At 72.8% G+C, this 53911-nt stretch carries 56 protein-coding genes, 1 tRNA gene and 1 pseudogene (2 of these 58 running past the window's edge); 25 read left to right on the forward strand and 33 right to left on the reverse strand.

The features are described 5' to 3' along the window. Window positions 1-665, reverse strand: partial view of a GlxA family transcriptional regulator gene (locus ACZ51I_RS09460; RefSeq protein WP_468873127.1) — the 5' portion only. Its footprint begins 307 nt before the window's first position; 665 of the gene's 972 nt are visible here — the first part of the coding sequence; its start codon is at window positions 663-665; its stop codon lies off the left edge, out of view. A gap of 129 nt (window positions 666-794) precedes the next feature. On the opposite strand from ACZ51I_RS09460, the gene ACZ51I_RS09465 reads away from it, so the two are divergent. From ACZ51I_RS09465 to ACZ51I_RS09480, 4 genes are all read left to right on the forward strand, one after another. Beyond that, window positions 795-1661 carry an SCO6745 family protein gene (locus ACZ51I_RS09465; RefSeq protein WP_468873130.1) on the forward strand — a complete coding sequence of 289 codons (867 nt, stop codon included), beginning with the start codon at window positions 795-797 and terminating at the stop codon, window positions 1659-1661. Between the two features lie 109 nt (window positions 1662-1770). Then, a complete protein-coding gene (locus ACZ51I_RS09470; protein ID WP_468873132.1) occupies window positions 1771-4179 on the forward strand; it encodes a Tex family protein in 2409 nt (802 codons plus the stop codon). Window positions 4180-4392: 213 nt separating this feature from the next. After that, a complete protein-coding gene (locus tag ACZ51I_RS09475) occupies window positions 4393-4848 on the forward strand; it encodes a DUF2690 domain-containing protein (RefSeq protein WP_468873134.1) in 456 nt (151 codons plus the stop codon). 135 nt (window positions 4849-4983) lie between these two features. Beyond that, a complete protein-coding gene (locus tag ACZ51I_RS09480; protein ID WP_352023256.1) occupies window positions 4984-5433 on the forward strand; it encodes a DUF2690 domain-containing protein in 450 nt (149 codons plus the stop codon). A 71-nt stretch (window positions 5434-5504) separates the two neighbouring features. Here ACZ51I_RS09480 and ACZ51I_RS09485 read toward each other — a convergent pair whose 3' ends face one another. From ACZ51I_RS09485 to ACZ51I_RS09515, 7 genes are all read right to left on the reverse strand, one after another. Further along, window positions 5505-5906: a hypothetical protein gene (locus ACZ51I_RS09485; RefSeq protein WP_468873138.1), complete on the reverse strand. Its 402-nt coding sequence runs from the start codon at window positions 5904-5906 to the stop codon at window positions 5505-5507. After that, window positions 5903-6634 carry a 2-phosphosulfolactate phosphatase gene (locus ACZ51I_RS09490; protein ID WP_468873140.1) on the reverse strand — a complete coding sequence of 244 codons (732 nt, stop codon included), beginning with the start codon at window positions 6632-6634 and terminating at the stop codon, window positions 5903-5905. Before ACZ51I_RS09490 ends, ACZ51I_RS09485 begins: the two co-directional genes overlap by 4 nt. A gap of 40 nt (window positions 6635-6674) precedes the next feature. Next, entirely contained in the window at window positions 6675-8312 is a 1638-nt protein-coding gene (locus ACZ51I_RS09495) for an ABC-F family ATP-binding cassette domain-containing protein (RefSeq protein ID WP_468873143.1), read from the reverse strand. 13 nt (window positions 8313-8325) lie between these two features. Continuing rightward, entirely contained in the window at window positions 8326-8772 is a 447-nt protein-coding gene (locus ACZ51I_RS09500) for a hypothetical protein (protein ID WP_468873146.1), read from the reverse strand. Window positions 8773-8939: 167 nt separating this feature from the next. Then, window positions 8940-9242, reverse strand: a complete 303-nt coding sequence (locus ACZ51I_RS09505; protein WP_468873148.1) for a hypothetical protein — start codon at window positions 9240-9242, stop codon at window positions 8940-8942. Between the two features lie 118 nt (window positions 9243-9360). After that, complete coding sequence (locus tag ACZ51I_RS09510) at window positions 9361-10662, reverse strand: M14 family metallopeptidase (RefSeq protein ID WP_468873150.1); 1302 nt, start codon at window positions 10660-10662, stop codon at window positions 9361-9363. Beyond that, complete coding sequence (locus ACZ51I_RS09515) at window positions 10659-12701, reverse strand: Xaa-Pro dipeptidyl-peptidase (protein ID WP_468873152.1); 2043 nt, start codon at window positions 12699-12701, stop codon at window positions 10659-10661. The genes ACZ51I_RS09510 and ACZ51I_RS09515 overlap by 4 nt, the downstream gene beginning before the upstream one ends. A 224-nt stretch (window positions 12702-12925) precedes the next feature. On the opposite strand from ACZ51I_RS09515, the gene ACZ51I_RS09520 reads away from it, so the two are divergent. Further along, window positions 12926-14476: a M1 family metallopeptidase gene (locus ACZ51I_RS09520; protein ID WP_468873155.1), complete on the forward strand. Its 1551-nt coding sequence runs from the start codon at window positions 12926-12928 to the stop codon at window positions 14474-14476. A 34-nt stretch (window positions 14477-14510) separates the two neighbouring features. Here the strand turns inward: ACZ51I_RS09520 and ACZ51I_RS09525 are convergent, their stop codons facing one another. Both ACZ51I_RS09525 and ACZ51I_RS09530 read right to left on the reverse strand, forming a co-directional pair. Next, window positions 14511-15398 carry an oxygenase MpaB family protein gene (locus ACZ51I_RS09525; RefSeq protein WP_468873157.1) on the reverse strand — a complete coding sequence of 296 codons (888 nt, stop codon included), beginning with the start codon at window positions 15396-15398 and terminating at the stop codon, window positions 14511-14513. A gap of 96 nt (window positions 15399-15494) precedes the next feature. Continuing rightward, window positions 15495-15980 carry a F0F1 ATP synthase subunit B family protein gene (locus ACZ51I_RS09530; RefSeq protein ID WP_468873160.1) on the reverse strand — a complete coding sequence of 162 codons (486 nt, stop codon included), beginning with the start codon at window positions 15978-15980 and terminating at the stop codon, window positions 15495-15497. A gap of 125 nt (window positions 15981-16105) precedes the next feature. Here ACZ51I_RS09530 and sph point away from each other — a divergent pair, with 125 nt between their 5' ends. After that, on the forward strand, window positions 16106-17131 hold the full coding sequence (gene sph / locus ACZ51I_RS09535; RefSeq protein WP_468873162.1) for a sphingomyelin phosphodiesterase: 1026 nt from the start codon (window positions 16106-16108) through the stop codon (window positions 17129-17131). 6 nt (window positions 17132-17137) lie between these two features. Here the strand turns inward: sph and ACZ51I_RS09540 are convergent, their stop codons facing one another. Continuing rightward, on the reverse strand, window positions 17138-17611 hold the full coding sequence (locus ACZ51I_RS09540; RefSeq protein ID WP_468873164.1) for a hypothetical protein: 474 nt from the start codon (window positions 17609-17611) through the stop codon (window positions 17138-17140). A gap of 184 nt (window positions 17612-17795) precedes the next feature. On the opposite strand from ACZ51I_RS09540, the gene ACZ51I_RS09545 reads away from it, so the two are divergent. The 3 genes from ACZ51I_RS09545 to ACZ51I_RS09555 all read left to right on the forward strand — a co-directional run bounded on the left by ACZ51I_RS09545 (window position 17796) and on the right by ACZ51I_RS09555 (window position 19386). Continuing rightward, window positions 17796-18005 carry a helix-turn-helix domain-containing protein gene (locus ACZ51I_RS09545; RefSeq protein ID WP_030315760.1) on the forward strand — a complete coding sequence of 70 codons (210 nt, stop codon included), beginning with the start codon at window positions 17796-17798 and terminating at the stop codon, window positions 18003-18005. Further along, entirely contained in the window at window positions 18005-18559 is a 555-nt protein-coding gene (locus ACZ51I_RS09550) for a Clp protease N-terminal domain-containing protein (protein WP_468873169.1), read from the forward strand. Before ACZ51I_RS09545 ends, ACZ51I_RS09550 begins: the two co-directional genes overlap by 1 nt. Before the next feature lie 92 nt (window positions 18560-18651). Beyond that, entirely contained in the window at window positions 18652-19386 is a 735-nt protein-coding gene (locus tag ACZ51I_RS09555) for a MerR family transcriptional regulator (RefSeq protein ID WP_468873172.1), read from the forward strand. Here ACZ51I_RS09555 and ACZ51I_RS09560 read toward each other — a convergent pair. Genes ACZ51I_RS09560 through ACZ51I_RS09575 form a run of 4 tightly spaced genes read right to left on the reverse strand, consistent with a single transcriptional unit; the run spans window position 19373 to window position 25132 of the window. Beyond that, on the reverse strand, window positions 19373-21547 hold the full coding sequence (locus ACZ51I_RS09560) for a 3-hydroxyacyl-CoA dehydrogenase NAD-binding domain-containing protein (protein WP_468873175.1): 2175 nt from the start codon (window positions 21545-21547) through the stop codon (window positions 19373-19375). The two genes, ACZ51I_RS09555 and ACZ51I_RS09560, sit on opposite strands and share 14 nt — an antisense overlap. Before the next feature lie 39 nt (window positions 21548-21586). Then, on the reverse strand, window positions 21587-22801 hold the full coding sequence (locus tag ACZ51I_RS09565) for an acetyl-CoA C-acetyltransferase (protein WP_468873178.1): 1215 nt from the start codon (window positions 22799-22801) through the stop codon (window positions 21587-21589). A 46-nt stretch (window positions 22802-22847) separates the two neighbouring features. Continuing rightward, the gene (locus ACZ51I_RS09570; protein WP_468873180.1) at window positions 22848-23990 is read right to left on the reverse strand and encodes an acyl-CoA dehydrogenase family protein; all 1143 of its coding nucleotides are present in this window, start codon (window positions 23988-23990) and stop codon (window positions 22848-22850) included. Continuing rightward, the gene (locus tag ACZ51I_RS09575; protein WP_468873182.1) at window positions 23987-25132 is read right to left on the reverse strand and encodes a CaiB/BaiF CoA transferase family protein; all 1146 of its coding nucleotides are present in this window, start codon (window positions 25130-25132) and stop codon (window positions 23987-23989) included. Before ACZ51I_RS09575 ends, ACZ51I_RS09570 begins: the two co-directional genes overlap by 4 nt. A gap of 200 nt (window positions 25133-25332) precedes the next feature. On the opposite strand from ACZ51I_RS09575, the gene ACZ51I_RS09580 reads away from it, so the two are divergent. Beyond that, window positions 25333-26538, forward strand: coding sequence for a saccharopine dehydrogenase family protein (locus ACZ51I_RS09580; RefSeq protein ID WP_468873185.1), 1206 nt, complete (start codon window positions 25333-25335; stop codon window positions 26536-26538). 13 nt (window positions 26539-26551) lie between these two features. On the opposite strand, the gene ACZ51I_RS09585 is transcribed toward ACZ51I_RS09580, so the two are convergent. From ACZ51I_RS09585 to ACZ51I_RS09595, 3 genes are all read right to left on the reverse strand, one after another. Then, entirely contained in the window at window positions 26552-26920 is a 369-nt protein-coding gene (locus tag ACZ51I_RS09585) for a VOC family protein (protein WP_468873188.1), read from the reverse strand. After that, complete coding sequence (mmpA, locus tag ACZ51I_RS09590; RefSeq protein WP_468873190.1) at window positions 26917-27036, reverse strand: morphogenic membrane protein MmpA; 120 nt, start codon at window positions 27034-27036, stop codon at window positions 26917-26919. The genes ACZ51I_RS09585 and mmpA overlap by 4 nt, the downstream gene beginning before the upstream one ends. Before the next feature lie 139 nt (window positions 27037-27175). After that, complete coding sequence (locus ACZ51I_RS09595; RefSeq protein ID WP_468873192.1) at window positions 27176-27880, reverse strand: endonuclease V; 705 nt, start codon at window positions 27878-27880, stop codon at window positions 27176-27178. 91 nt (window positions 27881-27971) lie between these two features. Here ACZ51I_RS09595 and ACZ51I_RS09600 point away from each other — a divergent pair, with 91 nt between their 5' ends. After that, window positions 27972-28271 (forward strand): YciI family protein, encoded by a 300-nt coding sequence (locus ACZ51I_RS09600; protein ID WP_468873195.1) that lies wholly within the window; start codon window positions 27972-27974, stop codon window positions 28269-28271. On the opposite strand, the gene ACZ51I_RS09605 is transcribed toward ACZ51I_RS09600, so the two are convergent. Further along, complete coding sequence (locus tag ACZ51I_RS09605; RefSeq protein ID WP_468873197.1) at window positions 28268-29344, reverse strand: WD40/YVTN/BNR-like repeat-containing protein; 1077 nt, start codon at window positions 29342-29344, stop codon at window positions 28268-28270. The genes ACZ51I_RS09600 and ACZ51I_RS09605 overlap by 4 nt on opposite strands. Before the next feature lie 226 nt (window positions 29345-29570). Between ACZ51I_RS09605 and ssgD the strand changes: the two genes are divergently transcribed. From ssgD to ACZ51I_RS09620, 3 genes are all read left to right on the forward strand, one after another. Next, complete coding sequence (ssgD, locus tag ACZ51I_RS09610) at window positions 29571-29987, forward strand: spore wall synthesis regulator SsgD (protein WP_468873199.1); 417 nt, start codon at window positions 29571-29573, stop codon at window positions 29985-29987. Window positions 29988-30237: 250 nt separating this feature from the next. Then, complete coding sequence (locus ACZ51I_RS09615) at window positions 30238-31941, forward strand: ABC-F family ATP-binding cassette domain-containing protein (protein ID WP_468873201.1); 1704 nt, start codon at window positions 30238-30240, stop codon at window positions 31939-31941. Window positions 31942-32279: 338 nt separating this feature from the next. Continuing rightward, the gene (locus tag ACZ51I_RS09620; protein WP_382871857.1) at window positions 32280-33254 is read left to right on the forward strand and encodes an acyl-ACP desaturase; all 975 of its coding nucleotides are present in this window, start codon (window positions 32280-32282) and stop codon (window positions 33252-33254) included. A 25-nt stretch (window positions 33255-33279) separates the two neighbouring features. Here the strand turns inward: ACZ51I_RS09620 and ACZ51I_RS09625 are convergent, their stop codons facing one another. Further along, on the reverse strand, window positions 33280-33531 hold the full coding sequence (locus ACZ51I_RS09625) for a WhiB family transcriptional regulator (RefSeq protein ID WP_467120096.1): 252 nt from the start codon (window positions 33529-33531) through the stop codon (window positions 33280-33282). Between the two features lie 228 nt (window positions 33532-33759). Between ACZ51I_RS09625 and ACZ51I_RS09630 the strand changes: the two are divergent. Next, window positions 33760-34559, forward strand: a pseudogene (locus ACZ51I_RS09630) (IclR family transcriptional regulator). 54 nt (window positions 34560-34613) lie between these two features. Further along, the gene (locus tag ACZ51I_RS09635) at window positions 34614-35285 is read left to right on the forward strand and encodes a TetR/AcrR family transcriptional regulator (RefSeq protein ID WP_468873205.1); all 672 of its coding nucleotides are present in this window, start codon (window positions 34614-34616) and stop codon (window positions 35283-35285) included. Between the two features lie 137 nt (window positions 35286-35422). Here the strand turns inward: ACZ51I_RS09635 and ACZ51I_RS09640 are convergent, their stop codons facing one another. Both ACZ51I_RS09640 and ligD read right to left on the reverse strand, forming a co-directional pair. Further along, entirely contained in the window at window positions 35423-36316 is an 894-nt protein-coding gene (locus ACZ51I_RS09640; protein WP_468873207.1) for an alpha/beta fold hydrolase, read from the reverse strand. Between the two features lie 117 nt (window positions 36317-36433). Continuing rightward, window positions 36434-37465 carry a non-homologous end-joining DNA ligase gene (gene ligD, locus ACZ51I_RS09645; protein ID WP_468873209.1) on the reverse strand — a complete coding sequence of 344 codons (1032 nt, stop codon included), beginning with the start codon at window positions 37463-37465 and terminating at the stop codon, window positions 36434-36436. 52 nt (window positions 37466-37517) lie between these two features. Here ligD and ACZ51I_RS09650 point away from each other — a divergent pair, with 52 nt between their 5' ends. The 3 genes from ACZ51I_RS09650 (at window position 37518) to ACZ51I_RS09660 (ending at window position 41398) form a co-directional block, all read left to right on the forward strand. After that, entirely contained in the window at window positions 37518-38576 is a 1059-nt protein-coding gene (locus ACZ51I_RS09650; protein ID WP_468873211.1) for an ATP-dependent DNA ligase, read from the forward strand. A 413-nt stretch (window positions 38577-38989) separates the two neighbouring features. Next, on the forward strand, window positions 38990-39184 hold the full coding sequence (locus ACZ51I_RS09655) for a hypothetical protein (protein ID WP_468873828.1): 195 nt from the start codon (window positions 38990-38992) through the stop codon (window positions 39182-39184). Window positions 39185-39304: 120 nt separating this feature from the next. Further along, on the forward strand, window positions 39305-41398 hold the full coding sequence (locus ACZ51I_RS09660; RefSeq protein WP_468873214.1) for an MDR family MFS transporter: 2094 nt from the start codon (window positions 39305-39307) through the stop codon (window positions 41396-41398). Window positions 41399-41407: 9 nt separating this feature from the next. Here the strand turns inward: ACZ51I_RS09660 and ACZ51I_RS09665 are convergent, their stop codons facing one another. Beyond that, the gene (locus ACZ51I_RS09665; RefSeq protein WP_468873216.1) at window positions 41408-41851 is read right to left on the reverse strand and encodes a YchJ family protein; all 444 of its coding nucleotides are present in this window, start codon (window positions 41849-41851) and stop codon (window positions 41408-41410) included. A gap of 175 nt (window positions 41852-42026) precedes the next feature. Here ACZ51I_RS09665 and ACZ51I_RS09670 point away from each other — a divergent pair, with 175 nt between their 5' ends. Next, the gene (locus ACZ51I_RS09670; RefSeq protein ID WP_468873218.1) at window positions 42027-43370 is read left to right on the forward strand and encodes a 6-phospho-beta-glucosidase; all 1344 of its coding nucleotides are present in this window, start codon (window positions 42027-42029) and stop codon (window positions 43368-43370) included. Window positions 43371-43558: 188 nt separating this feature from the next. Here ACZ51I_RS09670 and ACZ51I_RS09675 read toward each other — a convergent pair whose 3' ends face one another. From ACZ51I_RS09675 to ACZ51I_RS09685, 3 genes are all read right to left on the reverse strand, one after another. Then, a complete protein-coding gene (locus ACZ51I_RS09675; protein WP_468873221.1) occupies window positions 43559-44365 on the reverse strand; it encodes an SAM-dependent methyltransferase in 807 nt (268 codons plus the stop codon). 76 nt (window positions 44366-44441) lie between these two features. Then, window positions 44442-44678 (reverse strand): DUF397 domain-containing protein, encoded by a 237-nt coding sequence (locus tag ACZ51I_RS09680; RefSeq protein WP_125742105.1) that lies wholly within the window; start codon window positions 44676-44678, stop codon window positions 44442-44444. Beyond that, the gene (locus tag ACZ51I_RS09685) at window positions 44679-45554 is read right to left on the reverse strand and encodes a helix-turn-helix domain-containing protein (protein WP_468873223.1); all 876 of its coding nucleotides are present in this window, start codon (window positions 45552-45554) and stop codon (window positions 44679-44681) included. Between the two features lie 247 nt (window positions 45555-45801). On the opposite strand from ACZ51I_RS09685, the gene ACZ51I_RS09690 reads away from it, so the two are divergent. The 3 genes from ACZ51I_RS09690 (at window position 45802) to ACZ51I_RS09700 (ending at window position 47551) form a co-directional block, all read left to right on the forward strand. Further along, window positions 45802-46257, forward strand: coding sequence for an ATP-binding protein (locus ACZ51I_RS09690; protein ID WP_468873226.1), 456 nt, complete (start codon window positions 45802-45804; stop codon window positions 46255-46257). After that, the gene (locus ACZ51I_RS09695) at window positions 46251-46757 is read left to right on the forward strand and encodes a hypothetical protein (RefSeq protein ID WP_468873229.1); all 507 of its coding nucleotides are present in this window, start codon (window positions 46251-46253) and stop codon (window positions 46755-46757) included. The genes ACZ51I_RS09690 and ACZ51I_RS09695 overlap by 7 nt, the downstream gene beginning before the upstream one ends. 80 nt (window positions 46758-46837) lie before the next feature. After that, window positions 46838-47551 (forward strand): class I SAM-dependent methyltransferase, encoded by a 714-nt coding sequence (locus ACZ51I_RS09700; protein ID WP_468873231.1) that lies wholly within the window; start codon window positions 46838-46840, stop codon window positions 47549-47551. 90 nt (window positions 47552-47641) lie between these two features. Here ACZ51I_RS09700 and ACZ51I_RS09705 read toward each other — a convergent pair. From ACZ51I_RS09705 to ACZ51I_RS09720, 4 genes are all read right to left on the reverse strand, one after another. Next, window positions 47642-47729: transfer RNA gene (locus ACZ51I_RS09705), tRNA-Leu, on the reverse strand. 252 nt (window positions 47730-47981) lie between these two features. Continuing rightward, window positions 47982-48632: a class F sortase gene (locus tag ACZ51I_RS09710; RefSeq protein ID WP_468873234.1), complete on the reverse strand. Its 651-nt coding sequence runs from the start codon at window positions 48630-48632 to the stop codon at window positions 47982-47984. A 100-nt stretch (window positions 48633-48732) separates the two neighbouring features. Continuing rightward, on the reverse strand, window positions 48733-49329 hold the full coding sequence (locus ACZ51I_RS09715) for a hypothetical protein (protein WP_468873237.1): 597 nt from the start codon (window positions 49327-49329) through the stop codon (window positions 48733-48735). 212 nt (window positions 49330-49541) lie between these two features. Then, entirely contained in the window at window positions 49542-50486 is a 945-nt protein-coding gene (locus ACZ51I_RS09720; protein ID WP_468873240.1) for a beta-ketoacyl-ACP synthase III, read from the reverse strand. Between the two features lie 248 nt (window positions 50487-50734). On the opposite strand from ACZ51I_RS09720, the gene fdhD reads away from it, so the two are divergent. Then, a complete protein-coding gene (gene fdhD / locus ACZ51I_RS09725) occupies window positions 50735-51562 on the forward strand; it encodes a formate dehydrogenase accessory sulfurtransferase FdhD (protein WP_468873243.1) in 828 nt (275 codons plus the stop codon). 19 nt (window positions 51563-51581) lie between these two features. Here fdhD and ACZ51I_RS09730 read toward each other — a convergent pair whose 3' ends face one another. The 3 genes from ACZ51I_RS09730 to ACZ51I_RS09740 form a co-directional block, all read right to left on the reverse strand. After that, entirely contained in the window at window positions 51582-51965 is a 384-nt protein-coding gene (locus tag ACZ51I_RS09730) for a (2Fe-2S) ferredoxin domain-containing protein (protein WP_468873246.1), read from the reverse strand. Next, the gene (locus ACZ51I_RS09735) at window positions 51962-52483 is read right to left on the reverse strand and encodes an isochorismatase family protein (protein ID WP_468873248.1); all 522 of its coding nucleotides are present in this window, start codon (window positions 52481-52483) and stop codon (window positions 51962-51964) included. Before ACZ51I_RS09735 ends, ACZ51I_RS09730 begins: the two co-directional genes overlap by 4 nt. 113 nt (window positions 52484-52596) lie before the next feature. Beyond that, window positions 52597-53679, reverse strand: coding sequence for a bile acid:sodium symporter family protein (locus tag ACZ51I_RS09740; protein ID WP_468873250.1), 1083 nt, complete (start codon window positions 53677-53679; stop codon window positions 52597-52599). A gap of 114 nt (window positions 53680-53793) precedes the next feature. Between ACZ51I_RS09740 and ACZ51I_RS09745 the strand changes: the two genes are divergently transcribed. Further along, a protein-coding gene (locus tag ACZ51I_RS09745) for a LysR substrate-binding domain-containing protein (protein ID WP_468873252.1) crosses the window boundary here: on the forward strand, window positions 53794-53911 show its start. It continues 749 nt past the right edge of the window; 118 of the gene's 867 nt are visible here — the first part of the coding sequence; its start codon is at window positions 53794-53796; its stop codon lies beyond the right edge, outside the window.

Here is a 53911-nt window from a genome sequence, read left to right on the forward strand (position 1 = left end):
TGGAGGTCCCGCAGCGGCTCCCGGCGGGCGGTCTGGGCGGCCAGCTGGGCGCTGAACTGGGCCTGGTTGCCGGGGCGGCGGAGGAAGACGACCAGGTGACGGGCGACGGTGAGAGCCACGTCCCGGCCGAGATCCTCCTCGACGAGGGCGAGGGCCAGGTCGATGCCGGCGGTGACCCCGGCGGAGGTGGACAGCCGCCCGTCCCGTACGAAGATGGGGTCCGGGTCCACGTCCACCTCCGGGTAGCGGCGGGCGAGGTGGTCGCAGGCGATCCAGTGGGTCGTGGCCCGGTGCCCGTCGAGGAGCCCGGCCTCGGCGAGGAGCAGGGCGCCGGTGCAGACGGAGACCAGTCGTCCGGCCGCCGGGGCGTGAACGCGCAGCCAGTCGATCAGGGCCGGGTCGGGAGCGCGGGTGCCTTCGCCGCCGGGGACGACCAGGGTGTGCGGGGGCCCGTCGGCGACGGCGGCGTCGAGGGCGGAGTCGGGGAGCAGCCGCAGTCCGCTGTGCGTACGGACCGGTCCGCCGTCCAGGGAGGCGGTGCGGATCGGGTAGGCGGACGTGTTCCCGGCGGCGCGGCCGGCACCGGCGAACACCTCGACGGGGCCGGTCACGTCGAGGCTCTGGACGTCGTCGAAGAGGACGACGAGGACGGGTCGCTGCGTCATGTGTCCATCCTTCGCGGGGGCCGGGGCGTCCGCAACGACGTGAATCCCACCTTTTCTGCCATCCGGATGCGCGGATGGACACGATCCCCCTGTTCCCGTCGTACCGACCAGTCGGTAACGTACGGGTGCATGACCACTGCCCTTGCCCCGCGCGCGGGACGCCGCTGCCACAACGCCCTCAACCCGTTCCACTCCACGCTGTACTTCTCGCCGGACCTGGACCGCGAGTTCGCCGCCCTGGGCATCACCGACCGGAGCGCGATGCGGCTCGCCGCGCGGAGCGCCGCCCTCGGCGCGGTGGGCGCGGGAACGGTCGCCGCGACCTTCTACAACTACAACCACCAGCTGCTCGCCCAGCACCTCCCGGCCGTCTGGGAGACCGCCTCCCCCGCCGAGGTCCTGGAGGCGCGGCTTCGGACCGTCGACGCGACCCTGCGCCGGCTGCTCGGCGACGAGGCCGTCTCCTCCCCGGAGATGGCCGAGGCGGCGGAGCTCGCCCTGCGCGCCACCGAAGCCTGCACCCGGCACGGCCGGCCGCTCTACTCGGCCAACGCCGACCTGCCCGTGCCCGAGCAGCCCCACCTCGCCTACTGGTACGCCGCCACCCTGCTCCGTGAGCACCGGGGCGACGGCCATCTCACGGCGCTGCTCTCCGCCGGGCTCGGCCCCGTCGAGGCCGTCGCCTCCCACACCGCCACCGGCAAGGGCATGTCCCCGCGCTGGTTCCTCGGCACCCGCGGATGGCGGCGCGCCGACTGGGACGCGGCGACGGAGCGGCTGCGCGAGCGCGGGCTCCTCGACGCCGGCGGCGAGCTGACGGAGGCGGGCACCGCGCTCCGCGCCGAGCTGGAGGAGCACACCGACCGGCTGGACTCCGCTCCGTACGAGCACCTGGGCGCGGCCGGGGTCGAGCGGCTCACCGAGCTGGGACGCGGCTTCCTCTTCGCGGCGGCCGGCGCGGGCGCCTTCCCGGCGGACCTGGTCGGCAAGGACTGACCCGGCGGGCCGGGGACGCGCGCGGGACGGGTCGGTTACCGCGTCCGGGTGACCGACCCGGCAGAATGCACTCGCAAGCTTGAGGCACGAGAAGGCGAGTCGGGACACCGTGACGACGTCCATCGAAGCAAGGATCGCCGAGGAGCTCGGCGTACGCGAGCGACAGGTGAAGGCAGCCGTCGAGCTCCTCGACGGCGGTTCGACCGTGCCGTTCATCGCGCGCTACCGCAAGGAAGCGACCGAGATGCTCGACGACGCGCAGCTCCGCACCCTGGAGGAGCGGCTGCGCTATCTGCGCGAGCTCGAGGACCGCCGGTCGGCGATCCTCGACTCGGTGCGCGAGCAAGGCAAGCTGACGGCGGAGCTGGAGGCGAGCATCCGGGCCGCCGACACCAAGGCGCGGCTCGAGGACATCTACCTGCCGTTCAAGCCGAAGCGCCGGACCAAGGCCCAGATCGCTCGTGAGGCCGGTCTGGAGCCGCTGGCGGAGGGGCTGCTCGCCGACCCGTCGGTCGAGCCGGCGTCCGCCGCCGCGGCTTTCGTGGACGGGGACAAGGGCGTCGCGGACGCCGCCGCGGCCCTGGAGGGCGCGCGGGCGATCCTGGCGGAGAAGTTCTCCGAGGACGCCGACCTCATCGGTGAGCTGCGCGAGCGGATGTGGACCCGCGGGCGGCTCGTGGCGAAGGTCCGCGAGGGGCAGGAGGAGGCGGGAGCGAAGTTCGCCGACTACTTCGACTTCGCCGAGCCCTTCATGGCGCTGCCCTCGCACCGGGTGCTCGCCATGCTCCGGGGCGAGAAGGAGGACGCCCTCAGCCTGGAGCTCGAGCCGGAGGAGCCGACCGAGGGACCTTCCTCGTACGAGGGGATCGTCGCGGCTCGCTTCGGTGTCGCGGACCGGGGCCGCCCCGGTGACAAGTGGCTCCAGGACACGGTCCGTTGGGCCTGGCGGACCCGCATCCTGGTGCATCTGGGGATCGACCTGCGGCTACGGCTCCGGACGGCCGCCGAGGACGAGGCGGTCCGGGTCTTCGCGGCGAACCTGCGGGACCTGCTGCTCGCCGCGCCGGCCGGCACCCGGGCGACGCTCGGGCTCGACCCCGGCTTCCGCACGGGCGTGAAGGTCGCCGTCGTCGACGCGACCGGCAAGGTCGTCGCCACCGACACGATCTACCCGCACGTCCCCGCCAACAAGTGGGACCAGGCGCTGGAGAGGCTGGCGCGCCTCGCGAAGGAGCACGCGGTCGAGCTGATCGCGATCGGCAACGGCACGGCCTCCCGTGAGACCGACAAGCTCGCGGCGGAACTCCTGGAGAAGCACCCGGAGTTGAACCTGACCAAGGTGATGGTCTCGGAGGCCGGCGCCTCGGTCTACTCCGCCTCCGCCTTCGCCTCGCAGGAACTCCCGGACCTCGACGTCTCGTTGCGCGGTGCCGTCTCCATCGCGCGGCGGCTCCAGGACCCGCTCGCCGAGCTGGTGAAGATCGACCCGAAGTCCATCGGCGTCGGCCAGTACCAGCACGATCTCGCCGAGGTGAAGCTCTCCCGCTCCCTCGACGCCGTGGTCGAGGACTGCGTCAACGGCGTCGGCGTCGACGTCAACACCGCCTCGGCGCCGCTGCTTTCGCGGGTCTCGGGCATCAGCTCCGGTCTCGCGGAGAACATCGTCGCGCACCGGGACACCCACGGCCCCTTCCGCTCCCGCCGGGCGCTCAAGGACGTGGCCAGGCTCGGCCCGAAGGCGTACGAGCAGTGCGCGGGCTTCCTGCGCATCCGGGGCGGCGACGACCCGCTGGACGCCTCGTCGGTGCACCCAGAGGCGTACCCCGTCGTGCGTCGGATGGTGAAGGCGACGGGCGGCGAGGTCGCGGCGCTGATCGGCGACACGGGCACACTGCGCTCGCTGCGGGCGGACGACTTCGTCGACGAGACCTTCGGTCTGCCGACGGTGACCGACATCCTGCGCGAGCTGGAGAAGCCGGGCCGTGACCCGCGTCCGGCGTTCCGCACGGCCACGTTCAAGGAGGGCGTCGAGAAGATCGGCGACCTGGCGTCCGGGATGGTCCTGGAGGGCGTCGTCACCAACGTGGCCGCGTTCGGCGCGTTCGTGGACGTCGGTGTGCACCAGGACGGTCTGGTGCACGTCTCGGCGATGTCGAAGACCTTCGTCAAGGACCCGCGCGACGTGGTGAAGCCCGGCGACGTGGTCAAGGTGAAGGTCCTGGACGTGGACATCCCGCGCAAGCGGATCTCGCTGACCCTGCGGCTCGACGACGAGGCGGCCACCGACGGCCAGGGCGGCGCTCCCCGGAAGGAGCGCGGCGACCGGGGTGAGCGTTCCGGCCGGCCGCCGCAGCAGCGTCAGGGCGGGGGCCGCCGGGCCGAGGCCGGGACCCGGAACGACCGCGGGGACCGGGCCGGCCGGGACCGCTCCGCGGCGCCCGCGCCCGCCAACAGTGCGATGGCGGACGCCCTCCGCAAGGCCGGCCTGCTCGGCGAGGGTGGGAGCAAGCGCCGATAAGCACGCAGGTCAGGTGTGGTTTCCCCCAGACCTGCCGAGGTCGCCCCCGCGCTCCCCGACCGGGAATGCGGGGACGACTCGGGCCAACCGGGCATCGCGTCAAGGTGATCCGTTTTGCCCGTTGACGCGCACACGGCAGGCGATCATGATCGTCTTCGGCCTCCACGGGGGAGGCGCACGGCGACGTTCCTGTCCCTGGAGGTCACACCACCCATGAAGAAGCTGATCGCGAAGGTCGCGGGCGTCTCCGCGGCCGCTCTGACCATGGCCCTCGTCCCGCTCGCGGGCACCTCGTACGCCGCCGGCTGCTCCGGCTCCGGCTGCGACAACCGCGGCCCCGTCTCCATGGGCTGCGACGCCGACGCCGTCACCAAGGGCAGCGCGACGTCCCGCACCCACTCCGGCCTCAGGGTCGAGCTGCGCTGGTCCCCCACCTGTCAGGCGGCCTGGGCCCGGGTCACCGCCACCGGTGAGCAGTGGTACGAGCGGTACGGCGTCATCGAGAAGTGGTCGGGCTACGGCACCGGGTTCCAGCGCAGCCTCCAGGTGACGTTCCCCAACCCGGGCACGGACTGGACCAACATGCTGGGCAGCCCGACCGCCTACTACCGCGCCTGCATCAGTGCCCCCGCCGCCACGGACGAGGTGGACTGCACCCCCTTCTGGTAGACCCGCCGGCCCCCGCGCCCACGTGAACGAGACGGCCCCTTGCGCCCGTTGACGCGGACAGGACAGTAGAAAAGATCAACCGCGGCCTTCACGGGGGTCGCGAGCCGTTCCCGCACCGGAGGAAAGCAACACACGATGAAGCGCATGATCGCGAAGGTCGCGGGCATCTCCGCCGCCGCGATGACCATGGCCCTGGTCCCGCTCGCGGGCACCTCGTACGCCGCCGGCTGCACCGGCGCCGGCTGCGACAACCTCGGCCCCGTCTCGCAGGCCTGTGACGGCGACGCCGTCACCAAGGCCTCCGTCTCCGACGGCATCGACAAGGCCGAGCTGCGCTGGTCGCCCAAGTGTCAGGCCGCCTGGGTCCGCGTGACCGACCCCTACGGCCCCGACAACTGGTGGGACCACCTCGGCTACATCGAGAAGCACAACGGCTACGCCGGCCCGCTCGTCCGCAGCCTCTCGGTCAAGATCCCCGACCCGGGCTCCGACTGGTCGAACATGCTCGGCGGCAGCGGCTACTACTACCGCGTGTGCCTCAAGGACACCGGCACGGGCGACGTCACCTGCAGCCCCTACTGGTAGACCCTGACCCCCGCCACCGCGTGAACGAGGCCACAGCCCCCCGGGCTGTGGCCTCTTCGCCTGCGGTCCGGTTACGGGAGGAAGCGCAGCGCCCAGTCGGCGCGGTTGGCGACGGAGAGGTCGTCGTCCTCCGTCATCGGCTGGAGCAGACCGCGGGCCGACGCCGGGTCGGCCTGGACCAGGTCGACGATCTCGGCGGCCAGACCGTCCTGGTCGTCCCCGAGGTCGACGGCGGAGGCGCGCACGAGGGCCGGAAGGGCGTCGGGGCCGCCGAGGGCGGCGAGGACACCGCCGAGGAGCTCACGGGCATAGGCGTTCCGCTCGGCCAGGGCGCGGTCCAGCTCCGCCTGGAGGCGCGGCAGGAGAGCGGCGTCGCCCGAGGCCGCGATCTCGTCGGCGAGGTCGATCGTCTCGTCCACGTCCGCGTCCAGGTCGTCCAGCATCTCGGTCAGCCGGGTCAGTAGGTCGGTCATGGTACCTCCTGGAATGCGCCGTCCACGAGGACGGGGACGGTCGTCGAGCTGTCGGTCTCGGCGGCCACGGCCACGTCCTGCGGAAAGCCGTACTCGTACAGTTCACGGCCCGAGTCGCAGCCGTGCAAGGCGGCGACCGGGTCATCGGTGGCGTCCCACAGCGTGGCCGCCGCGGTCGCCTCCGGGGTCATCCGGACGTGCGGGCCCGCGAGGGCGGAGAGCACCGCTCCCGCGCCCAGCAGGTCTTCGAGCGCAGGGCGCAGCGAACCGTCGGGCCACCGCTCGCCGGAGGCGATGACGGCGATCGGGCGGTCCGCCCTGCCGTGGCCCCGGTCGGTGAGCCACCGGGCGACGGCCGAGCGGTTGCGCAGCGAGGCCGCGATCACGGTCGCGCCGCGGGAGGCGGCCTCCACCGCGATGGTGGAGCCGTTCGGGGAGGGAAGGACCAGGCGCGGCGGTCTCGGGGCGGCACGCAGGGCGGCCGGGGAGAGCGTCCACGGCTGCGCCTCGGTGGCCTCGCTCCGCCCGACGGCGAGGACGGCGCCGGCCTCCCGGGCGTACGCGGCGGCCGTGGCGTCCCGCCGGCGGTACGGAAGGACGGCGGTGCCGCCTTCGACGGCGACGCCCACGGAGGTGGTGAAGGACAGCACGTCGACCACCACCACGCAGGCCGCCGCGGGGGCGAGCGCCCGCGCCTCGACGGGACCCCAGCCGAAGGAGACGGTCATCGTCGGCCGCTCCCGGAGCCCTGCCCCCAAGTGACGGGCATCAGAGCTCGGTCACCTTGCCGTCGGCGACCTCGATGCGCCGGGTGGTGCGGACCGCGTCGAGCATGCGCCGGTCGTGGGTCACGAGCAGGAGCGTGCCGGTGTACGAGTCGAGCGCGGTCTCGAGCTGCTCGATGGCCGGCAGGTCCAGGTGGTTGGTCGGCTCGTCGAGGACGAGCAGGTTCACCCCCCGGCCCTGGAGCAGGGCGAGCGCGGCGCGCGTCCGCTCGCCCGGGGAGAGCGTGGTGGCGGGCCGCATGACGTGGACGGCCTTCAGACCGAACTTGGCGAGCAGTGTGCGGACCTCGGCGGGCTCGGTGTCCGGCACGGCCGCGCAGAACGCGTCCAGGAGCGTCTCCGTGCCGTGGAACAGCTTCCGGGCCTGGTCGACCTCGCCGACGACGACGCCCGAGCCGAGGACCGCGTCGCCGGAGTCCAGCGGGAGACGGCCGAGAAGGGCGGCGAGCAGGGTCGACTTCCCCGCGCCGTTGGCGCCGGTGACGGCGACCCGGTCGGCCCAGTCGATCTGGAGGGTGACGGGGCCGAAGACGAAGTCCCCGCGGCGCACCTCGGCCTCGCGCAGGGTGGCGACGACCGAGCCGGAGCGGGGCGCGGCGGCGATCTCCATGCGCAGCTCCCACTCCTTGCGGGGCTCGTCGACGACGTCGAGGCGCTCGATCATGCGCTGGGTCTGCCGGGCCTTCGCGGCCTGCTTCTCGCTGGCCTCGCTGCGGGCGTTGCGGCCGAGCTTGTCTCCGTCGGTGGCCTTGCGGCGGGCGTTCCGCACGCCCTTGTCCATCCAGGACCGCTGCATGTGGCCGCGCGCTTCGAGGGCGGCCTTCTTGCCGGCGTACTCCTCGAAGTCCTCGCGCGCGTGCCGCCTGGCCCTGTCCCGCTCCTCCAGGTAGGCCTCGTAACCGCCCCCGTACAGCGTGATCTGCTGCTGGGCGAGGTCGAGCTCGAGGACCTTGGTGACCGTCCGGGTGAGGAACTCGCGGTCGTGGCTGATCACGACCGTGCCGGCGCGCAGCCCCTTCACGAAGCCTTCGAGGCGCTCCAGGCCGTCGAGGTCGAGGTCGTTGGTGGGCTCGTCGAGCAGGAAGACGTCGTAGCGGGAGAGGAGCAGGGAGGCGAGGCCGGCGCGGGCGGCCTGGCCGCCGGAGAGGGAGGTCATCGGCTGGTCGAGGCCGACGGTGAGGCCCAGGGAGTCGGCGACCTCCTCGGCGCGCTCGTCGAGGTCGGCGCCGCCGAGGTTCAGCCAGCGCTCCAGGGTGGTCGCGTACGCGTCGTCCGCGCCGGGCGTGCCGTCGACGAGTCCCTGGGTGGCCTCGTCCATGGCGGTCTGGGCGGCCGCGACGCCGGTGCGCCGGGCGAGGAACTCCCGCACGGTCTCCCCCTCGCGCCGCTCGGGCTCCTGCGGGAGGTGGCCGACGGCGGCGGTGGGCGGGGAGAGCCGGAGCTCGCCCTCCTCCGGGGTGTCGAGCCCGGCGAGGAGCCGCAGCAGGGTCGACTTGCCGGCGCCGTTGACGCCGACGAGGCCGATGACGTCGCCGGGCGCGACGACGAGGTCGAGCGCGGCGAAGAGGGTGCGTTCGCCGTGGCCGGCGGCGAGGTCCTTGGCGACGAGGGTTGCAGTCATGAGGGAACGAATCCTAGGCGACGCGGCGACACGCCGGGGATTCGAGGAGCCGGAGCAGCACGGACCGGTAGGTCGCGCCGTGGAAGTGGTACGGGCCGACGCCGGGGTAGCCCTCGTACACGGGGCCGGTGCCGGTCTGCCAGGCGAAGTCGCGCCAGACGACGTCCCCGCCCTCGCGTGCGACGACGGCGGTGACCGCGCCGCAGCCGGGGTCCTCGCACTCGGGGCAGGAGTGGATCACCTCGCGCGTGCCGTCGGCCAGGAGGAGGCGGTGGGCGTGCTCGGCGCGGACGGTGGGCGGGAGGTCCGCGGCCAGGGGCGAGACGACGTCGAAGCCCTCGGTCTCGTCGAGCCGCTGGAGCAGCGGCCTGCCGTCCACGAGGAAGTCACGGCTCGGGTGGGGGTCGCCGCCCGGCGGGGCGGCGGGGACGAGGTCGAAGGGCGTGTACGGGACCGGCATGACTCCAGTGTTTCCCCCTTGCGTGGCCGCGCCGTCCCGGAAATGTTCCGGTCCCGGTACGGTCCCCGCCCGGACGCGTCAGGGCTGGCTGTCCCGACGGTGAGGGGCCGGATACGACCGCGGGGCGGTCGCCGTCCTTCCGGATGGCGACCGCCCCGCGTGCCGTACTACTTCCAGAGCGGCGGCTTGCTGTTGTTGTCCGCGTCGGCGCACTGCTTGGCCCGGCGCTCCAGGGCGTCGGCGCGGGCGAAGGCCTTGCGGGCCTCCGCCGTGGCGCCGAGGTGCTTGAGCCGGTTGCCCCGGTCGCGCTCCTTGTGGGCGTCCGCCCGCAGCTGGCTGACGTTGCAGGTGATGGTCTTGGCGGCGGCCGGCTCGGCGGTCACGGTCTGGCCGAGCAGCACGCCACCGGCGAGCAGCGTCGTGGCGAGCAGGGCCGTCAGGGTGCGGCGTGCGGGCTGGGTGTGGCGCATGGTGGTTCTCCAACTTCAGGGCTTTCGGGGCCCGTTCGAGGCATGGTCAGTACCGGTCGGTAACTTTACCTCGGCAAACATCGGAATCACGCCACGGCGGCTCGGGGTCACCCGATCGTCAACACCTCTCCACAGGACTCCCACTGACGAGGTGATAGGTGGCGCGGGCGTCCAGGAGCAGCGGGACGAGCGCCCGCTGGGACTGGCGCAGCGGCACGAACGCCCCGGCGCCCTCCGTCCGTACCGTCACGCCGTGCAGGGCGAGTTCGTCGCCGGCCTCGGCGTACTGTGCGGCGTCCAGGCGGTAGCCGCAGGGCGGATCCTCGAGGACCTCCCCCGGCTCGGCCGGGTCGTTGTCGGCGCCGCCGAGGTAGACCGGGCCCCGGTCGGCGAGACCGGTGTGCCGGGCGAGGGCGGTGGCCGCCGTGAGCGGTCCGCGCCGCTCGTCGAGGTAGGCGAAGGCCCCTTCCAGGGCGGTGTGGTGGGTGGCGACGCGGCGCCGGTGGTTGCGGGCGGGATCGTCCCGCTCGGCCTCGTCGAGGGGGTCCACCCGGGTTTCGACGAGGAGTCCCGCGGAGTGCTTGATGCCGGCCGTGTTGCGCAGGATCCGCTCCTGGCCGTCTCCGGCGACCTGCTTGACCGGCTCCCCGGTGACGGGGTCGGTCCAGATGCCGTAGATGCCGCTGCTGTACCCGGCGAGCCCGGCGGCGGGCCGGACGTAGGACTCCGAGAGCGTCCGGGACTCCTCGTGGACGTGCGGGTCGGTGTCGAGGCTGCGCGGCCAGAGGGCGAGCAGGTCCTTGTCGTAGTAGCGGGGGGTGGCACCGTACTCGTGGAGGTCGTAGACGAGGGCGGGCCGCCGGTCGCGGATGACGGCGGCGATCGCGCGCGCCTCGGCGGTCCGCAGGGCGATGTGGTCGCGGTTGACGTCGACGCCGTCGCCGTTGCCCCGGGTGTCGGCCTCCCGGCCGTCGGGGTTCGCGGTGGGGACGACGAGGAGGGTGGTGCGGGCGAGGAAGCGACGGGTCTCCTTGTCCTGGGCGTACGCGAGGTCGCGCACCGTGCTCAGGCATGCCTCCCGGCCCGCCGGTTCGTCGCCGTGCTGGCTGCAGACGAGCAGCACGGCGGTGGCGCCCGCGCCGAGGGTGGCGAGCCGCAGCGGGCGGCCCTGCCCGGTGGTGCCGATCTCGCGCAGCGTCACCCGGTCGCTCCCCCGGTCGACCGCCGCGAGGAACTCCCCCTCCTCGGCCCCGGTCGTCCACCGGGCACCCCGGCTCTGCTCGAAGCCGGTGCGCGGGAGGACCTTCGCTGGTGCCCTGTCCGCCGCCTTCGCGGGGACGGTGACGAGCGGGAGGGCCAGGGCGGCGGCGCCCATGACGAGGGCGAGCGTCCGCCGGGAAGCGCGGCTGGACGTGTTCATCGGGCGGCTCCCGGGTGGTCGGCCGGGCCGGTGCCGGGCAGGCGCGGTCCGGTGACGGCTGCCAGCGGGACCGGGCCGCTCCGGGGCGGCGCGGCGCCGGGCGACGGCGCGGCCGGGGCCGGTCCTGTCGTGGCCCGGTCGAACGCCCCGGCGCCGCCGACGAGGGGCAGCCTGGCCCAGGTGCGGGCGAGGTCGAGGGTGAGGGTCGGGGTGGTCGATGGAGGGTCGAGGAGGTCCTTGTCGGTGCCGGCGACGATCAGGGCGAGCCGGTGGCCGGCCGGGACGACGTGGTCGGTCGCGGCGAGGTCCAGGGTGAGGGTGTACGCCCTGCCGGGGGTCAGCGGGCGCTCCTGGCGCGGGTCGGCCCAGGTCCCGAGGTCGGCCCAGCCCCGGCTGACGACCGTGTACCCGACGTCCGCCGTCCGGGCCGCGGTCTCCTTGAAGCAGGCGCTGTCGCCCGGGGTGCTCGCGCCCCAGCAGCTGCGGTCGGTGAGGGTGGTGATCCCCTCGCCTGCCGCCGCGTAGTCCCGGATCGTGTCGGGCCCGAGGTCGACGAGGACGGCGGAGAGGTGCGCGGTGGAGGTGGTGGGGGTCGCGGTGACCGTCACCTTCGAGGAGCCGGAGATCCGCAGGTCCCGCGAGAGCGGACGGGTGACGAACCCGGCCTTCTCGGGGGTCGGGTCGTCGATCCGGGCGGCCCAGTCCAGCTCGCCCAGGCCCGGGTCGTCGGTGAACTCCGCGGTGGAGCCGGGTGCGGCGGGCGCGCGGCCGAGGGTTCCCGGGCCGGAGTCGGTGCCGGGTGCGGGGCGCAGCGTGGTGGTCGCGGTGGCGCGCGGCGGCCACTGCCGGTCGGTGGTCCAGACGTCCGGGGCGCGCTCGATGTCGGCGACGGGCTCGCGGTCGACGCCGTTGTCGTAGCCGAGGAGGTGGTGGTCGAACCAGCGGTGCAGGGTGCGGACCCAGTCGGCGCGCCGGAAGTCGAAGGGGTCGACGTGGCCGGTCTGGGAGAGCCAGATCTTCCGCTCGACGCCGTGGGCGGCGAGCGCGTCCCACCAGCGGCCGAACTGGCCGGCGCGCACGTTGAGGTCCTGCTGTCCGTGGATGACGAAGACGCTGGCCCTGACCTTGCCCGCGTCCTTCACGTGGTCGCGCTCGGTCCAGGCGGGGGTCCAGTCGCCGCTGTAGGGGGTGCCCGCGGTGACCCGGTCCTGGACGGCGCCGCAGCGGCCCTGCGCCTCGGGGCTGTTCACGTACTCGGAGAGCCAGCTCGGGTTGGCGTCGTAGAGCGGGGCGCCCTGGGAGTGGAAGTAGTCGTACCAGGAGGAGATGGCACCGATCGGAACGATCGTTTTCAGCCCTTCGACGCCGGTGGCGGCGACGCCGTTGGCGATGGTGCCGTCCCAGCTCTTGCCGATCATGCCGACGTTCCCGGTGCTCCAGGCCGTGGCGCGGGCCGGGGTCCGGCCTGCGCGGGAGGTGTAGCCGCGGGCGCGGCCGTTCAGCCAGTCGACGACGGCCTTGGCGGACTGGACGTCGGAGCGTCCGCCGACGTCGTCGCAGCCGTCGGAGCGGTTGGTGCCGGCGAGGTCGACGGCGACGAAGGCGTAGCCGCGCGGGACGAAGTAGTTGTCGTAGAAGAGCGGGAACTGGACGGGGTCGCCGTCGGCGTCGTAGGTCTTCTTCTGGCTCTCGTTGCCGCGTCCGCAGCAGGCGTAGTACGGGCTGGCGTCCATGATGACCGGGACCTTCCGGCCGGCCGCCGCGGGCTCCCGGGGGCGGACGATGTCGACGGCGACCCGGTCGGACCGCCCGTCGCCGTCGCCGTCGAGGCCGGTGTCGACCCAGACGGACTCGCGGACGGCATCGGCGTACGAGTGGACCGGGCGGGACTCGCGCACGAAGGGCGTGGCGGGCGCGACCGGTTCCGGACGCGCGGCGGCCGGGGTGACCAGGGTCGCGAACAGGGCGGCCGTGGCCACGGACACGAGGGTTCCGTACGTCAGTCGGGCTCCGCGGGTTCTCCGCTTTCGCATCGGCATGCGGCGGAACGTACCCCGGTCAACTCCCGGGCAAAAGAGTGCCGGAGGGAATCAGGGGTGATGCAGGGTGATGCCGGAGACGGGCGGGTTCATGTCGGCCGAATGGCGATCGTGTGACAGGGGGTCCTCTGGACGTGACGGTGCGTCGGGGGGCTGAATAGGGTCGAACTAAGGACCGACGACCACCCGCGCGTCTTACGTTTCTTATGACTTGGGGAGCACCTGTGCACCGCAGAATCATCGTTCCGAGCGCCCTCGCGGCCTCCCTGCTGCTGGCGATCCCGGCATCGGCGGCCTCCTTCACCCCCGGCGCCCCGGGCATCGGCGACTCCTACTACCCCGCCAGCGGCAACGGCGGCTACGACGTGTCCCACTACGACCTGCGCCTGAAGTACCAGCCGGCCACGGACCTCCTGGAGGGCACGGCGACGATCCTCGCCACGACGAAGCAGGACCTGTCCCGCTTCAACCTGGACCTCGGCCTGAAGGTCAGTGAGATCCGGGTGAACGGGCGCCCGGCGAAGTTCGCCACCTCGGGCGACCACGAGCTGGAGGTCACCCCGGCGTCCCCGCTGGCGAAGAACACGCCGATCTCCGTGGTCGTCCGTTACGCGGGCAAGCCCTCGGAGTTCAAGGTCGACGGCTGGTCGGCCTGGGCCCGCACCCCGGACGGCGGCGTCGCCGCGCAGGAGCCGGACTCGGCCGTCTGGTGGTTCCCGTCGAACGACCACCCACTGGACAAGGCCACCTTCGACGTGTCGGTCTCGGTGCCGGACGGCACCCAGGCCATCAGCAACGGCGTGTTGCAGTCGCAGTCCTCGCGGCTCGGCTGGACCCGCTTCAACTGGCGCTCCAACAAGCCTCAGGCGACGTATCTGGCGACGCTCGCCGTCGGCAGGTTCGACATCACGACGGACAGGACCGCGAACGGGCTGCCCGTCCTCAACGCCTACAGCAAGGACCTCGGCGACAACGACGGCGCGGCGCGCGCCTCGATCGAGCGCACGACCGAGGTGGCGGAGTGGCTGGAGTCGCTCTTCGGGCCGTACCCCTTCAACTCCCTCGGCGGCTACGTGCCGAACGTGACCAGTGGTTTCGCCCTGGAGACGCAGACCCGTCCGTTCTACAGCCCGCGCCAGTTCGCCAACGGCTCGAACGTGTCCGTGGTCGTCCACGAGCTGGCGCACCAGTGGTACGGCGACAGCGTGTCCGTCCGCGACTGGAAGGACATCTGGGTCAACGAGGGCTTCGCGCGCTACAGCCAGTGGCTGTGGTCGGAGAAGGAGGGCGAGGGAACGGCCCAGGAGCTGGCGGACTACGTGTACGCCACGCGGGCGGCCGACGACCCGTTCTGGACGGTGAAGCCGGGTGACCCGGGTGCCGAGAACCAGTTCCACATCGCCGTGTACGACCGGGGGGCGCTGGCGCTCCAGGCGCTGCGCAACGAGATCGGTGACGAGGACTTCTTCGCGATCCTGAAGGGCTGGCCTCAGGAGTTCGCCTACGGCAACGCCCACGTGTCGGACTTCGTCCGGTACGCGGAGCGGATCTCCGGCAAGCCGCTGGCGGGCCTCTTCGACACCTGGCTGTACCAGCCGTCGAAGCCGGCCGCGACCACCGCCGCCTCGGTCGGCCTGTCCGCCCCCGCGGCGGCCCCGTCCGCCCGCTCCGGTGCGAAGCCGGCGAAGCCCGCGCAGCCGAAGTCGTGGAAGAAGATCGCGGAGACGAACACGATCCACGAGAGCGTGGCGCCCGGGCGCCACGCCGGGCGCTGACCCCGGCCCGGCCCGCGCCGCGCGAGGCCGTTCGTCAGCGCTGGGCGCGGCGGGCGGCCTCGCGGGCCTTTCGTGCCAGGGGCAGGTAGCGCAGGCGCTCCGGGAGGACCGGGACCACCGCGCGCACGAGCCGGGTGAACCGGCGGAGGGCGCGTTCCTGGGCGTCCGTCCATTCCAGGCCGATGGCCTCCCGGGCGTCCGGCGGCATCATTCCGACCGTGAGGAAGGCGCGCAGCCGCAGGAAGGGGCGGCGGAGGACGGGCCAGCAGAGGCGGAGGGCGAGCCGGAGCGGCAGCGGGCCGCGGTCCGGGGCGGGCAGCGGCAGGTCGGTGTCGAGCAGCTCCCGTACGACGGTGGTGGCCTCGATCTCCTCGGCGAGGACCTTCCTGTAGTACGGCCAGAACGCCTCGATCGTCTGCGGCATGTCCCGGTCGTGGATGCCGAGGATCCGGCCGACCTGGAGCCACTCGGCGTACAGCTGCCGTTCCTGCGCCTCGGTGAGGGGGCGGGCGAGGAGGCGGAGCCCGTACCGGTAGATGGGGAAGCCGGTCGCGTGCACCCAGGAGTAGTAGGCCGGGGTGAGGGCGTGGTAGCGGCGGCCGTGTGCGTCGGTGCCCTGGATCGTCCTGTGCAGCTCGCGGAGCCGGCGGCCCTCCCGGGCGGCTCCCTCCCCGCCGTAGATCCACAGCTGGAGCGAGCACAGGGAGCGCTCGCCGCGGCCCCAGGGGTCGGTGCGGAAGACGGAGTGGTCGTCGACGCCGGCGCCGATCGCGGGGTGCGCGACCTGAAGGGTGAGCGCGGCGGGCAGCATCAGGAGCGCGCGGATGTCCCCCGCGACGCTCCACAGCACTCCGCCGACGGGCGGCGGCACGGGGTCCTGGGCGGCCGGGGCCCGGTCGAGCGGCTTCACAAGGCGGTCCATGGCCTTCTCCTCACATGTCCAGGCTGCACCCATGAGGAAGGGGCCGTCACGCGGGCGCTGCGGCCCGGGTGACGGCCCCTTCCGGGGAGTGCGGGGTCAGGCGCGGTCGGCGCCGACCGGCTCGCCGACGATGCGGGCGGCGAGGGCGTGGGCCCAGGCGTCGACGTCGGCGGTGAGCTCGCGCTCGGCGGCGGCGCGCTCCTCGGCGATGCGCGCGGCACCGGCGGCGAGGATCGTCTCCCGCTCGGCGTTGCCCTCGGCGCGGGCGGCGGCGATGGCGGCCGAGCCCTCCTCGACGGCCTTGGAGCGGATGCGTGCGGCCTCGTGGCGGGCCTCCGCGAGCTCGGCCTCGTACTGCTCACGGATCGCGGTGGCCTCGGAGCGCAGGTCGTCGGCGCGCTCGGTGCCGCCCTCGATCGCGTCGTCGCGCTCGTCGAGGGTGCGCTTGATCTTCGGAAGGATGCCCTTCGCCAGGATCAGGAAGGTGAGCCCGAACAACACCAGGCCGAGGATGAGCTCGGCCCAGACGGGGTTGAGCGGACCGAGGTCCATCTTGAAGACAGTGGAGTTCGCGAGGGTCATGCGCGCATTCTACCTGCTCCAAAGAGTGACAAATCAGACACCGGGGCGAGAGTTGGCGTGATCGTGCGGGCTCGGCAAGATTCCCGGCATCCAGAGGCTACCGGAAGGTAACCCTGGCTGATTGTATGTGCGGCGCCAGTCCAACCCCCCACGTCCTCCTGGGAGTTCACGTGTCGCTCGCCGCGCTCCGCCGCGCCCCCGGCGCCGCCCTTTCGCTCGCGCTCGCCGCCGCCACCCTGGCGACGACCGCCCCGGCCGCGTCCGCCGCCTCCGCGGAGGCGCCGCGCCTGAAGGTGCTCACGTACAACACGTTCCTGTTCTCCAAGTCCCTCTACCCGAACTGGGGCCAGGACCACCGGGCCAAGGCGATCCCCGCCGCCCCCTTCTTCCAGGGGCAGGACGTCGTCGTGCTCCAGGAGGCCTTCGACAACTCCGCCTCGGACGCCCTCAAGGCGAACGCCGCCGCGCGGTACCCGTACCAGACCCCCGTCGTGGGCCGGAGCAGGACCGGCTGGGACGCCACCGGCGGCGCCTACTCCTCGACCACGCCCGAGGACGGCGGGGTGACGATCCTCAGCAAGTGGCCGATCGTCCGCAAGGAGCAGTACGTCTACAAGGACGCCTGCGGCTCCGACTGGTACTCGAACAAGGGCTTCGCCTACACCGTCCTGAACGTGAACGGCAGCTTCGTCCACGTCCTCGGCACGCACGCGCAGTCGACCGACTCGGGCTGCTCGGCGGGCGAGGCGGCGCAGATGCGCAGCCGGCAGTTCAAGGCGATCGACGCGTTCCTGGACGGCAAGAACATCCCGGCGAATGAGCAGGTGATCGTCGCCGGTGACATGAACGTCGACTCGCACACGCCCGAGTACGGCACGATGCTCGCCGACGCGGGCCTGGCGGGGGCCGACGCCCGCACCGGCCACCCGTACTCCTTCGACACGGAGCTGAACTCGATCGCCTCCGAGCGCTACCCGGACGACCCGCGCGAGGACCTCGACCACGTCCTCTACCGGTCCGGGAACGCCCGGCCCGCCGGCTGGACCAACAACGTGGTCCTGGAGCAGAGCGCGCCGTGGACGGTCTCCAGCTGGGGCACGCAGTACACCTACACCAACCTCTCCGACCACTACCCCGTGACCGCCTACTGACCCGCGTCAGTACCCGTAACCCCCGAAGACGCTGTAGAGCCAGGCACCGAGCACTCCGGCGACGCAGAGCATGACGAACCAGGAACCGGCGCCGGTGTGCCGCTCCCTGCGGGACGGCCGGGCGGGGCGGCGGGCGCGAGCCGCCCGCCCCGCCTTCCTGTCTCGGCCCGCCTCCGGCACCGGATCGGCGGCCGCGGCGACCTCGGCGAGCAGCCGGCGGCAGACGGCCGCGAGCTCCGACGACCCGGCCGTCAGGTCGACCACCACCTCCGTACGCGCCGGGGCGGTCGTCCCCCCGTCCAGAATCCGCCCGGCGCGCAGCAGCGCCCGGTCCTTGCCCCCGGTCGGGGCGAGGCTGATCCAGCGGCGCACGTGCTCGCCCCGGATCACCACACCGCCGCCCCGCTCCCGGTAGACGGTGTGCTCCCGCCACAGCACCCGGGCCAATTCGTCGGCCGTCTCCCTGAGTTGCGCGTACATCTGACTCCCCCTGTTCCCGTTCCCCCGAGTCGAACAGCCGCTGACTCTAGCCCGCCCCGCCGAACACTCCGACGACGCCCCACCCCCGCGCCCGTCACCCGCCGAAGACGTTCGTCGCAGCGGAGGCACCCCGAGGCGTCAACCAGAGTTGACACCCTCCGGATTGTCAACCTACATTGACAACATGACCGATGCGACCGATCTCGCCGCACGGGCCGGCGACCGCGACCCCCGGGTCGGACTGCGGGCCGTCTCCGCCCTGCGGCGACTGCTGGAACAGCTGGAGGCCGTCCAGGTGCGCAGCGCGCGCAACCAGGGATGGTCGTGGCAGGAGATCGCGACCGAGCTGGGAGTCAGCCGGCAGGCCGTCCACAAGAAGTACGGGAGGCAGTGATGTTCGAACGGTTCACGAAGGCCGCGCGCGCCACGGTGAAGGGCGCCGCCGCCCATGCGGAGCGCGGCGGCGCGACCGTGGTCACCCCGGAGCACCTCCTCCTCGCGCTGCTCGACCGCGAGGGCACGCGCGCTGCGGCGGCGCTCGGACGGCTGTGCCCGCCGGAGCGGCGCCCGGCCCTGCTCGCCGCACTCTCCGACGCGCGGCGCCGGGCCGGTCTCTCCCGGGCGGACGCGGAGGCCCTGGCCGGTCTGGGCATCGACGTCGGCGCGATCGTCGAGCGCGTCGAGGAGACCCATGGCACGGGCGCGCTGGCGGGCGACCGCAAGGACGGCGGGTGGTGGTCGGGCCGCCCCACCTTCTCCCGCGAGGCCAAGACCGTCCTGGAGAAGTCGCTCCGCGTGGCCCTGGCACGCAAGGACCGCGAGATCGGCGACGAACACCTCCTCCTGGCCCTCACCACCCTCGGCGGCGTCGTCGCCGAGGCGCTGGCCGACCACGGTGTCACCTTCGCCTCCGTCGACACGGCCCTGTCCTCCCCCGCGCCCCTCTGAGCCCCGGTCGCCGGACGCCCGGCGGAGCACCGACCGGCTGGACGGTCCCCGGGTCTTTTACACGAATGGTGAGACAGCAATACTGTTGAACCATGGAGCAGGGGAACGACGCCCAGGAGCCCGTGTACACCGTGGACGAGCTCGCCGCGCGGGCCGGTGTCACGGTGCGGACCGTGCGGTTCTACGGGACCCGGGGGCTGCTGCCGCCGCCCGTCATCGGGGCGCGGCGGGTGGGGCACTACGGGCAGGACCATCTGTCGCGGCTCGCGCTGATCGAGGAGCTCCAGCGGCAGGGGATGACCCTCGCCGCGATCGAGCGGTACCTCGAGCAGTTGCCGGCCGACCTCAGCGCGCAGGATCTCGCGATCCACCGGGCGCTGGTGGCCTCCTGGGCGCCCGAGTCCGCCGAGACGATCACCCGGCGCGAGCTGGAGCGGCGGGCCGGGCGGGCGCTGACCGAACGGGACGTGGACCGGCTCGCCGCGATGGGGGTGCTCGACCGGACCGACGAGGCCGACACGTACCGTCTCGACGGGGCGTTGCTGCGGCTCGGGGTCGAGCTGCTCGACGTGCCGATCGAGCACGAGACGATCCTCGCCTCCCGGACCGTGCTCCTGGAGCACGCGCGCGCCGCCGCCCAGGAGCTGTCCCGGCTCTTCCGGGACGAGGTGTGGAGCCCGTACCGGGAGAGCGGGGAGGACCCGGACCACCTGAGCGCGATGAAGTCGCTCTCGGCCCATATGCAGCCGATGGTGGTCCAGGCCCTCGTCACCGCGTTTCAGCGCTCGCTGAGCGAGGAGCTGCGGACGGCTTTCAGGAGTCGGTGAAGGTCTCGCCGCGCTCGGCCTTCCCCACTAGGAGGGCCGGGGGCTCGAAGCGCTCGCCGTACGTCTCCGCCAGCTCGCGCGCCCGCGCGACGAAGCCCGCGACCCCTCCCTCGTAACCGTTGATGTACTGGAGGATGCCGCCGGTCCAGGCGGGGAAGCCGATGCCCATGATGGAGCCGATGTTGGCGTCGGCGACGGAGGTCAGGACGCCCTCCTCCAGGAGCCGGACGGTGTCCAGGGCCTCGGAGAACAGCATCCGCTCCTGCATGTCCCGGAACGGGATCTCGTACCCCGGCTTCGTGAAGTGCTCGCGCAGGCCCGGCCACAGCATGCCGCGCTTGCCGTCCTCGCCGTACTCGTAGAAGCCCGCGCCGCCGCTGCGGCCGGGGCGGCCGAACTCGTCCACCATGCGGTCGATGACGGCCTCGCCGGGGTGGGTGACCCACGTGCCGCCCTCCTCCTCGATCGCCTTCTTCGTCTCGTTGCGGATCTTGCGCGGGAGGGTCAGGGTCAGCTCGTCCATGAGGGACAGGACCTTCGCCGGGTAGCCCGCCTGGGCGGCCGCCTGCTCGATCGAGGCGGGCTCGATGCCCTCGCCCACCATGGCGACGCCCTCGTTGATGAAGTGGCCGATCACCCGGGAGGTGAAGAAGCCGCGGGAGTCGTTGACCACGATCGGCGTCTTGTTGATCTGACGGACCAGGTCGAAGGCGCGGGCCAGCGCCTCGTCGCCGGTCCGCTCGCCCTTGATGATCTCGACGAGCGGCATCTTGTCGACGGGCGAGAAGAAGTGCAGGCCGATGAAGTCGGTCTGCCGCTCGACGCCCTCGGCGAGGACGGAGATCGGGAGGGTGGAGGTGTTCGAGCACAGGAGGGCGTCGGGGGCGACGATGTGCTCGATCTCCTGGAAGACCTTGTGCTTGAGGGCGGTGTCCTCGAAGACCGCCTCGATGACCGCGTCGCAGCCCGCCAGGTCCGCCACGTCGGCGGTGGGCGTGATGCGGGCGAGGAGGGCGTCGGCCTTCTCCTGCGTGGTGCGGCCGCGGGACACGGCCTTGGCGCAGAGCTTCTCGGAGTACGCCTTGCCCTTCGCGGCGGACTCGGCGGAGACGTCCTTGAGGACGACCTCGATGCCGGCGCGGGCGCAGGAGTACGCGATGCCGGCGCCCATCATCCCGGCGCCGAGCACGGCGACCTTCCGGACCTGGCGCTTCTCGACGCCCTTCGGGCGGCTCGCGCCCGAGTTCACCGCCTGGAGGTCGAAGAAGAACGCCTGGATCATGTTCTTCGCCGTCTGGCCGATGACCAGCTCGGTGAAGTAGCGGCTCTCGATGGTGAGCGCGGTCTCGAAGTCGACCTGGGAGCCCTCGACGGCCGCGGCCATGATGGCCTTCGGGGCCGGGTAGGGCGCGCCGTTGAGCTGCTTGCGCAGGTTCGCCGGGAAGGCGGGCAGGTTGGCGGCGAACTTCGGGTTCGACGGGGTGCCGCCGGGGATGCGGTAGCCGGGGACGTCCCAGGGCTGGTGGGACTCCGGGTGCGTGTCGATGAAGGCGATGGCCTTGGCCATCATCTCCTCGGCGGTGGCGGCGACCGCGTGGACGAGACCATTGTCCAGGGCGCGCTTCGGGGCGTACTGCGTGCCCTGGAGCAGCACCTTGAGGAGCGCGTCGGTGATGCCCATGAGGCGGACGGTGCGGGCGACGCCACCGCCGCCCGGCAGCAGGCCGAGGGTGACCTCGGGGAGGCCGATCTTGGAGCCGGGGGCGTCGAGGGCGACGCGGTGGTGGGAGGCGAGCGCGATCTCGTAGCCGCCGCCGAGCGCGGCGCCGTTGATGGCGGCGACGACGGGCTTGCCGAGGGTCTCGATGCGGCGGAGCGCGTTCTTGATCTCGATCGCGCTGTCGAAGATGTCCTGGGCGTGCTCGGGGCCCGCCTTGATCATGTCCTTGAGGTCGCCGCCCGCGAAGAACGTCTTCTTCGCGGAGGTGTAGATGATGCCGCGGATGGAGTCCTTCTCGGCCTCCACGCGGTCGGCGATCGCCTTGATCGAGGCCCGGAAGGCCTGGTTCATGGTGTTGGCGGACTGGTTGGGGTCGTCCAGGACGAGGGTGACGATCCCGGTCTCGTCCTGCTCCCAGCGGATGGTGGTGCTCTCGCTCATGACTGCTGCTTCTCCGTTAGTGGGGTGCGGACGGGACGGTCAGACGCGCTCGACGACGGTGGCGATGCCCATGCCGCCGCCCACGCAGAGGGTGGCGAGGCCGTAGCGCTTGTCCTGGCGCTCCAGCTCGTCGACGAGGGTGCCGAGGATCATCGCGCCGGTGGCGCCGAGCGGGTGGCCGAGCGCGATGGCACCGCCGTTGACGTTGACCTTGTCCAGGGAGATGCCCATGTCCTTGACGAAGCGCAGGACGACGGCCGCGAAGGCCTCGTTGATCTCGACCAGGTCGATGTCGTCGATGGTGAGGCCGGCCTTGGCGAGGGCCTTGCGGGTGGCCGGGGCCGGGCCGGTGAGCATGATGGTCGGCTCGGAGCCGGAAACGGCGGCCGAGACGATCCGGGCGCGCGGAGTCAGCCCGTACCGCTCGCCGACCTCCTGGGAGCCGATGGCGACGAGGGAGGCGCCGTCGACGATGCCGGAGGAGTTGCCGGCGTGGTGGACGTGGTTGATCTCCTCGACCCAGTGGTACTTCTGCAGGGCCACCGCGTCGAAGCCGCCGAGCTCGCCGATGTCGGCGAAGGAGGGCTTGAGGCGGGCGAGGGAGTCGGCGGTGGTGCCGGGCCGCAGGAACTCGTCGTGGTCGAGGACGGTGAGGCCGGCGCGGTCCTTGACGGGGACGATCGAGCGGGCGAAGCGGCCGTCCTTGACGGCGGCGGCGGCGCGCTCCTGGGAGAGGGCGGCGTACTCGTCGACGTCGCGGCGGCTGAAGCCCTCCAGGGTGGCGATCAGGTCGGCGCCGATGCCCTGCGGAACGAAGTTCGTCTCCAGGTTGGTCATCGGGTCGGCGAACCAGGCGCCGCCGTCGGAGGCCATCGGGACCCGGGACATGGACTCGACGCCACCGGCGAGGACGAGGTCCTCCCAGCCGGAGCGGACCTTCATCGCGGCCATGTTGACCGCTTCGAGGCCCGAGGCGCAGAAGCGGTTCTCCTGGACGCCGGCGACGGTGTCGGGGAGCCCGGCGGCGATGGCGGCGATACGGGCGATGTCGGAGCCCTGGTCGCCGACGGGGCCGACGACGCCGAGGACGATGTCGTCGATGGCGGCCGGGTCGAGTCCGGGGTGGCGGGCCTGGATCTCCCGGATGAGGCCGACGACCAGGTCGATGGGCTTGGTGCCGTGCAGGGAGCCGTTGGCCTTGCCGCGTCCGCGCGGGGTGCGGATCGCGTCGTACACGTACGCTTCGGTGCTCACGGAAAGCCTTTCGCGATGAGGGTTCTTCGAGGGGTGCGGAACGAGGTCAGCCGAGGAGGGAACGGCCGATGATCTCCTTCATGATCTCGGTCGTACCGCCGTAGATGGTCTGGATCCGGCCGTCGGTGAAGGCGCGGGCGACCGGGAATTCGCTCATGTAGCCGTATCCGCCGTGCAGTTGCAGACAGCGGTCGGCGACCCGCTTCTGGAGTTCGGTCGCCCACCACTTGGCCATGGAGGCGTGGACGGCGTCGAGGGCCCCGTTGGCGTGTTCCTCGATGCAGCGGTCGACGAAGGTCCGGGTGACGGCGCACTCGGTGGCCATCTCGGCGACCTCGAAGCGGATGTGCTGGAGCCGGGCGAGCGGGCGGCCGAAGGCCTCGCGCTCCTTGACGTACGTGGTGGTGAGCTCCAGGAGGTGCTCGGCCCCGGCGATGCCGGCGACGGCGATGGCGAGGCGCTCCTGGGCGAGGTTGGTCATGAGGTGGAGGAAGGCGCCGTTGAGCTCGCCGAGCAGGTTCTCCTTCGGGACGCGGACGTCCGTGAAGAAGAGTTCGGCGGTGTCCTGGGACTTCTGGCCGATCTTGTCGAGGTTGCGGCCGCGCTCGAAGCCCTCCGCGCCGCGCTCGACGACGAGCAGGGAGAGGCCGTGGGCGCCGCCCTCGGGGGTGGTCCGGGCGACGACGATCACCAGGTCGGCGAGGATGCCGTTGGAGATGAAGGTCTTGGAGCCGTTGAGTATCCAGTGGTCGCCGTGGTCCTCGGCGGTGGTGCGGATGCCCTGGAGGTCGGATCCGGCGCCGGGTTCCGTCATGGCGATGGCGGTGACGAGCTCGCCGGAGCAGAAGCCGGGCAGCCAGCGCCGCTTCTGCTCCTCGGTGCCGAGCGAGGTGAGGTACGGGCCGATGATGTCGTTGTGCAGGCCGATGGCGAGGCCGGGGGCGCCGGCCCGGGTGAACTCCTCGGCGAGGACCGCACCGTAGCGGAAGTCGGCGTTCCCGCCGCCCCCGTACTCCTCGTCGACGGCGATCCCGAGGAGGCCCTGCCGTCCGGCGGCGAGCCAGACCTCGCGGGAGACGATGCCGTCCTTCTCCCACTGCGCGTAGTGGGGCAGCACCTCCTTCTCCAGGAAGGTGCGCACGGTGGCGCGGAAGGCCTCGTGGTCCTCGGTGTAGAGCTGACGCTTCATGCTTCGGGCTCCTGGGTCTTCAGGGAGGGTACGGCCCAGTCGCGGGCGACCTCGGCGGTGTCGGCGCCCGGCAGGGCGGGGCCCGTACGGAGGGTGGCGGGGGTGACGGAGAAGCGGGGCGCGGGGGCGGGCTGTGCGACGCCGTCCCGCTCGGCGAAGGTGGCGCGGGCGGCCAGGTGGGGGTGGGAGGGGGCCTCGCTCAGCGACAGGACGGGGGCGACGCAGGCGTCGCTGCCGTCGAAGACGGCGGTCCACTCCGCGCGGGTACGGCTCCGGAAGCGGTCGGCGACCGCCTTGCGCAGCTCGGGCCAGCGGGTGAGGTCGCCGCGGGCGGAGGCGATGTCCTCGGCGCCGAGGAGACGGACGAACTCGGCGTAGAACCGCTCCTCCAGGGCGCCGACCGCCATGTGGCCGCCGTCGGAGGTCTCGTACACGCCGTAGAAGGGGCAGCCGCCGTCGAGGAGGTTGACCCCCCTGCGGTCCTGCCAGCCGCCCGCCGCGAGCATGGCGTGGATCATGGTGGTGAGGTGCGCGGTGCCGTCGACGATGGCCGCGTCGACGACCTGCCCCTCGCCGTGTGTCCGGGCGTGCTGGAGGGCGGCGAGGACGCCGATGACGAGGTAGAGGGAGCCGCCCGCGTAGTCGCCGACGAGGTTGGCGGGGATGGTGGGCGGGCCGTCCGGATCGGGGCCGATCATGCCGAGGGCGCCGGTGATCGCGATGTAGCCGATGTCGTGCCCTGCGGTGGGGGCGAGCGGCCCGTCCTGGCCCCAGCCGGTCATCCGGCCGTAGACGAGACGCGGGTTGCGGGCGAGGCAGGCCTCGGGGCCGACGCCGAGGCGTTCGGCGACTCCCGGCCGGTACCCCTCGACCAGGATGTCGGCCCGCTCGACGAGGTCGAGCACGGTGGCGGGGCCGTCCTCGGCCTTGAGGTCGACGAGGACGGAGCGCTTGTTGCGGTTGGTGAGGTCCTTGGCGGGGTCGATGCCGAGGCCGGCACCCCCGGGGCGGTCGACGCGGACGACGTCGGCGCCGAGGTCGGCGAGGAGCATGGCGGCGAAGGGGCCGGGGCCGATCCCGGCGAGTTCGACCACGCGCACCCCCGTGAGCGGGCCGTCGCGGCCGGTGTGCGTCGTGCTCATCGAGCCCCCAGACGTGTGTGACACCAATGATGTAACACCGGAGATGCTAGGAACGTGTTCCATGTGGCACAAGCCCCCCGGCCGAGCAAGCGCTTGGAAATTCCGGAGGCCGCGGGTCCGGACGGCAGCGGCTCCGGTTCCGCTATCCTCCGCCGACGACAACCGCGCGGCGGCGCGGTACGGCCGAGACGAGGGTCTTGATGGAGACAGGGGCGGGCGTGGGACACGAGACCGGATCCAGACCGCATGACGTGGTGCTCTTCGGGGCGACGGGCTTCGTGGGCGAGCTCACCGCGGAGTACCTGGCCGAGCACGCACCGGCGGAGTGCCGCTGGGCGCTCGCCGGGCGCAGCCTCGGCAGACTGGAGGCCCTGCGGGACCGGCTCGCCGCCGAGCGGCCGCACCTCGCCGCCCTGCCGCTGCTGGTGGCGGACTCGGCCGATCCCGGTTCGCTGCGGGCGCTCGCCGAGTCCGCGCGGGTGGTGGCGAGCACGGTCGGTCCGTACGTCTGGTACGGCGAGGGACTCGTCGCGGCCTGCGCGGAGGCGGGCACGGACTACCTCGATCTGACGGGTGAGGCCGAGTTCGTGGACCGCATGTTCGTACGGCACGACGCGCGCGCCCGGGAGACGGGCGCCCGGATCGTGCACGCCTGCGGCTTCGACTCCGTCCCGCACGACCTGGGCGTGTACTTCACCGTCCGGCAGCTGCCGGAGGACGTGCCGCTGCGCGTCGACGGCTTCGTCCGGGTCGGGGCCGCCTTCTCCGGCGGCACCTTCGCCTCGGCGCTGACCGCGCTCGGCCGGGGCCGGGAGATGATGCGCGCGGCGCGTGAACGCCGGCTGCACGAGCCGCGCCTGGTGGGCCGCCGGGCCCGTGCGCCGCTCGGCGGGCCGCGGTTCAGCCGCGAGACGGGCACCTGGGCGCTGCCGCTGCCGACGCTCGACCCGCAGGTGGTGGTCCGCTCGGCGGCGGCCCTCGAACGGTACGGGCCGGACTTCCGCTACCGGCACTACGCCTCCGTGAAGACCCTCCCGATGGCCCTCGGCGGCACCGCCGCGATCGGCGCGGGCGTCGCCGCCGCCCAACTACCTTCAGTTCGCTCCTGGCTGATGGGGCGTTACTCCTCGGGCCAGGGCCCGTCGGCCGAGCGCCGGGCCCGCAGCTGGTTCTCGGTCCGGTTCGTCGGCGAGGGCGGTGGACGACGGGTGTTCACGGAGGTCTCGGGCGGCGATCCCGGCTATGACGAGACGGCGACGATGCTGGCCGAGTCGGCCCTCTGCCTCGCCTTCGACCCCCTGCCGAAGACCGCGGGGCAGGTGACGACGGCGGTGGCGATGGGCGACGCCCTGATCGACCGCCTGCGCGCGGCGGGCATCCGCTTCCGGGTGGCGCACCGGGGTTAGAACGCGGCCCGCGTCAGGGGTGGACGAGACGGAAGGGGTGGCCCGCCGGGTCGGCGTAGACGCGCCAGGCGGGCGCCCCGCCCGCGTCGAGCGGGGTGGCGCCGAGCGCGAGCACGGCCGCGTGGGCGGCGACCGGGTCACCGACCCGTACGTCCAGGTGGAACTGCTGCTCGGGCGCGCCCCAGACGGGCGGACGGTGGTCGGCCACGCTCTGGAAGGCGAGCACCGGGCCGCCCTCGTCGCACAGCACGGCGGAGCCCTCGCCGACGGCGAGCGCCGGGTCGGGACATTCGATCGCGCCGCCGATCAACTCCCGGTAGAAGCCGGCCAGTTCGCGTGCGTCCGGGCAGTCGAGGACGATGCACCGCAGGCGACCGATCATCCGAGCGTCCAGTCCGCGATGACGTACAGGACGGCGCAGGCCCAGGCGAGGGCGGTGACCCCGGCGACGGCGAGGGCGGTGGTGAGACCACGGGGTGCGGGAACGCGAGCTGTCATGGGGCCCACTCTGCCGTGGGGGTCTGACAGCGGGCATCCGTACGGGTACTCACCCCGGGTACTCAGACGGGTGCTCAGACCGGGTACCGAGACGGCTACTCAGGCCGACGGCTCGAACGGGGCCCTCGGGGTGAGGTGCTCAGACGGACCCGAGTGACTCCTGTGCCTCCTTGAGCGCCGTACGGCAGAGCGAGTCGGCGCGCCGCGTGGTCTCCGGGATCCGGTAGCGCGGGGTCAGGTGGAGGGTGTGGGCGCAGGCGTTGGCGAGGGAGACCCGGTGGCCGACCGAGACGAACACGGGCTTCACGCCGGCCTGGGTGCGCAGGGCCCGGCCGACCTCCTCCCCGTCGGCGAGAAGCGGGGCGAAGTCGCCGCGGGCGCTGCCGGGTTGCTCGTACGAGAAGGTGAAGGGGTTCTTGGCGACGCCGATGGACGCCCGGCCGGTGAGCACCCCGAGGTGGCTGGCGAGACCGAAGCGGCGGGGGTGGGCGAGGCCGTAGCCGTCGCAGACCAGGAGGCCCGGGTCGGCGGTCAGGGCGTCGAGCGCCGCGAGCACGGTCGGGATCTCCCGGAAGGCGAGGAGCCCGGGGACGTACGGGAAGGAGACCCGGCCGACCGCCGTGGCCTCCTCCACCACCTCCAGGGTCCGCCCGTCGAGCACGACGGCCGCGGCGGCGACGAGGTCCCGCTCGTCGTCGTAGGCCACGTCGAGGCCGGTGACATGGCCCTCGCCGACCGCAGGCCCCTCCTCGTCGCGCACGAGCCGTCCGCGCAGCTCCTGCTGGACGGCACGGGCGGCGCTCTCGTCGGCGGGCCAGCCCGCCGGAATCTCGATGATCGTCATGATGCGGGCCAGCCTACGGCGGGCGGAGCGTCCGTTCCGAGGGCTGGAACGTCCGGACTCCGCCGGGGCGGCGAACGGTAGCCTGGCGATCATGTTCGTACTGGAATTGACCTACACCGCACCCGTCGAGCGGGTGGACGCGCTGCTCGACGCGCACGTCGAGTGGCTCGACGCGCAGTACGCCGCGGGCGTGTTCCTGGCGTCGGGCCGGAAGAACCCGCGGGACGGCGGGGTGATCCTGGCCGCCGGGGTCGACCGCGCGGAGATCGAGAGGATCGCGGCGGCCGACCCGTTCAGCGTCGAGGGCGTGTGCGCGTACCGGATCACGGAGTTCTACGCGACCAAGACGGCCGAGGGGATCGCCGCGTACCGGGAGCAGCTGCCCTCCTAGGGCGTGCGGGCAATGCGGCCCTTCTCGCCCGAGGCCCAGCAGGAGCCGTCCGGGGTGCAGTCGACCGTGTCGTACGAGCCGGTGTCGACGGTGTGCCAGGTGCGGCCGCCGTCCGTGGTGAGATCGGTGCCGGTCGGGCCGACGGCGAGCGCCGCCGCCTTGCTGTGCGGGAGCCAGGCGACGCCGGAGCGGTAGGCGGGCGGCAGTGTGGCCGAGGGGCGCCAGGTGCGGCCGCCGTCGGTGCTGATCGCGCCGGCCCGCGGGGACGGCTGGTCCTTGCGGTAGTCGCCGCCGACGGCGATCCCGTGCGTGCGGTCGCGGAAGGCGAGTCCGAAGACGCCGCGGGCCGGATCGCCGGCCGGGACCGGCGTGTCCGAGGCGGTCCAGGTCAGTCCGCGGTCGGCGGAGTGGAGCACGCGCGCGGTGGCGCCGCCGCCGGTCGCGAGCCACACGTCCCGGGGCCCGGCCGACACGAGGCACTGGCCGCTCGCGGCGAAGCCCGCCTCGCCGGGGAGGGCGTCCGGCATCCCGTCGCTCGGCAGCACCTGCCAGGAGCGGCCGCCGTCGCGGGTGGAGAGGATGCGGTACTTGCCGTCGACCGGGTCGCTCATGGCGAGTCCGTGCCGGTGGTCGAAGAAGGTCATGCAGTCGTAGAAGGCCCGCGCGTCGGTGTTGCGGAAGGACTCGGTCCAGGTGGCGCCGCCGTCCTCGGTGCGCAGCACCCGGGAGGCCTCGCCCTCCCCGATGGCGAGGACGACGGCCCGGCGGGCGTCGAAGGCCTCGACGTCACGGAACTCCAGGTCGCCCGCGCCGGCCGGCGATACGTTTCGCCAGCTCCGGCCGCCGTCGGTGGTGCGAAGGACCGTGCCCTTCGAGCCCGCGGCCCACGCGGTCCGGCGGTCGACCGGCGCGAGCCCCCGGAAGCGGGCGTCGGTTCCGGTCGGTGTCAGCTGCCAGCCGGCCGCTGCCGTGGGGGTCTCCCCGGCCCGCGCCGGGGCGGCCAGGGTCAGCGCCAGCGCCGCCCCGATCAGCCCCACCGACATCATTCGTCTCGTCTTCCCCATGGACGTCATGGCGCCGGAAGCTAGTGCCCCGGGCGGCTCCGCGTCCAGGGGGCGTCCCCGGCCGGGCGTGGCCCACGGCCTGCCCCCTCGCGCCGGATGTCCCGGGAAACCGGTGACGCAACTCACGTGGGACGCGAGTGCACGTTCCGGCCGCCACGCTCGTCTTGAGGAGTGTCAGGGGCCCTGGTGTCGGGGAGACGCACAGGACCCGAAGCCCGCGTGAGAGGAGCCGGTCTTGTCCGCCGTCATCGAACAGGCCGTTCAAGCCCGTCTGGTCGCATCCGCTCCCCGGATGGAGACCGTCCCCGCCACCCTCCGGTACGACCGCGGGGACCCGTACGCGGTGAGCATGGCCTTCCCGCCGCCGGCGACCCTGGAGGGCGTCGAGGTCTCCTGGGCCTTCGCGCGCGAGCTGCTCGTCCAGGGCGTCGAGCGCCCCGCCGGCGTCGGGGACGTACGCCTGCGTCCGTACGGCTACGACCGCACGGTGGTCGAGTTCCACTCGCCGGAGGGGGTGGCCATGGTCCACGTACGCACCTCCGAGCTGCGCCTCTTCCTGGAGCGCTCGCAGGACCTGGTGCCGGCGGGCCGCGAACACCAGTACCTGGACTGGGATCAGGACCTGGCGGAGCTGCTCCGCGAGCGCCCGTAGGGCGACGGGACTCCCGCGTAATTCGTTTGCCTGCCTCCCGGAGCGGGTCGTACGGTCTGTACTGACCTTGTCGTCACCCGATCGGAGAAGGACGTTGCTCGTCTGAGGTTGCGAGACACCGCGCCGCGCGTGCCCCCTGTGCCGCGTGTGCCGTTCTCGACCTCGGCGTACGAGCCGTTCTCCACACTGCCCGCGCCCCGGTGTCTCTCGCGTTGCCCCATTTCCACGCTCGCGCGACCGGGAGGCCTCCATGGCGCATCACCCCACCTTCATCACCTGTTCCTCTCTCTCCTTCTCCTGGCCGGACGGCACCGAGGTCCTCGACGACTTCCGGCTCTCGGTCGGCCCCGGCCGCACCGGGCTCGTCGGTCTCAACGGCTCCGGCAAGTCCACGCTCCTGAAACTGATCGCAGGTGAGCTGACGCCCGCGTCCGGCACCGTCCGGGTCACCGGGGAGCTCGGATACCTCCCGCAGAACCTGGTCCTGGACACCGCACGCCGGGTGGACGAGATCCTCGGCATCGCCGGCAAGCGGGCCGCCCTGCACGCCATCGAGGGCGGCGACCCCTCGGAGGAGCACTTCACCGCCCTCGGTGACGACTGGGACGTGGAGGAGCGGGCCCGGGCCGTCCTCGACCAGCTCGGGCTCGACCACGTCGGCCTGGACCGGACCGTCGGCGAGATCTCGGGCGGCGAGTCCGTCCTGCTGCGCCTCGCCGCGCTGCTGCTCGCCCGGCCCGACGTGCTGCTGCTCGACGAACCCACCAACAACCTCGACCTGCACGCCCGCGCCCGTCTCTACGAGGCGGTCGAGAAGTGGTCCGGGGTCCTGGTCGTGGTCAGCCACGACCGTGAACTCCTGGAGCGGGTCGACCAGATCGCCGACCTGCGCGACGGCGAGGTCGCCTGGTACGGCGGCAACTGGTCCGCGTACGAGACCGCGCTCGCCGCCGAACAGGAGGCGGCGGAGCGGATGGTGCGCGTCGCCGAGGCCGACGTACAGCGCCAGAAGCGCGAACTAGCCGATACGCAGGTCAAGTTGGCACGCCGCAAGCGGTACGGACAGAAGAGCTTCGAGAACAAGGTCGCGTCCAAGATCGTGGCGAACGGCCGGAAGCGCGACGCGCAGGTCACGGCCGGCAAACAGCGCACACTGCACTCCGAGCGTCTCTCGGAGGCGCGGGAGCGGCTCGACGCGGCGGTGGAGGCGGTACGGGACGACGACGAGATCCGCGTCGAACTGCCGCGCACCTCGGTGCCGCCGGGCCGCGAGGTCCTGCACCTGCGGGACCTGGAGCTGCGCTACGGGGCCCGGGTCGGCGGCGCGTTCGAGCTGCGCGGCCCGGAGCGGATCGCCCTGGTCGGCCGGAACGGCGCCGGGAAGACGACGCTGCTCCGGACGATCGCCGGGGAGTTGGAGCCACTGTCGGGCGAGACGGACGCGCGGGTGCCGCTGCGCTTCCTGCCGCAGCGGCTCGACGTGCTCGACGACGGGCTGAGCGTGGTGGAGAACGTGGCCCGCTTCGCGCCCACGGCGACGGCGAACGCGATCAGGGCGCGCCTCGCCCGGTTCCTGTTCCGGGGGGCGCGGGCGGATCAGCCCGTCGGCACCTTGTCCGGTGGAGAGCGGTTCCGGGCGACGCTCGCCGCGCTGCTCCTCGCGGAGCCGGCGCCGCAGCTGCTGATGTTGGACGAGCCGACGAACAACCTGGACATGGCGTCGGTGCGGAAGCTGACCGCGGCCCTCGACGCCTACGAGGGGGCGCTGATCGTGGCGAGCCACGACGTGGCGTTCCTGGAGTCGCTGGGTATCACCCGCTGGCTGCTGCTCGACGGGGAGCTGCGGCCGACGACGGCGGAGGAGGTCAGGGACACGGCCCCGACCCCCCGCCGGAGGCCCGACGCCGGAGCGGACGCGGAAACCGAGACGGAAGGGGCCGTAGCGGCGGAGTAGGGCCCGGGACTCGGTTCCCGCGCCGTGCGCGGACGGGGGGCGAGTCGCCGTCCCCTGTCGGCGGGACCTGGGGCGAGTCCCCGGGCCCCGCCGTGCGCGCCACCCGCTCAGCGCCGGGCGTCTGCGCTGTGTAGTCGGCCGGGGAAACCGCCGACCGCGGGGCGGGACGTGACCTGCGTCTCTGGCACCCTGCCCGAGCAGGACGCATAACGGAACGTAACCGGACATCGCCGGGAGGGGCTTGGCCGACGCCTTACGGAGGCTTAACCTACGGTTTCGTAACCTACGAATCCGTAGGTATTCCCGTATGCCCTTCCCCCCGTCCCCCAGGAGTCCCCGTGACGCTTACCTCTCCCCATCTCGGCAGTTCGGCAGAGTGGACCGACGCACGGCTCCTCTACGCGCTCGAAGAGGTCGTGGAGAAGGAGCTCAACCGGCACCTGAAGGTCACCAAGGACTGGATGCCGCACGAGTACGTGCCGTGGTCCGACGCGCGCAACTTCCCCGGCTTCTTCGAGGACGGCGAGGCCTGGGACCCGTCCCAGTCCAAGGTCACCGACATCGGCAAGATCGCCCTCGTCGTCAACCTGCTCACCGAGGACAACCTTCCGAGCTACCACCACGAGATCGCCAGCCTCTTCGGCCGCGACGGCGCCTGGGGCACCTGGGTGCACCGCTGGACCGCCGAGGAGGGCCGCCACGGCATCGTGATGCGCGACTACCTCCTCGCCTCCCGCGCCGTCGACCCGGACAAGCTGGAGCAGTTCCGGATGGCGCACATGAGCGAGGGCTTCGAGTCCGACAACCGGCACTCGATGCTCCACTCCGTCGCGTACGTGGCCTTCCAGGAGCTCGCCACCCGCATCTCCCACCGGAACACCGGCCACCAGTCCGGCGACCCGGTCTGCGACCGGATGCTCAGCCGCATCGCGCTCGACGAGAACCTGCACATGGTCTTCTACCGCAACCTGCTCGGCGCGGCCTTCGAGCTCGCCCCCGACCTGACCATGCAGGCCGTGCGGGACGTCGTGGTCAACTTCCGGATGCCCGGACACGGCATGCCGGGCTTCGAGCGGGCGGCCGCGCAGATGGCGATCGGCGAGATCTACAACATGCGCATCCACCACGACGACGTCCTCCAGCCCGTCCTGCGCTTCCTCAAGGTCCTCCAGATCGAGGGCCTCGGCCCGGACGGCCTGCGCGCCCAGGAGGAGCTGGGGCTCTACATGAACGGTCTGGACAGCGAGGCGAGCAAGTTCGACGAGAAGCTCGCGGCCCGCAAGGCCCGGATGGCCGCACGCGCGGCCGGCTGAGCCCGCCACCCTCCCCGGGGGCGGCTCAGCGGCTCTGCCGCTTGAGCCGCCCCCGCTCCTTCTCGGAGAGCCCGCCCCACACCCCGAACCGCTCGTCGTGGGTCAGCGCGTACTCCAGGCACGCCAGGCGCCCCTCGCACGCCCCGCACAGCTGCTTGGCCTCGCGCGTCGACGAGCCGGGGGCGGGGAAGAAGAACTCCGGGCCGGCCTGGGCACACAGGGCGTTCTCGCGCCAGGAGAGGTCGGGGGCGGTCAGCACGTCGGTATCCGTCTGCATGACCGCCAGACTGCCCCGGTGCCGTAAACACGCCATCAACGTTCGATCAATGGCGGACACGAGAGGCCGGGACGACTGTTTCGGCCACCCGGTGCGCCCCTTCCCGGTGCCCTCGGCCGCTCCACGGCCCGAGCGATGAACAGCGTGTTTCCGTCCTCGCCCCAAGCCTGATTCGGCTCCCGCCATGTGGCAGCGTGGGAGCTCGATCACCCACGGGGAGCGAACCCTATGACGACCGAGGCCGGCATCGTCCGACCCCCGGCGGGCGCCCAGGCGGTCCGCCGCGCACTGGACGTGCTGCACTGTTTCCACGACAACGGGCCCGACCTGAGCGCCTCCGACCTGGCGCGCCGGCTCGGGCTCTCCACCTCGACGGCGCACCGGCTGGCCCGCACCCTGCTCGGCGCGGGCTTCCTGGAGCAGGACGCCCGGACCGCGCGCTACCGGCTCGGTCCGGCGATGACCGAGCTGGGCCGGCTGTCGTACCACCAGCGGGGACTGCACCTGGCCGCCCCCGAGCTCTCCGATCTGGCCGAACGGACGGGTACCGCAGCCGACTTGGCGCTGCGCAGCGGCCCGCACGCGGTGATCGTGGCGGGTGGTTCGGTGACCCCGAACGTGGGTTTGCGCCGACCGCTGCACGCGACGGCGCCGGGGAGGGTGCTGCTCGCCTGGCCCCGGGCGGGCGGGGGCGGGCCGCGCGCGCTGCCGCCGCTGTACGCGCTCACGGAGCGGACTCTCGCCGACCCCCCTCCCTGTCCGACGAGTTGGCACGCGTACGGAAGTCGGGGTACGCCCTCGATACCGGCGAGTCGGCCCACGGTGTCCGGACGCTGGCCGTACCGGTCCTGGAGCGCACGGGGCACGCGCGGTTCGCGCTCGCGGTCGGCGCGACGCCCGAACTGCTCACCGACGCGCGGCTGGACTGGTTCCTGGCGCAGGCGCGGGCCTGCGCGCGGGCCCTGGAGGTGCTGCTGCTCGCCCCGGCGGAGCGGCGAGAGCCGGGCGAGCGGGCCTGGGCCGGGTAGGGCGCCGCCCCCGCCGAGATATCCGCACGGTCGTGCGTTCAGTACGATGGCGTTATGAGCGGCAGCACCGGAAACGGCACCGGGACGAAGACGGACGGACGCGTGGAGCGGGGCAACCAGACCCGGCGCCTCGTCCTCGGCCGGACGATGGACATCGCCTCGGTCGAGGGGCTCGAGGGCCTGTCCCTGGGACGGATCGCGACCGAGCTGGAGCTGAGCAAGAGCGGCGTCTTCGCCCTGTTCGGCTCCAAGGAGGAGCTCCAGCTCGCCACCGTCAGGGCCGCCGTCGCGGTCTTCGCCGACCGGGTCGTCACCCCGCTCGAGGAGCGGCCGCCGGGCGTGGGGCGGGTGCGTGAGCTGTGCCGGAACTGGCTCGCGTACTCCTCGGAGCGGGTCTTCGCGGGCGGCTGCTTCTTCTACGCGGTCTCGGCCGAGTTCGACGCCCGTACGGGCCCGGTCCACGACGCCGTCGCGCAGACGCGCCACGCCTGGAGCGCGTACGTGGAGGGGGCCCTGACGGAGGCGCGCGCCGTCGGGGAGGTGGCGGAGGACGTGGACGTGGAGCAGCTGGCCTTCGAGGTGATCGCCCTCATGGAGGCGGCCAACGCCCGGTCGGTGCTGTTCGGCGATCCCGGTGTGTACGCCCGCGCCGAGCGGGGCATCACGGCCCGCCTGCTCTCCTCGGCCACGGACAAGGGCCGGGCGGCGCTCGCCGACCCTGCCTGAGCTGGGCCGACCCGACCCGACCCGACCACCGACGCGGCCCGACCTGACCCCTGAACGGGCCCGGCCTGACCGGGCCCCCGACCCGCCCCGGCCCCGCGTGCCCCGGCCCGGCCGCGGTCGCGTGAGCGCGGCGGCGTTCACGGCGCCGTCGAGCCGGCACCCTCGCGCGTACGGGCCTCCCGCTCCGTGGCGGTCGCGAACTCCACCGCTTCCGTCACGACGCCGGGATCCGTGAGGATCCGGCGGTGGCCGAGGCCCCGGGTGACGACGAGCCGTGCCTTGTCGCCGTGCGCCCGGACGAGGAACCGCGCCTGGACCAGGGGCACCATGTCGTCGCCCTCGTCGTGGAACAGCAGGACGGGCGCCCCGAGTTCGTCCGGCGCGTGGTCGGCGCCGAAGCGGCCCCAGACACCCGGCTCACCGGGGACGAGACGCCGCTCGACGTACGCGCGCATGGACCGCACCACCCTCTCGTCCAGGCCGAGCCCGGCCCGGAAGCCCTCCAGGAGCATGTCGAAGGAGCCGACGCCGCCGAGGCCCACGAAGCGGGCCGTGCGGACGCCGTCACGCAGGGCGAACAGGGCGGCGAGGACGCCGAAGGAGTGGGCCACGACGGCCTCGAAGTCACCGTGCCGACTGTGCAACTCCCGTATGATCTCCCGGTATTCGACGATGTTGCTCGCCCGTCCGGAGGAGTCGCCGTGACCGGGGGCGTCGAAGGCGACCGGGCTGTACCCGCGCGCGAGGAGCTCCTCGGCGAAGACGCCGAGCCGGGAGGCGCGGGAGGACCAGCCGTGCACGAGCAGGACGGGCCGTCGGCCGTCGCCCCAGGTGTACGTCACCACCTCCTCGCCCCGGACGTGGAGGGTCCCGGTGCGGGCGGCCGCGAGGAGCGCCTGTTCCCCGGGTCTCACCTTCGCCCGGCCGAGGGGACGGACGAAGAGGTGGAAGGCCCAGCGGCCGGCCGGGCCGGGGGCGACTCGTGCGGTGGCGTTCAGGGCGGTGCGGATGAGCGGAGCCATCGGGTACATGCCGGATCTCCTCGGTCGTCCTCGGTATGCGAAAATACTAGCACGACCGTTCGTGTTGTTTTAGAGTGAACAGGGAGGGCCGGTGGCACCGCCCGGAAGCGCCCCGGCCCTAACCCCTCACGTCCCGGCGGGAGGCTCCTTCTTCGCCCGGCTCGGCTGCACCCGCTTCGGCTCCCCCGGCATCTTCGGGTACTCCGGCGGGTACGGCAGGTCGCCCAGACCGTGTTCCGCCTCGTCCCGCCGGGCCAGTTCGAGCAGTGACTCCAGGCTGAACCGCTCGTCGTCCATGTCCGCGTGGACGTCACCGACCTCCGCGTACCGGACCGGCATCGTCTTGATGTCGAAGTCCCGCGGCACGGCGTCGTCGACCTCGTCCCACCGCAGCGGCGCCGAGACGGGCGCGTGCGGGCGGGGGCGTACGGAGTAGGCGGAGGCGATCGTGCGGTCCCGGGCCGTCTGGTTGTAGTCGACGAAGATCCGCTTCCCGCGCTCCTCCTTCCACCACTTGATGGTGACCCGCTCCGGCATGCGCCGCTCCAGCTCCCGCCCGCAGGCGATCGCCGCCCGCCTGACCTGGGTGAACGTCCATTCGGGGAGGATCGGTACGAAGACGTGGAGGCCCCGGCCGCCCGAGGTCTTCGGCCAGCCGCGCAGCCCGTGCTCGTCGAGGACCGCGCGCAGCTCGTGGGCGGCGCGGACGGCGTCGGCGTAGTCCGTGCCGGGCTGGGGGTCGAGGTCGAGGCGCAGCTCGTCGGGATGGTCGGTGTCGTCCCGGCGTACCGGCCAGGGATGGAAGGTGACGGCGCCGAGGTTGGCCGCCCAGAGCACGGCGGCCGGCTCGGTGGGGCACATCTCGTCGGCGGAGCGGCCGCTGGGGAAGGTGATGTGGGCCGTCGGGATCCAGTCGGGCAGGTACTTCGGGGCGCGCTTCTGGAAGAAGGACTCGCCGGTCACCCCGTCGGGGTAGCGCTCCAGGGTGGTGGGGCGGTCCCGCAGGGCGCGGGTCACCCCGTCGCCCACGGCCAGGTAGTACTGGACCAGGTCCATCTTGGTGTACCCGGGTTCGGGGAAGTACACCTTGTCGGGGTTGGAGACCCGTACCGTCCGGTCGCCGACTTCCAGTTCCACCGCTGCCGCCTTGCCTGCCATGCCGGTCAGCCTAGGGCTCGCCGACAACTCCCGCATACCGGACAATCGCCGCATGGACCTTCCGGTGATGCCGCCCGTGAAACCGATGCTCGCCAAGGCGGTGAAGCGGATCCCGCCCGGGATGCATTACGAGGCCAAGTGGGACGGCTTCCGCGCGATCGTGCACCGGGACGGGCCGGAGCTCGTCATCGGCAGCCGTACGGGCAAGCCGCTCACCCGCTACTTCCCCGAGCTGGTCGAGGCGCTCGCGGCCCGGCTGCCGGAGCGCTGCGTGGTGGACGGGGAGATCGTCATCGAGCACGACGGACGGCTCGACTTCGACCGGCTCTCCGAGCGGATCCACCCGGCCGACTCGCGTGTCCGGATGCTCGCGGAGACCACCCCGGCCCGGTTCATCGCCTTCGACCTGCTCGCCCTCGGGGACGAATCGCTGCTGGACACCCCGCTGAGCGAGCGCCGGCCGGTCCTCGAGCGGGTTCTCGACGGGGTCGACGCCCCGGTCCACCTGGCACCGTCGACCCGGGACCCCGAGCTGGCGGCGCGCTGGTTCGAGCAGTACGAGGGGGCCGGTCTCGACGGGGTGATCGCCAAGCCGCTCGACCTGCCGTACCGGCCGGACGCCCGCCTCATGTACAAGATCAAGCACGAGCGGACGGCCGATGTCGTCGTGGCCGGCTACCGCTTCCACAAGAGCGGGCCGGTGGTCGGTTCGCTGCTGCTCGGCCTGTACGACGACCGGGGCGCCCTCCAGCACGTCGGCGTGTGCGCCGCCTTCACCGCCCTCCGCCGCGCCGAGCTGGTCGCGGAGCTGGAGCCGCTCCGGATGGACCCGCCGGACGGGCACCCGTGGGCGGCGTGGACGGACGAGGCCGCGCACGAGGGGGCGAGGCTGCCGGGGGCGCCGAGCCGCTGGTCGGGGAAGAAGGACCTGTCGTGGGTGGCGCTGCGGCCGGAGCGGGTCTGCGAGGTCGGCTACGACCACATGGAGGGGGACCGCTTCCGCCACACCGCTCAGTTCAAGCGGTGGCGCCCGGACCGGACGCCGGAGTCCTGCGGCTACGGCCAGCTGGACGAGCCCGTCTCGTACGACCTGTCCGAGATCCTCACGTAGCGCTGTCTTACGGATCTTCAAGTCGCCGGAACGCAACGTGAGATGCCACACATTCCACGACCGGACGACCCCCCTCCAACACCTCCGCCCGGCAGCGTGTTCGACGAACCTCCGGGCGACACGGGCGGGCCGTGCGCCCTGCCGCGGCGGCCGCCCACCCCCGTACCTGCGGGAACGCGTCCGGCCACGGCCCGCGCCGTCGCCCGGTCCGCTCCCCCGGAGCCCCCGCGCCCCTCCGGTGGAGCACCCGGCCGTTGCCCGCCCGCGACATCGCCGTGCCGGAACCCTTACGGCGATCCGGTACGTATGGAGGGGAGACACTTCCGTCCCCTCCCCGGACCGACTAGGACTGACCCGTGATCACCTCGCCCTCGCGCCTCGTTCCCGTACCGATCCCCGACAGCGTGGCCGCGATGATCGGCGCCTGCATGCCGTTGCACGTCCTCCAGGCCGAGGTCGACGCGGACTGCGCGGCGCGCGAGGTGTACCGCTTCCGCGGACCGCTCTGCGCGGAGGACCGGGCGGACCGCGAGCACGCGCTCGCCGCTCTCGCGCGGGCCAACAAGATCCTCGCCAAGCACCACCCCCGACTGCCCGTCACCCCCTGACGGGGCAGGGCCTGTCTCCGTGTCAGGCCCCGCGGGCCCGCACGATCCGGTGCACAGGCCGTCCACCTGTCCGGCCGTCCCCCGCATGCGTGAGGGCGGGGGCGGTGTGACGCTGCGAGAGTGACCACCACCAGCGACGCAGCGCCCGCGCCCCCGGCCGCCACCGAGCCACCCGTGCTCGACAGCCGCCGCCGCAACATCGTCTTCGGCACGATCATGCTGGGTGTCCTTCTCGCCGCCCTCGACCAGACGATCGTCGGCACCGCCCTGCCCACGATCGTCTCGGACCTCGGCGGCGCCGCCCACATGTCGTGGGTGGTCACCTCGTATCTGCTCGCCGAGACGGTCGCGACCGTCCTCGTCGGCAAGTTCGGCGATCTCTTCGGCCGCAAGGTGATCTTTCAGATCTCCGCGGTCGTCTTCATCACCGGCTCGTTCCTCTGCGGACTCGCCACCAACATGACGCTGCTGATCGTCTGGCGCGGCCTCCAGGGCATCGGCGCCGGCGGTCTGATGGTCACCTCGATGGCGCTCATCGCCGATGTGATCCCGCTGCGCGACCGCGGCAAGTACCAGGGGGCGATCGGGGCCGTGTTCGGTGTCTCGACCGTGATCGGGCCGCTCCTCGGCGGTCTGTTCACCGACCACCTCACCTGGCGCTGGGCCTTCTACGTCAACGTTCCCATCGCGATCGTGGTCGTCCTCGCCGCCGCCCGCACGATCCCGTCCGTACGCTCCGTGAGCCGGCCCGTCATCGACTACGCCGGTATCGCGCTCGTCACGGCCGGAGCCAGCGCCCTGATCCTGGCGACCAGTTGGGGCGGCAACGAGTACGCCTGGACGTCGGGCGTCATCCTCGGGCTCTTCGCGGGCGGTCTCGTCGCCCTGGCCCTGTTCTGCTGGACCGAGACCCGCGCGGCCGAACCCATGCTGCCCATGCGGCTGTTCGGGAACCCCGTTTTCACCGTCTGCTCCGTGCTCAGCTTCGTCGTCGGCTTCGCCATGCTCGGCGCGATGACCTTCCTGCCGACCTACCTGCAGTACGTCGACGGGGAGTCCGCGACCATGTCCGGCATCCGCACCCTCCCCATGGTCGTCGGCCTGCTCATCGCCTCCGTCTTCAGCGGCAACGTCGTCAGCAAGACCGGCCACTACCGGATCTTCCCGATCTCCGGCTGTCTGGTGATGGGCGTCGGCCTCTTCCTGCTCTCCCTCATGGGGCCGGACACCGGCACCTGGCCGGAGTCGCTGTACATGTTCGTCCTCGGCGTCGGCATCGGCCTGTGCATGCAGGTCCTGACCATCGCCGTGCAGAACACCGTCGACTACGCCGATCTCGGCACCGCCACCTCAGGCGTCACCTTCTTCCGCACCCTCGGCAGTTCCTTCGGAACGGCCGTCTTCGGCACGATCTACGCCAACTCCCTCAGGCCCAACCTCACCGCGGGCGTCGGCGAGGCCACGGCCGTCGCCGGGAGCCTGGGCGTGGATCCGGCAGGGATCGGGCAGGCCGCACAGAGCCCGGCCGGGCTCCACGGGCTGCCCCCGCGGGTCGCCGAGCCGATCGTCCAGGCGTACGCGGACACCCTGCACACCGTCTTCCTCTGGACGGTGCCCGTCGCCGCCGTCGGCTTCCTGGTGGCCCTCTCCCTCAAGCAGGTGACGCTCCGCGACTCGGCGCGCGCCGCCGCCCCCGACATGGGCGAGGGCTTCGGCTCGCCCACCATGTCCGGCGACTCGGAGAAGCTCCTCGAACTCGTCGTCGGCCGGATCCTGCGCCGCACCGACCTGGACACGATCCGGCGGATCGTCGCCGCCTCCGACACCCGGCTCGACACGGCGGGTGCCTGGGCGGTGATGCAGGTCGAGCTCTTCACACGGACGGTGGGGCACGCGAGCCTCGGCCTGATCGCGGCCCGGCGGCGGGTGCCGCCCGAGGTGCTCCTGCCGGTCTTCGACCGCATGGTCGACGAGGGCTTCCTGACGCGCGACGGCAACCTGCTCTCCCACACGCCGGCCGGCAAGCGCGAGGCGGACGTCATCACGCACGCCTGGGGCGACTGGCTCTCCGACGTCATCGCGCAGGAGCGCGGCCGGCCCAGCGGGCCCGAGCTGCGGGTGGCGACGGACGCCATCGCCAAGAAGATCGTCGCCGAGGACCTCGCGAGCGGGCTCCCGAGGGAACGGGTGACGGCGGGCGCGGGAGCGCGCTGAGCCTTCGCCCTACTCGACGAAGTCGCCGTCCACGTACACCCAGGCCCCCTCGTGGCGGGCGAAGCGGCTCCGCTCGTGCAGGGATCCCTGCTCGCCGCCGTGGACATAGCGGGCCGTGAAGGTGACGGTGCCGTGCTGGTGGAAGGCGGTGCCCTCGCCGGTCTCCTCGATCTCCAGGCCCTCCCAGCGCATCCCCGGGTCGAAGTCGACCTCGCCGGGCCGTGTCTCCGGCGCCCAGGTGCGCAGCAGATAGGCCTCGTCGCGGACGACGAAGGCGCTGTAGCGGGAGCGCATCAGGAGTTCGGCGGTGGGCGCCGTACCGCCCGCGCCGGAATGGAAGCGGCCGCAGCACGCGCCGTACGCGGCGTCGAGTCCGCAGGGGCAGGGCGAGGCCGCGGTGACGGCGGGCGCGGCGGGCCTGGATGTGCGGGGGCGGGTCTTGCGTCGGGACATGGCGTCATTGTCTCCCACCCGGAAGGCGGCGGGCATGGCGTCACCGGCCCCCGCCCACGCATCGGGAACCTGTCCCCACTCCTCGTACGGGGCGGGCGCCCGGCATGTGGACGCCCCCGTGGACGGCGGTCCGGAATCCCGCTGCTCAGGAGGCTCGTCCGAGTAGCGTACGAGCATGAAACTGACGATTCTCGGAGGCGGCGGATTCCGGGTGCCGCTGGTGTACGGGGCCCTCCTCGGCGACCACGCCGAGGGGCGGGTCACGCACGTCACCCTGTACGACCTCGACGCGGGGCGGCTCTCGGCCATCGCACGGGTCCTCGCGGACCAGGCGGAGGGGGTGCCGGACGCACCGGCCGTGACGGCGACGACGGATCTGGACGAGGCGCTGCGCGGGGCGGACTTCGTGTTCTCCGCAATCCGGGTCGGCGGGCTGGAGGGCCGGGCGGCCGACGAGCGGATCGCGCTCGCCGAGGGCGTACTCGGTCAGGAGACGGTGGGCGCGGGCGGCATCGCGTACGGGCTGCGGACCGTGCCCGTGGCGGTACGCATCGCCCGCAGGACCGCCGAACTCGCCCCCGACGCCTGGGTCATCAACTTCACCAACCCGGCCGGTCTGGTCACGGAGGCGATGTCCCGGATCCTCGGCGACCGGGTCGTCGGCATCTGCGACTCCCCCGTGGGTCTCGGCCGCCGGGTCGCCCGGGTCCTGGGCGCGAACCCGGACGAGGCGTGGATCGACTACGTGGGCCTCAACCACCTCGGCTGGCTACGGGGGTTGCGGGTCGGCGGCCGGGACGAGCTGCCGCGGCTGCTCGCCGACGAGGAGGCGCTCGGTTCCTTCGAGGAGGGCCGGCTCTTCGGCCCGGAGTGGCTGCGCTCGCTCGGCGCGATCCCCAACGAGTACCTGCACTACTACTACTTCAACCGGGAGGCGGTGCACGCCTACCGGACGGCCGAGCGGACGCGCGGGGCGTATCTGCGCGACCAGCAGGGGGCGTTCTACGAGGAGATGGGCAAACCCGACACGCCGGCCCTGGCCGCCTGGCACCGTACGCTCGCCGACCGCGAGGCCACGTACATGGCCGCCAACCGGGAGGCTGCCGGGATCGGGGACCGCGACGAGGAGGACCTGGAGTCGGGCGGCTACGAGAAGGTGGCGCTCGCGCTCATGCGGGCGATCGCCCGGGACGAGCGGACCACGCTGATCCTCAACGTGCGCAACCGCTCGACGCTCGACGTGCTCGACGCGGACGCGGTGATCGAGGTGCCGTGCTTCGTGGACGCGAACGGCGCCCATCCGGTGTCGGTGGCGCCGCTGCCGTACCACGCCGTCGGTCTGGTGACCGCCGTGAAGGCGGTGGAGCGCGAGGTCCTCGCGGCGGTGGAGAGCGGCTCTCGGGCGACGGCCGTCAAGGCCTTCGCGCTGCATCCGCTGGTGGACTCGGTGGCGGTGGCCCGCCGCCTGGTGGAGGGGTACGCGGCGGAACACCCGGGGCTCGCCTGGCTGCGCGGCTGAGCGGGCCGAGCGGCCGGCGGACGGCGGACGGCGGACGTCTTTACGGGCCATGGGCGCGGCCCAGGCTCGCGCCCCATGGCCTCACCCCCGCCCGGCGGGGGTCCGGCCGCCGTCCCCGTGCAGACCACCGGGACCGCCGACGGAGGAGGCACGCCGGGCGTGCCTCCTCCGTCGGTGATCCCCACCGGTCAGGGCTTGCGGGCCACGCCGGCCCACCCGGGGATGGGGTCGTCGCCCTGCACCGGGACGGGCTCGCCCAGTTCCGGGTGCCATTCGGCGGTGAGCGAGACCCCGGGCTCGACGAACTCGAGCCCGTCGAAGAACGCGGCCAGCTCGTCGCGCGAGCGGGGCCGCAGGGTCAGCCCGCGCGCCTTGTACATGGCGCTCGCCTTCGCCGCGCCCTCGGGGTCGAAGTCCCCGGTGACATGGGAGAGGACGAGGTAGCTGCCCGGCGCGAGCTTCTCGACGATCTTGGAGACCAGCTCGTACGCCCCGTCCTCGTCGCCCACGAAGTGCAGCAGGGCGAGCATCGACAGCGCGATGGGCTGGTCGAAGTCAAGGACCTTTCCGGCCCTTTCGAGGATGATCTCCGGCTCGCGGGCGTCCGCCTGGATGTACTCGGTGGCCCCTTCCGGGGTCGAGCGCAGCAGGGCGGCCGCGTGCGCGAGCACGATCGGGTCGTTGTCGCAGTAGACGATGCGGGAGTCCGGCGCGGCCTCCTGCGCGATCTGGTGCAGGTTGGGCTCGGTCGGGATGCCCGTGCCGACGTCCAGGTACTGCCGGACGCCGTGGGCGCTGAGCCAGCGGATGGCGCGGTGCATGAAGGCCCGGTTGACGCGGGCCATGTCCCGGCCCCGGGCGTCGACGGTGAGGAGCTGGCGCGCCATCGCCTCGTCGACCGGGTAGTTGTCCTTGCCGCCCAGGAACCAGTCGTACATACGCGCCGGATGCGGCTTGCTGGTGTCGATCCGTGCGGATGCGGGGTCCGGGGTCATCGGCTCTCTCCTGGTCGGGTTGAACGAGCGGCACTACAGCAAGAGTTACGCGATGGTAGGGGTGGGGCGGAAGAGGTCAGGTGAGCAGAAAGTCAGCCTGACCGGATTTGGCGCCCTGGATGAAAGCGGCGATCTCCCCGTGGGTGTAGATGAGCGCTGGTCCTTCAGGGTCTGCGGACTGTCGCACGGCGACTCTGCCGTCGGCCAGCTTCATGGCCTCCACGCAGTTGCCCCCGTTTCCGCCGCTCCAGGGCTTGTGCCAACCCTCGACACCGAGCTCGGCGGCGGGCATGCCGTTGTATATGCGATCCATTCACAGCTCCTTGCGGAGATCGCGGAGAATCTCCTTCGTGCGTTGTGCAGTCGCGGCCTGCGCCGCCATGCGGTCCATGACCTCCAGGTGGGATGCCACCTCGGGGCGCGCGTCGAGGTAGACGGCGCCGGTCAGGTACTCGCTGTAGACCATGTCCGGGAGTTCGGGCATGGCGAAGCGGAAGAGGACGAACGGTCCGTAGGTGCCGGGGTGGTGGCCGGACGCGAACTCCGCGATCTGCAGGGTGACGTTCGGCAGCTCGGACGCTTCGAGCAGCCGGTCGAGCTGGTCGCGCATCACTTCGGGCCCGTCACCGACCGGTCGGCGGAACACCGTCTCGTCCATGATCACCCAGAACTTCGGGGCGTCGTCCCTGGTCAACAGGGACTGGCGCTCCATCCGCAGGGCTACATGCCGTTCGGCGTCCTCGTCCTTGCCGGCATCACTGCCGACACCGACCGCCCCGCTGCGCAGAATGGCGCGGGCGTACTCCTCGGTCTGGAGCAGACCGGGGACGAACTGGGGCTCGTACGCCCGGATGAGGCTGGCCGCCCCCTCCAGGCTGACGTACATGGAGAACCAGCCGGGCAGTACGTCGTGGAACCGCTGCCACCAGCCGGGGAGGTTGGCCTCCTCCGCGAGGGCGACGAAGCCCTCCGCCTCGGAGTCCGTGATCCCGTACTCCTTCAACAGGAGCTGCACGTACGGAATCTTCAGCGCGACCTCGGCGGTCTCCATGCGCCGGACGGTGGCCGGGGCCACCCGGAGGATCTTCGCGGCCTCTTCCCGCTTCATGCCGGCCCGCTCGCGCAGGTCCTGCAGTCGCTTTCCGAGGACGACCTGTCCCACCGTCGGGGCGGACCGCGGCTCGCTCACTCTCAGACCTCCCCGACGCACTGTTTCGATGAGTGTGCCACGAAGGCGAGCCAGAGAGAACAGGGCACTCTGCAATTTTCAGAGTGCCACTTGCCAAGTGTCCGACTCAGGAGGACAGTGTTCGGGTGAACCAGTACACGCTGACGCCGTGCGCCACCGCGCCCCGGTGACAGCGCCGTACGGCAGTCCTGCCCACTGTTGTGAGGAACCGGTCGTGGCTTCTGGTAACGCGCAGCCCTCAGGTCTCATGAGTCCTCGAGCCCCCCGGGTCACGGCCCAGCGCCCACAGCAGCACACCGACCCCGTCCGCCGCTTCGCCTTCGAGCTCCCGGCCCTCACCGCCTCGGTCGCCCGCGCCCGCCGGCTCGCGGAGGAGCGGCTCATCCTCTGGGGCTGCGGCCCCGACATCCGCGACACCGTCGCCCTCGTGGTCTCCGAACTCGTCACCAACGCCGTGCTGCACACCGCGAGCGCCCGCGTCGTCTGCGAACTCCGCGAGGGCGAGGACACCTTGCGGATAGCCGTACGGGACGAGGGCGGCCCCGCCGGACCACGGATACGCGACTGCGGCGCGGAGGAACGCGGCCGCGGCCTCCTCATCGTCGACGCGCTCTGCACCGCGTGGGGCGCCGAGCGCACCGGCCACGGCACGGCCCAGGTCGTCTGGGCAGAGCTCGCCCACGGCATGGGGGAACCGTGCTGAGGACGATCCGCGCCCTCTCGCGCTCCCGCCGAGCCCTCGAGCCCACGCCCGTAGCGGCCCAGCGCCGCTTCCCGGGATCCCTCCTCGCTCCGGGCGACCGCTCGCGAGGCACATCGGTCCCCGCCCGTCCGCGCACGCTCGGCGCCACCAGACTCACTGTCCCCAGCGGACTCCACATGGGCCTCGGTTGCGACGCCGTCGGCGTCCCCGCCCGCTTCGGCTTCAAGATCCTCTCCCGCCTCCCCGCCAAGGGCTGCGTCTACGCGGACACCGACTGGTGGTGGTGGCTCGTCCCGGCCGGCTCCGACCTCGACCTGACCTGGCCGCTGCCCGCCTGCTACGCGCCCGGCGGCGAGATCCCGGACCGCCGCCCGCGCCTCATCCACCACCCGGACGGCACCTCCCCGTACACCCCGCCGATCCCCCTCTACCTGCTCGTCTGTCAGCTGACGGGAACTGCCCCGTCGTGGCCGGTGCCGCCGGTGCGAAGCACGCTCTGATCCGTACGGACCGTGACGGACAGTGACGGCCCGTGACGACGTGGTGCCGTCGGGTCCGGCGACGGCCTAGGCTCGGTGCCATGTTCACCCCGCAGGGTCCCAGCCTCCGCGAGCTGACCGTCCAGGCCCTCTCCTCGGTCGAGCACGGCTACGACCTGCTCGCGAGCAAGTTCGACGCCACCCCCTTCCGCACCTCCGACCGTCTCCTGACCGCGGTCGGCCACACCCTGGAAAGCCTCGGCCCCTTCGACTCGGGCCTCGACGTCTGCTGCGGCACCGGCGCCGGCCTCGGCGTACTCCGCTGGGTCTGCGCGGGCCGGATCGCGGGTGTCGACTTCAGTACGGGCATGCTGACCCGGGCCCGGAGCGCCCACCCGACCGCGGCCCTGGTCCGCGCCGACGCCCTGGCCCTCCCCTTCGCCCCGGTCTTCGACCTGGCGGTCAGCTTCGGCGCCTTCGGCCACTTCGTACCGGCCGCCCAGCGCACCCTCTTCGCCCAGGTCCACGCCGCCCTGCGCCCGGGCGGCACCTTCGCCTTCCCGCTCCCCGCACCACCGCCGGTCGGCTCCCGCCTCTACTGGACCCTGTGGGGCTTCGACGCGGCGATGCGCGTCAGGAACGCGGTCTGGCGGCCGCCGTTCGTCATGTACTACCGCACCTTCCGCCTCGCCGACGTCCGCAGCCGCCTGGAAGAGGCGGGCTTCGACGTCACCCTCGTCGCGGTCGAACCCCTGGGCCGCCGGGAGGACGGCAGCCCCCGGTGCAGGCTGGTGGTGGCGCGCAAGGGGGCGTAGGGAGGGGCACCGGGGGACGCGTCGGCGGGACGCGAAAGCGCGAGAACGCGAAAGTGCCGGTCGATGCGAGATCGACCGGCACTTTTCGACTGGTGTCCGAGGGGGGACTTGAACCCCCACGCCCGATAAAGGGCACTAGCACCTCAAGCTAGCGCGTCTGCCATTCCGCCACCCGGACGGGTGATCGTCGTGCGGGGTTCCCCCCGCGGCGACAGAGATAACTCTACCAGGGGTTCGAGGCGCCTTTCACCAGCGTTTCCCGTGGTCAACCGGTAGCGGGTGGGAGCCAGGCGCCCCCCGACGCCGGCTCCGTGGGAGTCACCTTGACGAACCCGACGCGGTCTAGGCCAATGATTCGGCCGGAGTCCGTCAGGTCGCTCCGTGAAGCCGGTTCGTCGGGCCGGTTCGTCGGGCCGGGAGAAGGGGGCGGTCAGCGGACCTCGGCCAGGCGGGCCGAGACCACGACGTTGCCCGCGTAGCCGTTCTCCTCGGTGAAGGGGCCGCCGCACGTGATCAGCCGCAGTTCGGGGACGCCGGAGTCGCCGTAGACCCGCTCGGCGGGGAAGCCCTCCTTGGGGACGACCTCCACCCCGTACACGGCGAAGACGGCGGTCCTGCCGTCACGGCGGGCGATCTCCACCCGATGGCCCTTGCCGAGGGCGCCGAGGTCGTAGAAGACCGCCCTGCCGCCCGGGGTGTCGACATGGCCGACGACGACGGCGGTACCGCGCTCGCCGGGGGTGACGGCGCCGGTGAACCAGCCCGCCAGCCGGTCGTTCTCGGGTGGCGGTGCCTCGATCCAGCCGTCGGCGTCGAGTCCGACCGGGGTGACGGGCGCGTCGATGCGGACGGCGGGGACGCGGACCCGGAGGGGGGGCGAGGCGGGCAGCGGAGGGGGTGCGGGGGCGCGGGCGACGAGCCCGGCCCGCGTGCCGTCGGGCGCCGCCGCGGCGAGGGGCTGCGGCGGGCCGTCGGCCGCGAACTCCCCCGTACCGCCGCGCACGAGGTGGATTCCGACGAGGAGGACGACGGCGACGGCGCCCCAGGCGCCGCGCCGTCCCGTCCCGTCCGAGCGCCCCACGTCCGCCCTCCTCCGCGTTCCGCGCGTGCTGGCGCCCCTCCGCCCCGGACCTCGTCACACCGGGGCGGAGGGGCCGTATCAGGCCCCCGGGTCCCGGCTGTCAGGCGCGGCCGTCGGCGCTGCGGCGGGTCAGCACGACGGCGGCGCCGAGCGCTCCGGCGATGAGCAGGACGCCCGTGACCACTTCGGTGGCGCCGAGCCCGTCGTCGTCCGCTCCGGGCGCGGCGGCCGTTCCGTAACCGGCCTTCACGCCCTTGTGGGCTCCGGTGTACGTGCCGGTGTCGTGCCCGGTGTTCCCGCCGGTGTCGTGCCCGGTGTTCCCGCCGGTGTCGTGCCCGGTGTTCGCGCCGGTGTCGCCCTGGGCGATGGTCAGCTGGGTGGTGCCCCGCTCGCCCTTGCATTCGAAGGTGATCTCGTACTGGGTGCCGGCCTTGGCGTCGACGTCCACGGTCGCGGTGCCGGGGCGGCCCTCGGTGAGGGTCACGGTGTCGAACACGCCGGAGGTGACGGTCACGGAGGGCACTTCGCAGCCCTCGGACGTGAGGGTGACGGTGCCGCCTGGGGCGATCGTCGCGGGGGTGACGGAGAAGCCGAAGGACGTGATGTTGCTGCCTTCGTCGGCCAGGGCCAGGGGCGCGACCGTCACGACGGCGACGGCGCTGAGCAGGGCGGCGGAAGCGGCACGTATCGCGCGCATGGGCGGTCCTCCAGATCGGGCGAGGGCTCGGAGGCGGAGCGATTCCGCGTCCGGAAAGGGACGACCCTCACCGCGATCGAAGCTAGGTCCGCCCCCGGCGCGCCGCCACCGGGCTCCGCCGAACGGGGCACGGCGGGCCGGAGGGCACGGGGCCGGGGCGGGGCGGCCCGAAGAGCCGGGGGCCCGGCGCACGGCGGTCCGTAGGCCAGGCCCTAAGGAACGCGGATGACCTGTCCGGCGTACGAGAGGTTGCCGCCGAAGCCGAAGAGGAGGACGGGGGCGCCGGAGGGCAGTTCGCCGCGTTCGACCAGCTTGGCCAGGGCGAGCGGGATGGAGGCGGCCGAGGTGTTGCCGGAGTCGACGACGTCGCGGGCGACGACCGCGTTGACGGCGCCGATCTTCGCGGCGAGCGGCTCGATGATCCGCAGGTTGGCCTGGTGCAGGACGACGCCCGCGAGCTCCTCGGGGGTGACGCCGGAGCGCTCGCAGGCCTGCCGGGCGAGGGCGGGGAGCTGCTGGGTGGCCCAGCGGTAGACGGACTGGCCCTCCTGGGCGAAGCGGGGCGGGGTGCCCTCGATGCGGACGGCGTGGCCCATCTCCGGGACCGAACCCCACAGGACCGGGCCGATGGCGCCGGTGTCCGTCTCGACCGCCTCGACGATCGCGGCGCCCGCGCCGTCGCCGACGAGGACGCAGGTGGTGCGGTCGGTCCAGTCGGCGACGTCGGTCATCTTGTCGGCGCCGATGACCAGGGCGCGGCGGGCCGCCCCGGCCCGGACGGCGTGGTCGGCGGTGGCCAGGGCGTGGGTGAAGCCGGCGCAGACCACGTTGAGGTCCATGGTGGCCGGGGAGGTCATGCCGAGGCGGGCGGCGACGCGGGCGGCCATGTTGGGCGAGCGGTCGATCGCGGTGGAGGTGGCGACGAGGACGAGGTCGATGTCGGCGGCGGTGAGGCCGGCGGTGGCGAGGGCCTTGCCGGCCGCGTGGGCGGCGAGCTCGTCGACCGGCTCGTCGGGCCCGGCGATGTGCCGGGTGCGGATGCCGACCCTGCTGGTGATCCAGGCGTCGTCGGTCTCGACGAGTTCGGCGAGGTCGTGGTTGGTCAGCACCCTGGCGGGCTGGTAGTGCCCGAGCGCGGCGATGCGAGTGCCCGTCATACTCGGGACCCCCTAGGTGGTTCGTTCGTGGGCAGGACCACCCAGTCTTGCCAGCGACTGATCGGTAACCGGTGACGTAAACCGCCAACATTCCCCCGAATCGCTTGGCCGACCGTGACAAGCCCCCGGCCCGGCGCGCCTCCCTCTCCCGACCGTCGGACGCGCGTTCGAGGGGCGGAGTATGACGGAGAATGGGGCGGTCAGGGCCTTCCCGGCCTTCCCTGCGGAGAGAATCGAGTGCGGTCACGATGGGACGGGTCACCGAACGACGGCGTGTCCTGCGGATCCGGGGCGGTGCGGTCACCACGCGGCCCGACACCCTGGTGGCGGAGGAGCCGCTGGAGATCCGGCTGAACGGACGCCCGCTCGCGATCACCATGCGCACGCCGGGCGACGACTTCGCGCTCGCGGCCGGTTTCCTGGTCAGCGAAGGGGTCCTGGCGGCGGCGTCGGACGTGCGGAACATCGTGTACTGCGCGGGCGCCACGGACGACGGGCAGAACACGTACAACGTGGTGGACGTGCAGCTGGCCCCCGGCGTGACGGTCCCGGACATCTCGCTGGAGCGGAACGTCTACACGACGTCCTCGTGCGGGCTGTGCGGCAAGGCCAGCCTGGACGCGGTCCGCACCACGGCCCGCTTCCCCATCGCCGACACTCCCCCGCTGCGGCTCGCCCCCGAGCTGCTGTCGCTGCTGCCGGAGCGGCTGCGGGCGGCGCAACGGGTCTTCGACTCGACGGGCGGGCTGCACGCGGCGGCGCTCTTCACGGAGGACGGGGAGCTGCTCGACGTACGGGAGGACGTGGGCCGGCACAACGCCGTGGACAAGCTGGTCGGGCGGGCGCTGCGGGAGGGGCTCCTGCCGCTGGAGCGGGTGGTGCTGCTCGTGTCGGGGCGGGCTTCGTTCGAGCTGGCGCAGAAGGCCGTGATGGCGGGAATCCCGGTGCTCGCCGCGGTGTCCGCGCCGTCCTCGCTCGCCGTGGACCTGGCCGCCGAGACGGGCCTGACCCTGGTCGGCTTCCTGCGCGGGCCGGACATGAACGTGTACGCGGGCGAGCACCGGATCGCGGTCTGACCGGGCCCGGGGCCGGGGCTCAGTTCCTGGGCGGGTCGATCATCTGGAGTTCGAGGGTGGCCGGGGCCGGCGCGACGCCGGGGCCGCCGGCCGCCGTCCAGGCGAGGACCTCGTCGAGGCAGTCCTCGTCGGCGCTCCAGCCGATCCAGGCGGCCCGGCCTCCCCTGCGCCGCCCCTCGGTGGACGGCTGGACCACGAGCACGTTGGCCTGCGCGCAGGGTCCGAGGCAGTCACTGGTACGGACGAGGAGCCGGCCGCCGGAGGCCGCGGCGGCCTCGCGCAGGCGGGTGAGCTGACCGGTGTGGTCCATGCCGGGGTTCTTGCCGGCGTCGCCGCAGCAGCAGCCGCGGCAGACGACCAGGGAGCAGGGGCGGGCCCCGTACCGTATCGGGACCGGGGTCACGCGGGGCCGTCCAGGGTGATCGCGGAGACGGCGGCGACCGTGCCGAGGCGCGGGAAGTCGAGGTCGACGGAGGCGCGGTGCTCGTCGGCGGTGAGCGCGGCCATGGCGTCCTCGGCGAAGACGAGCTCGTAGCCCAGGTCGCAGGCGGCGCGGGCGGTGGACTCGACGCCGAGGTTGGTGGCGATGCCGCCGAGGACGAGGGTGGTGGCGCCGCGTCCGGCGAGCAGCTCGTGGAGTCCGGTGCCCTGGAAGCCGCCGATGGTGCGCTTGACGACGACGCTGTCGCCGTCCCGCACGAGGTCGGGGACGAGGTCGCTGCCGGGCGGCTGGGCGTCGACGTTCGGCCGCTCGACGCGGAGGTGCACGACGGGTGCGCCGGCGGCCCGGAAGGTGTCGGCGAGCCGGGCGGAGGCGGCGAGGACGTCGGTGCCGGGGCGGGGGGCGAGGGGCAGCGCGACGATGCGTTCCATCAGGTCGACGAGGACGAGCGCGGTGCTGCCGGGATCGAGTGCGGGCATGGGAGCACCGTAGCGGCCCGGATGATCACCAGGAGTGGGCCATGGGTGTGATCCGGCCGACCCCGGGTCCGTACGGGGTCGGCCGCACGGACCCGGGGTCATGGGCGTACGGGTCAGGTGCCGGTCGCCGGTACCTCGGGGGCGCGTGCGGCTCCGGGGGCGCCGGCCACGGCACCGGTCCCGGATTCCCCGGCCGCCTCGGCGTCCCTCGAACGGCGCTTCGCGAGGACCGCGCAGACCATCAGCTGCATCTGGTGGAAGAGCATCAGCGGGAGCACGGGAAGGGAGGCCTGCGGACCGAAGAGGACGCTCGCCATCGGCAGCCCGGCCGCCAGGCTCTTCTTGGAACCGGCGAACTGGATCGCGATCCGGTCCGCCCGGCCGAAGCCGAGGCGCCCGGCCCCGTACCAGGTCAGGGACAGCATGAGGGCGAGGAGCACGGCCTCGGCGGCGAGCAGCAGACCGAGCCGCGCGGGGGTCACCAGGTGCCAGATGCCGGCGACCATGCCCTGGCTGAAAGCGGTGTGGACGACGAGGAGGATCGAGCCCCGGTCGACACGGCCGAGGACCTTCTTGTGCCGGACGAGGAAGCCTCCCACCCAGCGGCGCAGGAACTGCCCGGCCAAGAACGGCACCAGGAGCTGGAGCACGATCCTCAGGAGCGCGTCGGCGGACAGGCCGCCCGCGCTGTTGCCGAGGAGCAGCGCCGCGAGCAGCGGGGTCAGGACGATCCCGGCGAGCGAGGAGAACGAGCCGGCACAGATCGCGGCGGGCACGTTCCCCCGGGCGATCGAGGTGAACGCGATGGAGGACTGGATGGTGGACGGCACCAGACAGAGGAAGAGGAAGCCGTCGTAGAGCTGGGGGGTGAGGACGCCGGGCACGAGGCCGCGCGCGGCGAGGCCGAGGAGGGGGAAGAGCAGGAAGGTGGAGCCGAGGACCGTGAGGTGGAGCCGCCAGTGCCTGAGCCCGTCGAGGGCCTCGCGGGTGGAGAGCCGGGCCCCGTAGAGGAAGAAGAGGAGGGCGACGGCCCCGGTCGACGCGCCTTCCGTGACGCTCGCGGCGGTCCCCGAGGCCGGGAGCAGCGCGGCGAAGGCGACCGTGCCGAGCAGCGCGAGGACGTAGCCGTCGACGGGCAGCCAGGGCGGCGGGCTGAGGGGGCGGCGGCCGGGACGGCCGGGCGTACGGGGGGTCATGGGCTCCAGGGCTCCTGCAGGGGATCGCGCCCGTCCATCCTGCTCCACGGCCCGGTGATCGGGAATCCCGTACAGCACTCTGACTGTCATCACGGTTCGCGATAGCCTCGGGGTGTGTACGAGCCCACCCAGCTGCGCACCTTCCTCGCGGTGGCCCAGACGCTGAGTTTCACCCGGGCCGCGGACCGCCTCGGGGTGCGCCAGTCGACCGTCAGCCAGCATGTGCGACGCC

It is taken from the genome of Streptomyces sp. NPDC034084 (assembly GCF_055575535.1).

What these genes read in the sequence shown, in the direction of transcription:
- ACZ51I_RS09465 (WP_468873130.1), top strand. Translation starts at nt 795, where the DNA reads ATGACCACTGCCCTTGCCCCGCGCGCGGGACGCCGCTGCCACAACGCC.
- ACZ51I_RS09475 (WP_468873134.1), top strand. Translation starts at nt 4,393, where the DNA reads ATGAAGAAGCTGATCGCGAAGGTCGCGGGCGTCTCCGCGGCCGCTCTG.
- ACZ51I_RS09480 (WP_352023256.1), top strand. Translation starts at nt 4,984, where the DNA reads ATGAAGCGCATGATCGCGAAGGTCGCGGGCATCTCCGCCGCCGCGATG.
- ACZ51I_RS09485 (WP_468873138.1), bottom strand. Translation starts at nt 5,906, where the DNA reads ATGACCGACCTACTGACCCGGCTGACCGAGATGCTGGACGACCTGGAC.
- ACZ51I_RS09490 (WP_468873140.1), bottom strand. Translation starts at nt 6,634, where the DNA reads ATGACCGTCTCCTTCGGCTGGGGTCCCGTCGAGGCGCGGGCGCTCGCC.
- ACZ51I_RS09495 (WP_468873143.1), bottom strand. Translation starts at nt 8,312, where the DNA reads ATGACTGCAACCCTCGTCGCCAAGGACCTCGCCGCCGGCCACGGCGAA.
- ACZ51I_RS09500 (WP_468873146.1), bottom strand. Translation starts at nt 8,772, where the DNA reads ATGCCGGTCCCGTACACGCCCTTCGACCTCGTCCCCGCCGCCCCGCCG.
- ACZ51I_RS09505 (WP_468873148.1), bottom strand. Translation starts at nt 9,242, where the DNA reads ATGCGCCACACCCAGCCCGCACGCCGCACCCTGACGGCCCTGCTCGCC.
- ACZ51I_RS09510 (WP_468873150.1), bottom strand. Translation starts at nt 10,662, where the DNA reads ATGAACACGTCCAGCCGCGCTTCCCGGCGGACGCTCGCCCTCGTCATG.
- ACZ51I_RS09515 (WP_468873152.1), bottom strand. Translation starts at nt 12,701, where the DNA reads ATGCCGATGCGAAAGCGGAGAACCCGCGGAGCCCGACTGACGTACGGA.
- ACZ51I_RS09525 (WP_468873157.1), bottom strand. Translation starts at nt 15,398, where the DNA reads ATGGACCGCCTTGTGAAGCCGCTCGACCGGGCCCCGGCCGCCCAGGAC.
- ACZ51I_RS09530 (WP_468873160.1), bottom strand. Translation starts at nt 15,980, where the DNA reads ATGACCCTCGCGAACTCCACTGTCTTCAAGATGGACCTCGGTCCGCTC.
- sph (WP_468873162.1), top strand. Translation starts at nt 16,106, where the DNA reads ATGTGCGGCGCCAGTCCAACCCCCCACGTCCTCCTGGGAGTTCACGTG.
- ACZ51I_RS09540 (WP_468873164.1), bottom strand. Translation starts at nt 17,611, where the DNA reads ATGTACGCGCAACTCAGGGAGACGGCCGACGAATTGGCCCGGGTGCTG.
- ACZ51I_RS09545 (WP_030315760.1), top strand. Translation starts at nt 17,796, where the DNA reads ATGACCGATGCGACCGATCTCGCCGCACGGGCCGGCGACCGCGACCCC.
- ACZ51I_RS09550 (WP_468873169.1), top strand. Translation starts at nt 18,005, where the DNA reads ATGTTCGAACGGTTCACGAAGGCCGCGCGCGCCACGGTGAAGGGCGCC.
- ACZ51I_RS09555 (WP_468873172.1), top strand. Translation starts at nt 18,652, where the DNA reads ATGGAGCAGGGGAACGACGCCCAGGAGCCCGTGTACACCGTGGACGAG.
- ACZ51I_RS09560 (WP_468873175.1), bottom strand. Translation starts at nt 21,547, where the DNA reads ATGAGCGAGAGCACCACCATCCGCTGGGAGCAGGACGAGACCGGGATC.
- ACZ51I_RS09570 (WP_468873180.1), bottom strand. Translation starts at nt 23,990, where the DNA reads ATGAAGCGTCAGCTCTACACCGAGGACCACGAGGCCTTCCGCGCCACC.
- ACZ51I_RS09575 (WP_468873182.1), bottom strand. Translation starts at nt 25,132, where the DNA reads ATGAGCACGACGCACACCGGCCGCGACGGCCCGCTCACGGGGGTGCGC.
- ACZ51I_RS09580 (WP_468873185.1), top strand. Translation starts at nt 25,333, where the DNA reads ATGGAGACAGGGGCGGGCGTGGGACACGAGACCGGATCCAGACCGCAT.
- ACZ51I_RS09585 (WP_468873188.1), bottom strand. Translation starts at nt 26,920, where the DNA reads ATGATCGGTCGCCTGCGGTGCATCGTCCTCGACTGCCCGGACGCACGC.
- mmpA (WP_468873190.1), bottom strand. Translation starts at nt 27,036, where the DNA reads ATGACAGCTCGCGTTCCCGCACCCCGTGGTCTCACCACCGCCCTCGCC.
- ACZ51I_RS09595 (WP_468873192.1), bottom strand. Translation starts at nt 27,880, where the DNA reads ATGACGATCATCGAGATTCCGGCGGGCTGGCCCGCCGACGAGAGCGCC.
- ACZ51I_RS09600 (WP_468873195.1), top strand. Translation starts at nt 27,972, where the DNA reads ATGTTCGTACTGGAATTGACCTACACCGCACCCGTCGAGCGGGTGGAC.
- ACZ51I_RS09605 (WP_468873197.1), bottom strand. Translation starts at nt 29,344, where the DNA reads ATGACGTCCATGGGGAAGACGAGACGAATGATGTCGGTGGGGCTGATC.
- ACZ51I_RS09615 (WP_468873201.1), top strand. Translation starts at nt 30,238, where the DNA reads ATGGCGCATCACCCCACCTTCATCACCTGTTCCTCTCTCTCCTTCTCC.
- ACZ51I_RS09625 (WP_467120096.1), bottom strand. Translation starts at nt 33,531, where the DNA reads ATGCAGACGGATACCGACGTGCTGACCGCCCCCGACCTCTCCTGGCGC.
- ACZ51I_RS09635 (WP_468873205.1), top strand. Translation starts at nt 34,614, where the DNA reads ATGAGCGGCAGCACCGGAAACGGCACCGGGACGAAGACGGACGGACGC.
- ACZ51I_RS09640 (WP_468873207.1), bottom strand. Translation starts at nt 36,316, where the DNA reads ATGTACCCGATGGCTCCGCTCATCCGCACCGCCCTGAACGCCACCGCA.
- ligD (WP_468873209.1), bottom strand. Translation starts at nt 37,465, where the DNA reads ATGGCAGGCAAGGCGGCAGCGGTGGAACTGGAAGTCGGCGACCGGACG.
- ACZ51I_RS09650 (WP_468873211.1), top strand. Translation starts at nt 37,518, where the DNA reads ATGGACCTTCCGGTGATGCCGCCCGTGAAACCGATGCTCGCCAAGGCG.
- ACZ51I_RS09655 (WP_468873828.1), top strand. Translation starts at nt 38,990, where the DNA reads ATGATCGGCGCCTGCATGCCGTTGCACGTCCTCCAGGCCGAGGTCGAC.
- ACZ51I_RS09665 (WP_468873216.1), bottom strand. Translation starts at nt 41,851, where the DNA reads ATGTCCCGACGCAAGACCCGCCCCCGCACATCCAGGCCCGCCGCGCCC.
- ACZ51I_RS09670 (WP_468873218.1), top strand. Translation starts at nt 42,027, where the DNA reads ATGAAACTGACGATTCTCGGAGGCGGCGGATTCCGGGTGCCGCTGGTG.
- ACZ51I_RS09675 (WP_468873221.1), bottom strand. Translation starts at nt 44,365, where the DNA reads ATGACCCCGGACCCCGCATCCGCACGGATCGACACCAGCAAGCCGCAT.
- ACZ51I_RS09680 (WP_125742105.1), bottom strand. Translation starts at nt 44,678, where the DNA reads ATGGATCGCATATACAACGGCATGCCCGCCGCCGAGCTCGGTGTCGAG.
- ACZ51I_RS09690 (WP_468873226.1), top strand. Translation starts at nt 45,802, where the DNA reads ATGAGTCCTCGAGCCCCCCGGGTCACGGCCCAGCGCCCACAGCAGCAC.
- ACZ51I_RS09700 (WP_468873231.1), top strand. Translation starts at nt 46,838, where the DNA reads ATGTTCACCCCGCAGGGTCCCAGCCTCCGCGAGCTGACCGTCCAGGCC.
- ACZ51I_RS09715 (WP_468873237.1), bottom strand. Translation starts at nt 49,329, where the DNA reads ATGCGCGCGATACGTGCCGCTTCCGCCGCCCTGCTCAGCGCCGTCGCC.
- ACZ51I_RS09720 (WP_468873240.1), bottom strand. Translation starts at nt 50,486, where the DNA reads ATGACGGGCACTCGCATCGCCGCGCTCGGGCACTACCAGCCCGCCAGG.
- fdhD (WP_468873243.1), top strand. Translation starts at nt 50,735, where the DNA reads ATGGGACGGGTCACCGAACGACGGCGTGTCCTGCGGATCCGGGGCGGT.
- ACZ51I_RS09735 (WP_468873248.1), bottom strand. Translation starts at nt 52,483, where the DNA reads ATGCCCGCACTCGATCCCGGCAGCACCGCGCTCGTCCTCGTCGACCTG.
- ACZ51I_RS09740 (WP_468873250.1), bottom strand. Translation starts at nt 53,679, where the DNA reads ATGACCCCCCGTACGCCCGGCCGTCCCGGCCGCCGCCCCCTCAGCCCG.